Below are 56753 nucleotides of genomic sequence, written 5' to 3'. Positions count from 1 at the left end.
TATTAATACAATCCAAAATATTATCAGTGATCTCGTTTCCTATGCCAAAATCATCTGCGTGAATATTAATAATTTTTTTCATTTTATTTAGAATGATTTTCAGGAAACGAACTTCCTTTTGCGGATTTTTTTGTTGCAATTTAAGGAAAGCATTTTTAAAGAGTTGAGTGGGTTAAATTTATTTCTAATGAAATGCAGCAGTATAATAATTCTGAATAGATTTCCTTAAAATATTATATTTACTTAATGCACTCGTTGAAGTAAAATTTTACACTGCAAAAACCTATTCCCAGTCCTAAAGTTTTTCTTCTTTTCGAAATTAACACTTAAGATATTTCCAAAACTATAATTCTGTTCTAAAGCGTATACTACATGTATTAATGATTTGTAATCTCCTTGTAGCGTAAAATTATAAGTTGTAGTGGTTTTTTGAGAATCTTCGTCTATATACTTATGAGGCTTTTCAAAATTAATTATTTTAAAATTTGAATCACTTGATAATGTATTAAGTACTTTTAATATGTTGTTTTGTAATGAATTTCCCTCTACATTATTGTTTTTTAGGATCTCATCCAATTGTTTCTCTTTATTAGCTAAGGCAACTAACTGGGTAGGAGCAGATTCATAGATCTCCTTTTGATTTTCGAGTTTGGTCACCTCTTTATGTATCTCAAAGGTTTTTGCAAAGCCATATCTGTATGCAATAAACAGAACAAGCAATAGGCCTATGATTAATACTATGTTTTTATTTTTCTGTGTCATCAGTGAGGTTAATTGCTATTTCAAAAAGAGATATGTTTTTTTTATCTAAGCCATAATTCACAATGGTTACTTGATTAACAAAATATAAACTTTCAATTTTATTTATCCAATTTGTAAAGCTGGTTTTGTCAGAGGAATCTCCTGTAATTAATATAGTTTTGTTTTTTATAGTTAATGGTTTGTCATTACGTATCGTTTTTGCCAAGGGTTGATAGTTTAATGATTTTAGAATAACCGTACTTGGTTGTAATTGTATAATTTGATCTACAAAATAGGAGCTTTTTGAGAAACCTGTAGTTATAATACTGTTTACGATACCTTCTTTGGTACTAACTATGGATTGTTGTTTTTCTATATTTTCTTTTTGCGTAGCATAGACTTGTTGTTCTTCTTGTAGATTTTGCAACGTTTTATACTTACTATTAAAAATAAAAAAATTGATTAATAATGAAATTAATAAAAAAACAATTCCATATTGTAGCGTTTTCTTAAAGAATTGAGTCTCTTTATAGGTACTAATTAGTTCTGTGTTTTTTTCTTCGATGTTACCAGTAATTATAGATTGATTGGTAACAGTGTATAAAATACTAGCAAATGGAAGGATATAGGTACTAGGGATTTTTAAGGTGTCAATTATGTATTCTTCTTTATCACAATTATCATTGTGGATAGAAAAAATTTCTTCACTACTACTTTTGATACTAGAATTATGCGTTAATAATGTAGCGTCTTTAAAATAAGACAATAATGAGGATACTTTAAAACTTCCTAAATCAACAGTAGTTATAAGTATATTGACTTTTTTATATTGGTCAATAATTGCATGAACGTATTCTTTTCTGCATATAGCAACGAATGATTTCTGACTGGTTTTTAAGATTTGATAGTAAAAATCATTTATATCTAAATTTGGATAAGCTTCTGCAAGAATTTCTTGATCCGTACCTATAGTGTTTACTTCTTTGTTCAGTACATTACTATCCGTAATTATTAAATTTGCTTTTATCGAAGATTTAATATGGTCTGAAATTTTAGCCAGATCATTTACATTAAAATATTGAGTTACATCTAATTCTTCATTTTTTTGCGTTACTTCAATTCCAAGAATAACAGGAACGTTTTCTTGTTCAGAATGTTCGAAAGCGAAAAAACTCTTCTTTATAGGGTTATATTTTTTAAATGATGTTCCCATTAATAAAACACTGTTGGTTTTATAATTACGTTTAATTTTTTCTTAGAGTCTTCTCTTCTCCTTTTACTAAATAACCATTTGATAATAGGTATGCGCGATAATAAAGGTACTCCTGATCCAGAATCATTTTTTACTTTTTCTTCGATACCACCTAAAATGGCGACGTCATTTGCTTGCATCCTCATAATAGAAGAAAATCTCCTGCTATTAATATCTGGCGGAGCATCTTCGGCGATACGCTCGCCACTAAAGTTAGATTGTATAACCTGTATGTCTAGTGTTATCTGACCATCTCCAGACACAAAAGGCTTGAACTCTAATGCTAATTCTGCATCAATGGGTTGGTAATTTACTATCTCAGATGTTTGGGGATTTTGTGATCCAAAAATGTTTTGACTAGTAATAGCATAATAGGTAGTTTGACCACTAGATAGATAAGCTTTATGCCCATTAAGAGTACTAAGTTTTGGTGTGGATAATATTTTTACATTACCATTCGATTCCATAGCTTTAATATCCATATAGAAATTGGGGACTACATTACCTAGATTTAATGAGCCAAATCCATCAAAACCTCCAATAATTCTATTGATTGTTTGTGCACCTAAAGTAATGTTGGCGCTAGGGAAGGTGACACCTTCTGCTGTGGTTGGTTCTTTTCCTAGACCGAATTCTACTCCTGTTTCTACAGTTGCACTTCTGCTAACCTCTAAAATCATAACTTCGATAAGAATAAGAGGTACAGGCTTATCAATATATTTTACAAAATTTTTAAATTTTTCTACTCGGGTACCCGATCCACTAACTACAAAACTATTGAGTTCTGTGTCTATTTTTATATCCAACCCTTCTATAACAGATGCTGGAAAAATATCGGAAATGGATCCAGCTTGTGCACTATTAGTAGTGTTGCTTGAATTATTTCTAGAAATTCCAGTGTTTAAAGTTCCTTGATTCCTATTGTTAGTTCTATTTTGATTAAAATTAGAGTTACCTTGATTTCCAAAAAAGTTAGTGCCACCAGTAACAAAATTGTTATTTCCAAAGCTATTTCCTCCGAATCCTCCAGCAGGATTTGCATCTCCTAACATTGCAATAGAACGATGCATCATTTGTACCATTTCTATTTTTTTAATGGTTAACTGATTCTCAGTCCCAAAGTAATAAACATTCCCTTCTTTTTTAAATGTAAAATTGGTCGATGTTGAAGTAGTGGAAGTGTTTTGAAAACCTCCTTGTTGATTTTGATTGTTATTTCTATTTCCTTGATTATTTGATGAAGAACTTTTTACAACCTGATTAGAATTACTTTCAAAAATCTTAATAAGTAAATCATCGAAACTAATCGCTTCTGCTTTTACCGTCACCTTACCAGCACTTTCTAATGGTGAAGCGGTAAAAATATTTAGTTTAAGATCTTCTGATACATTGTTAATAAGATCAGCTACACTAGCGTTTCTTAAATCTACCGATAAAACTCTGTTTAAAGTGTCTACTATTTTATAGTTAGTATTTCTTCTATTTCGTCTTGCTCTAGAAGCACTAGCTCCATTAGTTTCATTATTTAAACCAGGTATACTTTCAAATTCATAAAACCCGTCTCTTGTTGTATTAAAATCTAAATCGTTTGTTTCTGCTAGCTTTTGTAATGCTACTTCTATTGGAACATTACTTAGGTATAAAGAAAGAGTTTTAGTGTTTAGATCAGGAGTGTAGAGTAAGTTTTTTCCAGAAAGTTCCGTTATTTTTCTAAATACTTTAGGTAAAAGATCATTTCTAAGATCAGTAGATAGAGTTCCTGCAGTCAAATCATAATTAATAATTACTTCTTTTTCTTTAGGCGCTTCCGTAGGAGGTGTGTATTTTTTTATTGATAGGATATTTCCTGTAAATTCAATATCTAATTGATATTCTTTTGCTAAAAACAAAAGGAGATCTTTTACACTTACATCATTAAACCCATTAATAATATTTATGGAATTAAGTTCATCCGAAAGATTTAAATTAATCTTATGGACCTGTGAAACTGCTCTTAGAAAATTAAGAAGTGTAGTGTTAGAGATGTTTATATTCACTTTTTCTCCTAATCCTGGAACTTCTACACTTAGTAAATCTATTTTGTTTTCTAGTGTAGCTATTCTCGTATTATCCTGAGATTGATTTTGAAATGTTTCCTGAGCATATGATAGTATTCCAAAACTAAAAATGAGATATATTAATAAGATCTTTTTCTTCATAGTATTAGTTGTTTGCCAGTAATGCATACACTTCTTCTGTAGAAGTTACACCTTCCCTTACTAGGCGCAATGCATTTTTTTGTAGCGTATCAATATTTTGGGTTGCAATGTAGTCGTCAATTTGTAATTCGTTATGACGTATTGCTGTTTCTAATTCTTTAGTAATTGGTAGTAGTTCATAAATAGCTTTTCTACCTAAATATCCTGTTTGGTAACAATGATTGCAGCCAGTTGGGATAAAATGTGTTTTTATTTCTTCTGGAATATCAAATCCCAAAGGAAAATCTTTTGGTTCGGCTTTTTTTTCTTTTTTACAATGAATACACAGTTTTCGCACTAATCGTTGAGCAATACTCATGGTTAATGTACTAGCTAATAAGAAAGAAGGAACTTTCATGTCAATCAATCTCGAAATAGTAGCCCAAGCCGAATTAGTGTGTATTGTGGATAAAACTAAATGTCCAGTTAATGCAGCCTTTATAGCCATATTAGCTGTTTTATCATCTCTAATTTCTCCAACCATTATAATGTCTGGGTCTTGACGCAGAAAAGCACGAAGTGCTGCTGGAAAATCAAATTCGATATCTTCTCTTAATTGTACTTGATTTACTCCTTCTAACGTGTATTCTATAGGATCTTCTATAGTTAAGATATTTGAGACTTCTTTATTTAATTCTTTTAAAGTAGCATATAGCGTAGTCGTTTTTCCAGAACCTGTAGGACCAGAAATTAGAATTATTCCTTGAGGTTTTTTTGTAGCTTCTCTATATAGTTGAAGTTCTTTTTTAGTAAAACCGAGATCATTTAGTTGTACATCTTGTGTGTCACGGTTTAATAAACGTAAAACAATTTTCTCTCCATATAAAGTCGGCATAGTCGAAACCCTAATATCAAATTCTTCGTTTCCATTTTTAAATGTGATACGACCATCTTGTGCTAGTCTTTTTTGAGAAATATCTAATCCTGATTGTATTTTTATTTGATTAACCAGTTGAGGATATTCTTTGTTGCTAATCGTATACTGCTCCTTTAATTTACCATCAAGTCGCAATCGTACTCTACAGAATTTTTCATAAGGTTCCATATGAATATCACTACTTCCAAAATCTTTTGCAGTGGTTATTAACTTCTGTAAAAAGTTATCTTCATAATGCAATTTTTGATTAGAAGTAGTTGTTGTTTTTCTGTAGTTTAATGTTAAATAAGATTGTAAATTCTCTTCCGTTTCAGAAATAAGAACAACCTTCTGATTAAGGATTATTGAAAGCTCCTTTTTTAGGTTTTCAATGTCTTTAGAATCAGTTTTGAATTGTATACTACCATTTTCCTTTTGGAATGGAATTATTCTATAATGAAACGCTTGATTTGGAGTAATCAATTGTTTGATATCGACTGGTATTTCAAAAGAACCTATTTTCATTATAGTATATATAGATTAATTGAATTGGATATCCAATTAAAAGAAAAAACTAAAACCAAAAATAATGACATGCAGCCTGCTAAAGGGATTGTATTATGTTTAGAATTCTTTTTTAGAATCATCCATAGTACTAAAGAGAAAATTATAGAAAATACAAATAATATTGTAAAACTTACCGTCGGAAATGCTATTGCAAATGCAAGAAAAAAGAAAGCATCTCCGATGCCAAATACTTCTTTAAAAAATGGACGTTTTATTTTCATTGCCGAATACATATAGAGTACTGTTATTATTGAAACTATTAATGAAGTATTTATTAAAATTGAATTTTGGAAATGAATGAATAATACATTGTTATAATGCAGAAAACCTAGAGAAATCAATAGACTCAAAAACAAAAACCAGTAAACTTCTCTATTAAGTAAGTCTTGCCAGGTTATATAACCAAGATTTAAAAGTATAAGTCCTTTCAAAATAAGCATTAATCTTTAGTGATTTGTTTAGGACTTCCGTTTTGATCAATTTCCCATACATTAAAAATACCATCTCCGTCGAAATCAACTATGGCAGTTGCTCTAGCTTTAAAATTAGAAATAGAAGCTTCGATAATTTCGTAATTATAATTTGCTGTTCCTCCATTTTTAACTGTTGTTGGAGATTCGTAATTTATTTCATTAAAATCGTTAGAATATTTCGAATTAAGGTATCTGTATTGAGTCTGCATATTACTAATAGTTTTTAATTGTATTTTGGCCTCTTGAGCTTTTGTTTGAGCAATAAGAGGTAAAAAATTAGGCAGTGCTATTAACAATAAAATTCCTATAATTGCCAAAACTAAAAGCATTTCTTGTAAGTTGAAAGCTTTGATTTTGTGTGTCTTATACTTCATATATGTAGGCGTTAACTAATCTTCAGTTTTTAGGTCTGCAAAAATATACTTTTTTGATTTACTTAGAGGCTTGATATTCATAATATTGATGATTTATAAATACCGGACCTATATAATAGTGTCAGAAATCTATATTTTGTTACCATGAAAAAATAAAAAAATGAATTATTTATTTAGTTACGGTAATTATAGGTAATTGTATATCTGTTAAATTTGTGTAAGTACAGGATTTCTTTATCGACTTTATACAAAAAACATTGAGTATGGATATTATTGACTACCTTCTGGGTAGGGGAGGTTTCGCTATATTGGCACTTGTAGTTGTGGTAGTGTTATTATATAATAAGATAAAGGCTAGAAGAGCATTCAGAGTTTCTCCAAAAAAGAAAAATAAATAAAAATAATAAGGATAAAAAAAGGAGTCAAACATATGGTAAGACTCCTAGGTGTTTTAAAAATAGTTACCTTAATTAAACAGACATACTTTATGTGCAGAAAAAGGACTGTATCTACAAGAAACATCTCCAGGTCCTAAAAATGGAGACATGTTCCAGCAGTCTGCATTGGAGTTGCATCTTCTTCCTGCAATGTTTCCGCCATTAATTTCTTTTTGTTGTTCTTTGTTTAAAGAAATTCCTAATTTTTTGATTTTGTTAATCATCGTGTGAAAAATTTAACTTGTTATATTATTTCAAGATAAATTCTTTAGTACTATGAATTGGAACTTTGTGGAAGTTCTACAAAATCATGTGGATCAAAGTAGTGTTTTAGTTAAAAGTATCTTTATGAATCTTATAATAAATTTTTAGGATTGCTCTTTTTCAAAAAAACTAAACACGGATCCTCCGTATTTGCGAGCGTTTCTAAAATTAGGAGCATCTTCTAGCGATGTATGTTTAGAATGTTCTATGATCAAAAGACCATCTTCGTTAAGTAGATCATTAGTAAAAACTAATTCTGCAATTTTTGTAAACTGCTCCGTGTCGAAGTCATATGGAGGATCTGCAAAAATAATATCTGATTTCTTTTTTACTTTTTCTAGATAGCTATACACATCACTTTTAATGGTATCTATATCAAATTCTAGCTCCTTGGCAATACTTTTTATATAACCTACACATCCATAATTAGCATCTACTGCAGTTATATTTTCAGAACCACGAGAAGCAAACTCATAACTGATGTTTCCTGTTCCAGCAAAAAGATCTAGTAAGGTTACCTGAGAAAACACATAATGATGATTTAGGATATTAAACAATCCTTCCTTAGCCATATCTGTTGTAGGTCTTACAGGTAGTTTTTTTGGTGCCTGTAATCTTTTTCCTTTATATTTTCCTGAAATAATTCGCATATCAAAAATGACTTAATAAAACAAAATGTTGGTGTGTATCTATAGAATCCATTGTTTCTGGTAGTTGTATGGTGTTATTTCTATTTCCAAAACTTACATTTCTTATATATTTATAAGCAATATTGTAACATGGACTGTCTTTAGAAATATCTCCAAGAAAAACCAGCTGAAACTCTTCGGGATTTAATCGCAATTGTTCTGCTGCAAACATTACATAATATAGAAAATCTTCATTGGTTTCATATATATATGAATTGCTCAGTACTAATTTTCCTTTGGTTACAACTACTAAATCGAAAGATGCAGAATTCATATTAGCAAAAACTCTGGTCGTTTCATTGTTTTTTTCTTTGGATAAAACACTATCCACTAATATTGTGGAAGAGTGCTTGTACGTAAATGATCCGAATGTTTCAAAAAAGAAATTGGTGATATTGGTGTAAGGAATATAAACAATTACTATTTCATGCTGATTAAGTTCATCGTAGGCTATAAAATCATTTTCTAATACTTTAATGTTGTATTTTAAGTAATCTTTTAGCAATTCAGGATCAAATAAAGCTTTAGGTACAGCAGTATAAAGATCGTTTTCATAGATCACTTCTACAGTTTCAAAATCATATTTTAAATGTGTATTATGATCAAAAACATACTTGATTTTGTTTAAAACCTGCTCAGGAGATAAGCGTACACCAAAATTATCTTGCTCTAAAGCAACTATTTCGTTTTCAGAATTTACTGCACAAAAAGAAAGTCCATTCAGGCTCACCTGAATGGACAATGTATATTTTGTGTTACCTGTGGTGTTACTCTTGTTTTGTATTTGAGTCATACGTTTTTGGCCAATTACCCGTGGTATTTACTTCTTGCATAGAACCTACTGATAAAAAAGGTCCATCAACACCTTCTACTGATACTACTTGCTTTTCTTGGAATAATAAATCCTTATCAAGATCGTGTAGTAAGATATCCTTTGCTACTCTTGCTTCGAAAACACTTACTCGTATTCCGTTTTTGTCGATAAATCCAGCATCAAGTTCGAATTTAGCATCTTTACCATCTACAGGAACATTCATCATTGTTTTGTATCGATCACTTCCTTTAAATAAAGAATCCTTAACAGAAGCATATCCAAGTGTATCAACTACAACAGTATCTCTTGGCTCATCAATTTGTAGGATTTTGTTGAATGCTACAAAACTAGAATCTCTACGCTGCGTTAATGTAAACTTAGCAGTATCTATAAAAGCAATTAATTTTGTTGGATCTTTTTCAAATTTACCAACTACCGTTTTATGGGCTAATTCTGCTTGTCGGATATCTCTAAGGTTTTCAATGGCTTTTGCATAACGCACCTTTTTAACTTTATTGAATCTTACAGGACCCATTACAGAATCGTATACCATGTATCCCAAGGCTGCGATAACTACCCATAGAACTAATTGAAGAACAATTTTCATTTTATAATTTAGCTTTTAGACATTAGTGTATACGCAAATCTACAATTTTTTTTTAATCGTAAAAGTTTATAGCCAAAAAATCATTACTATCTTTGATTTATTAACAGATTATGGATTTAAGGAATACAGATATTTCATGAGGGAAACAGAGTTTTATCAATTATTAAAAGATGATTTTCCTTTTGAACTGACTCTAAAACAGGATATTGTACTTCAGAAGCTTTCTACTTTTATTTTATCAAGTACAAAAGACTCACTTTTTTTATTAAAAGGGTATGCGGGAACAGGAAAAACAACTTTAATAGGAACTTTAGTAAAAAATCTATGGAAAGCGAAGTTAAGTTCTGTTTTATTAGCTCCTACGGGTCGAGCTGCAAAGGTGATTACTAATTATTCAGGAAGACATGCGCAAACCATTCATAGGAATATTTATTATCCTAAAAAGAACAGTAGTGGAGGACTTGCTTTTCAGTTAAAACAAAACAAAAATAGGAACACAATTTTTATCGTAGATGAAGCCTCTATGATCCCTGATACACCCAGCGATAGTAAGTTGTTTGAGAATGGCTCATTACTAGATGACCTAATGATGTATGTGTACTCTGGTCATAACTGTAAGGTTTTATTTATAGGGGATACTGCACAGTTACCGCCTGTAAAATTAGAAGTTAGTCCAGCACTAGATCCAGATACACTATCGATGGGATTTAATAAAGATGTGATACAAATAGAATTAGATGAAGTTGTGCGACAAGCCGAGAATAGTGGTGTTTTAATGAATGCAACCTCATTAAGAGAATTGTTAAATGATGGTTTTTATGAATCTTTTCAGTTTGACGTACAAGGATATCCTGATATTATTAGATTGGTAGACGGGCACGATATTATGGATGCTTTAAATGATTCGTACGCAAGTTCCGGTCATGAAGAATCAGTCATTATATTAAGGTCTAATAAAAGAGCCAATATATATAACCAACAAATTAGATCCAGAATACTATTTCAAGAAGAGGAGCTTTCCGCTGGAGATTATTTAATGGTTGTAAAGAATAATTATTTTTGGTTGGATACTAAAAGTGAGGCAGGATTTATCGCGAATGGCGATATTATAAAAATACTTGAAATTTATGCAATAAAGGAATTGTATGGTTTTCGTTTTGCTGAAGTAAAAATTACCATGGTTGACTATCCTGACCAAAAGCCGCTAGAAACCGTGCTTATTTTGGATACATTAACTTCTGAAACACCTTCGTTGTCCTACGAAGACTCTAATAAGTTGTATCAGGAAGTAATGAAAGATTTTGAAGGAGAAAAGTCGAAGTATAAAAAGTTTTTAGGGGTTAAAAATAATAAGTTTTTTAATGGATTACAGGTTAAATTCTCTTACGCAATTACTTGTCACAAATCTCAGGGAGGACAATGGGATACGGTATTTATAGAACAACCATATCTTCCCGATGGTGTTAATAAGGATTATCTACGATGGTTGTATACTGCGGTTACTAGAGCAAAAGAAAAATTGTATCTTATCGGATTTAAAGACGATTTTTTTATCGAAAATTAATTTTTTAAGAAATGCAAGAAACAATAATAAGTATATGCTTAGGAATTGGATTAGCGGCATCTGTTGGGTTTAGAGTGTTTTTACCTTTGTTGGCGGTTAGTTTAGCAGGACATTATGGAGCGATTCCTTTAAATTCTGATTGGGAGTGGGTAGGGAGTAACACGGCATTAATCGTTTTATCTATAGCTACAGTAGTTGAGATATTAGCTTACTACATTCCTTGGTTTGATAATTTATTAGATACTATAGCGATTCCACTTGCGGCAATTGCAGGAACAGCGGTTATGGTATCAACTGTTGCTAATTTAAGTCCTGTAGTTACGTGGGCTCTTGCTATTATTGCAGGTGGAGGAACAGCGGCAACGGTAAAAAGTACAATGGGAGCATCTAGGTTAACATCATCTGCTACAACAGGTGGATTAGCTAATCCTATAATTGCAACAGCAGAAACGGGTACAGCGACAATTATGTCGATATTATCGGTATTTCTCCCGTTCATAGCAATTATTATGGTAATACTGTTGTTTTTTGGTTTAAGAAAAGTTTATAAAAAACTATTCACTCGCTCTTCCGGAAAATCGATTTAAAAAAGTTATTTTTGACCTGCAAAAGCAAGCAATTTTGAACAAAACGGACTTAAAAACTATCGCAATGATTCCTGCGAGGTACGCTGCATCCCGATTTCCAGGGAAATTAATGCAGGATCTTGAGGGAAAATCTGTCATTTTAAGAACATACGAAGCTGCAGTGAGTACTTCATTGTTTAGTGAGGTTTATGTGGTAACGGATAGCGAGATTATATTTAAAGAAATTACGGCTCACGGTGGCAAAGCCATTATGAGTATTAAGGAGCACGACTGCGGAAGCGATAGAATTGCTGAAGCAGTGGAAAATATGGATATTGATATTGTAGTCAATGTGCAAGGCGATGAGCCTTTTACTGAAAGAGAAAGCCTAGAAAAGGTTTTAGAAGTATTTCGGGGAGAGGATGCTGCTAAGATTGACTTAGCAAGTCTTATGACGCCAATGACTGATTGGGATGATATCTTGAACCCAAATAGTGTTAAGGTAATTGTGGATAAAGACGACTACGCCTTATATTTTTCCAGAGCTCCAATTCCGTATCCTAGAGATAAAGAAATCAGTCATACCTATTTTAAACATAAAGGTATTTATGCATTTAGAAAGCAAGCAATTCTAGATTTTTATCGCCTACCGATGAGGACTTTAGAAGCTTCTGAAAAAATTGAATGTATTAGATATTTAGAATATGGTAAGAATATAAAAATGATAGAGACGCATCATGAAGGTGTGGAAATAGATACCCCGGAAGATTTAGAAAAAGCAAGGAATTTAATTAATAAACAAAATCTTTTGAATAGTACATCTACGGTTACTCCTAAAGTTGAACAATCCATCCATAAGAATTTTCCTATGGTACCAAGAGTGGTTTTTGGTAAAGGATCTTTTAATCAACTAGGGCAAATCCTCTCTTCTGAAAGAAAAAATGGAGCCCCTTTTATCTATCTTATAGATGATGTTTTTGAAAATAACAAAACATTTATAGAAGATAGAATACAGTTATCGGGTAATGATAGCATAGTGTATGTTTCCACAAAAGAAGAACCTAAAACTTCTCAAGTAGATCAATTAGTTTCTGATTTTAAAAACACATACAGTTTTACACCAAGTGGTATTATAGGTATTGGTGGTGGATCCATTATGGATCTAGCAAAAGCAGTAGCTATAATGATGAATAATACAGGAAGCGCTACAGAATACCAAGGTTGGGATCTTGTAGACAATAAAGCTGTGTATCACGTGGGTATTCCAACAATTTCTGGAACAGGAGCAGAGGTGTCAAGAACAACAGTATTGACAGGTCCTGAAAGAAAATTAGGTATTAATTCTGATTTTACACCTTTTGATCAGGTAATTCTAGATCCAGAATTAATACGAAATGTTCCCAAAGACCAATGGTTCTATACAGGAATGGATTGTTATATCCATTGTATCGAATCGTTAAAAGGAACATATCTTAATGCTTTTAGCCAGAGTTATGGAGAAAAAGCGTATGATTTATGTAAAGAAATCTTTCTTGAAGATACGCTCGATAAAGAAGAAGCAGATGCTAAATTAATGATGGCTTCCTGGCATGGTGGAATGAGTATAGCATATTCGCAGGTTGGAGTTGCGCATGCCATGAGTTATGGATTAGCATATGTTTTGGGTACCAAACATGGAATAGGTAATTGCATTGTATTTGATAAGTTAGGAGATTATTATCCAGAAGGAGTGGCGCTATTTAAAAAAATGAAGGAGGTTCATGAAATTGAGCTACCAGTTGGTGTTTGTGCGGATGCCACCGAAGAACAATTGGATACAATGGCATCTGTTGCTCTTGGTTTAGTTCCTTTATGGGAAAATGCATTAGGAAAAAATTGGCAGGAACAGATAAATGCGGATAAGCTAAAAGAAATTTATCGTACTTTATAAGTGATCTTTAATACTTAAAGTTATTATGACTAGACTAGCATCTTTTATATTTTATAAAATAATGCGATGGAAGATGATAGGAGATTTTAGTAGTGATACTATTAAAAAATGTGTTGTTATAGCAGTACCCCATACTAGTTGGCATGATTTTTATTTGGGATTATTGATCCGAAAGGTAAATCGTGTGAAAATAAGTTTCATGGGTAAGAAAGAACTTTTTAAATGGCCATTTGGTTGGTATTTTAGAAAAGTAGGCGGGATAGCTTTAGATAGAACACCTGGACAGAATAAAGTCGAAGCAATTGCAAAAGAATTTGAGAAACGTGATGAGTTAAGATTAACTTTAGCTCCAGAAGGAACTAGAAAGAAGGTATCTACATGGAAAACAGGTTTCTACTATATAGCTATAGCTGCAGAAGTACCAATTATTATGGTTGCTTTTGATTTTGGAAAGAAAAGAGTAGTGATCTCTGATCCCTTTTATCCTACAAATAATCTTGATAAAGATCTACAATTTATGTATGCTTTTTTCAAGGATGTGAAGGGAAAAGTACCTGAATATAGTTTTGAACCAGAAGTTTAGAACTTTTCAGTATTTTCCTTTTTAATTATTTCTTTTTTAGGTTCTTTCTTTTTTTCTTCAAGTGCACCAGCTCCAAAAAGTAGTTCAGTACTGGAGAATGTCGTTCCAAAAGTTTTCGCGGCATAGTATACTTGCGATATAGCACTTTCTACCTGTTCTGTTGTAAGTTCTTTTAAAGGATGAACATACGCCGACCAAAGAATGCCATTAGAAATGGCGTACTTTACATCTAATGCCGAGTGAAAATTAGCAGTCATAGAATCTAACAATAAATCTTTATCTAAATTTTCGGATTCCATAATCGGAGCTATAATGCGCATTCGATTGTTTTTTTGATCAGTAACGCATAGCATTGGAGTATCTTTATATACTAATTGCCAATTTCCAGTGATTCCTGCTAATGTATCTGCTTTTCTGGTAATTATTTCTCTTAATGTTTCATTAGTCATATTTTGAGCCTGAGAAAATTGCATTACCAAAAGAAATGTCAAAAAGATCCATTTTTTCATAATTGTCTTAGTTTTTTGGTTGGTCGAAAAGGTGAATTAAACATAACAAAAAAGACTGTCTTTTATAGACAGTCTTTTCATAAAGTGTTGTTATGCTTTTATTTATTCATCAGAAGAAGATTCTTCCATAGTATGATATACATTTTGTACATCATCATCTTCCTCTATTTTTTCTAAAAGTTTTTCTACTTCAGCAACTTGTTCTGCAGTCAGTTTTTTGGTGACTTGCGGTATACGTTCGAATCCAGAAGATAAAATCTCAATTTCTCTACTTTCTAATTCTTTTTGGATCGCTCCAAAACTTCCAAAAGGCGCATATATTAAAATACCATCTTCATCCTGAAATACCTCTTCAGCACCAAAATCAATAAATTCTAGCTCTAGTTCTTCAGGGTCTAATCCCTCTCCATTAATTCGGAAATTACAAGTATGATCAAACATAAATTCTACAGAACCAGAGGTTCCTAAGTTTCCGTCACATTTATTAAAATAAGATCTTACATTGGCTACTGTTCTATTGTTGTTGTCAGTTGCTGTTTCTACCAGAATAGCAATTCCATGAGGAGCATATCCTTCAAAAAGGACTTCTTTATAATCGCTTTGATCTTTGTCAGAAGCTTTTTTAATGGCACGCTCTACATTATCTTTCGGCATATTTACAGACTTTGCATTCTGTATTACAGCTCTTAAACGAGAATTAGAAGCTGGATCAGGACCACCTTCTTTTACAGCCATTACAATATCTTTACCAATACGAGTAAATGCTTTGGACATTGCTGACCAACGCTTCATTTTACGTGCCTTTCTGAACTCAAAAGCTCTTCCCATAATCTAAATTTAAAATCTGAATACAAACATAAGTAGAAACAAAAAGTTTCACAAATCGATATTCATTTCTGATTTATATTTTATTCTTCTTCTACAATTCCGTCGATGGCTTTTGCTAATTTAAAGTCATTTTCGGTAACACCATCTGCATCATGAGTAGATAATGAGATGTTAACTACGTTGTATACATTGGACCAATCTGGGTGATGATTTAGTGCTTCTGCCTCAAAAGCTATACGTGACATAGCTGAAAAAGCATCTTTAAAATTTTCGAATTCAAAAGAAGTATGGATTGCATTATCTTCATATTCCCACCCATCCATTGTTTTTAATCGACTTGTAATTTCTGTTTCAGTTAATTTCATAATTGTATTATTAGTTTAAATAGATCTTTGTAATATAATTAAAGTCCTAATTCTTTTCTTAACACTTCATCCTTATTACTATTCTTACTCCAATAAGGAGATTTTATGCTTTTTAGTTTCGTTGCTTTTGTAACTAATTCTTTTGCATTAGAACCAAAACCACTTTTAAAAGTTTCTGTCCAGCTTTCTATCTCATAAGGGAAAGAAGGGGTAAAAGTGATACTTATGCTTCGATTTAGTTTGGGGTATTCTATAGTATATGTATTGTAATTGGCATCTTTTTGCAAGGTAGCTTTCGCATCATATGCCTTAATTTCTTTATGTTTAAGTCTACAGTATTCTAAAGAAGGAATGATTTTTAAGTCTCCTTGTGGTAATTCATTTGGGTTAATTCGAATTTTAGTCCATAATTCATTTTCAAGAATGTCTTTTTTTAATTCAAAATTTTGATCCGCTTCTCCTTGAAAATAGGAGTGAGACGTAAGCTCATATTTTTCTCTGTTATTTAATTGAGCATATACATGACCACACCATTCTTGCATAGAACTTGATATTTTTACAGCATGTTGATTGTCAGCAACAGGATAAAAAGTACTTTGCATAATAGAATAAGGATATATTCCTGTATTGAATTTTTTAGTGGCATTTAATTTTAGGACAGGAATATTATCAGAGTTTTGGTAATCCGCTTTTACTTGTTCTTTAGCCAAAAAATCTTCAGTAACATATATTAGTACAGCTTTTCCTTCTCTCATTTCACCATATCTGGCTTGTTCCAATTTGTACGATGTTATTTCTGCATTTCCAGCATACCAGTATTTTTTAAACTCTTCAGAAAGTTCTTTTGTAGGTTTTATAATTGTGGTTGTGTTTTCTGTACTGGTTTTTTCAGTACTTTTTATGTTTTCATCTGCTTTGATATTACTGCACGCAATAATTACCAAAACACCTAGTATCCCAAAAAGGAGCAATGACTTTTTCATAATATAATTTTTAAGCAATGTAATTATCTAGAATACTTTTTTGGACAAATTTTATTTCAAAACAACATTGATGTGCCCTTATTATTCTTTCATATTAGTAAAACTAAATTACGATAATGCTATGATCTGGCAAGTTCTATTAACGTTTCATAAACAAGTTGTATGGGTAATCCCATTACATTGAAATAGCTACCTTCTATATTTGTAATTCCGATATGTCCAATCCATTCTTGTATTCCATAAGCACCCGCTTTATCTAATGGAGAAAAAGTATCTACATAGTATGTTATTTCTTCACTACTTAGTTCTTTAAAAGTTACTTTGGTAGTTTGATTAATAACTTTGGTAGCTGTTGGTGTTTTAAAACATACTGAGGTAATTACTTCATGAGTTTTTCCTGATAAGGAAGCGATCATGTTTTTAGCATCTGCTAGGTTTTTAGGTTTTCCTAATGCGATATTCTGATGCCAGACAATCGTATCACTAGTTATTAGAATATCATTTTTTCTTAATTCTGTAAATTCTGCAGCTTTTAGTTTCGCTAAATAATCAGAGATTTCTTCCGCTTTAAGGTGATCAGGATATATTTCATTTACTTGTTTTAACTGAATTGTAAAATCCAGGTCTAAATCCTTAAAAAACTGTTGTCTTCTGGGAGACCCTGATGCCAGAATTAAGTTATAATCTTTTAATACTTTTTTAAGCATTTCTTATTTTAGAATAAATTGATAAAGTAATAGAGATAACGAAGCTAAGAATAGTATAATTTTTAATAGAAGACTTAAAATTTTAAAATCTTTATTACTTTCTGCTCCCCAACTTTTAAACATAAAATATAATAGTGGAGCAACGAGTAACCCTAGAACTATGATAACAGCAGTAGAATTATTGAATAAATATGTATATACATAATAAATGATCATACCTATTGGTAATATGGTCAAGCCTCCAATCAATTTTGCCGTACGATCTTTTCCTAAACTAATTGGTATTGTTGGTAAACCTGCATTGTGATCTCTATCAACATGCATACAGTCTTTTACAATTTCTCTAATAGTAACAATTATAAAAGCAAAAATGGAATAGTCTACAACAATTAAAAAAATAACCTTTTGTGAAGCTCTATTTTGCTCATTAATAGCAGGAAGCAAGTCAAAAATAGTCACAGCTATCAATCCCAAAGCCATAAGAATACCAATAATGATATTTTTTAAAACTAATATTTCTTTTAGATAGGTCGTGTAAATATAAAATATACCTGATACCACTATAAACAAAGCAGCTAATTTGGGTATTCCGATGATATTAGATAAATAAAAACCAATACCAACTCCAATAACATTAAATACTATAAAAAGACGGTTTAAGACTTTTTCAGATACAATCGTCTCTGATTGTTCTTTATCCTGAATATATAACATAACATTTGCTGCGGCCACTAAAGAAATAGTGGAAATAATTAAAAGCGAAATTCCGAATGTATTTAGTGTTACGTCTATATCAAACGGTTCAAAAAGGCCATATTTAATAAATAATTGTGCTAAGGCTATAAGAATGAGATTATCAAATTTAATCAGCTTTAAATATGCTTGCATATGGGATTGGTTTGATTTGTTCGCAAATGTAGTAATTAATCTTTTTTGAGGAAGTATTAACTTAACTTCTTCATGTCCTTATTTTATAGGGTTGTAGGTCTTTATTAACGTTAATGGTCGGTTAACGATGCTTAATTCCTCGTTTTGATAGATGGTATCTTATAAATTTGATCTCATCAACAATCAAAAAACGAATAGTAATGTTTAGAATCATCATCATTTTATTAGTAACCTATAGTTCTATTGCGCAGACTAAGTATCAAAAAGACTTTGATTATTACTGGAATACAGTTGATAAATATTTTGCATATTTTGATACTCAGCAAATCGATTGGAACGAAGTAAGAAGGATTTATCAACCTTCTGTGGACACGATTCAAAATGGGGATGATTTTATTCGTTTATTGGAAATGACTAATAATGAGTTGTTTAATGGTCATATAGGTCTTAATACTAATTTGAATTCTTCTAGCAGAATGCTACCTACAGGTACAGATATTTGGGTTACCTACAAAAATAATAAATACACTATAGCAGCCATTAGAAAAGGTTTTCCTGCAGAAAAAGCAGGATTAGCAATAGGAATGGAGGTGACTGGGTATAATGGAATTACAATTTCAGAAGCTGTAAAAAAGTTTTTACCTAAAAGTGTTACTGTACATACTAATAAAATGTATGAATATGCAGCAAATCTTTTATTGGCCGGAACACATAATACTAAAAGAAGTATGAATGTTAATGGCTCATTAACATTCAATATAGAAAATGTAAAAAATAAGAATGCCACAGAATTGGTGGTTTCTAAAGTGATACGAGATAATATTGGTTATATCAAAATCAATAACTCCTTAGGAAATAACAATACTATAAAAGCTTTTGATGAAGTAATGAAGAACCTTCATAATACCAAAGGTATTGTTTTAGATCTTAGAGATACTCCTAGTGGAGGTAACACAACGGTTGCTAGAGCTATTATGGGATCTTTTATAAGTAAAGAAGCGCCTTATCAACAACACAATTTTATTTATGAAAAAAGATTATTTGATGTAGAAAGAAAAACAATCGAGCTGGTTTCTCCTAGAGGAAAAACGTACAAGAACCCTTTGGTAATTCTTTGTGGTCGATGGACCGGAAGTATGGGAGAAGGCATAACAATTGGATTTGACGGATTAAATAGAGCAGAAGTAGTTGGTACGGAGATGGGAGATTTATTAGGAGCTATTTATCAATATACACTACCAGAAACTAATATTGGGTTTCAATTTCCGGTAGAAAAGTTATTTCATATAAATGGGATTCCTAGAGAAGATTTTAAACCAAAACATTATATCTTAGATTCTCAAGATCAATTGCAAAAAGCTATTGATATCATCAATACATCTTTATAATGAAGAAAAAGATAAACATACTGATCACAACATCCGCCATGGCATTAATTGCATTATGTGCAATACAAGCATATTTGATACATAATACCTATCAATTAAAAAAAGATGTCTTTATCAAAGAAACTAAAAAAGCCATTAGTAATATAGATAATACTGTAGAGATGGATTCTTTGGCAGAAGCATGGTATGTTTACTTAAGTGAAAACCTAATAGAATATAAGAAGAATAATATCCAAAAGAAAGAAGCATTGAACAGGTTTAGACCTATAACAGATTCTCTAAATCATTTATTTGTAGATTATTATAAAAAGGAAATTGCAAATAGAAATTTAGAGTACGATTTGCAATATAAAAAGGATATCAAAAGTATTGTAATTTTTGATGGAGAAGAGATGGATTCTATTTTTTCGGCATCAAGTGGAGAAAATGTTTATTCTTTTGGAGAAAAGTTTCCTAAAGAAGATGAAGTAGTGATGAGTAAAGCCCGTTGGTTTACTGATATGGACTATGAAAATGAAATTAATAATGATATGATAAATGTTTCATTAGATATAGAAGTGAGAACAGTTGATTATATCAATATTATAGGGTGGAAGAAGATTGTATTTAAGCAGATGGCAACATTATTTATTTTCTCTATTCTTTTATTCCTTTTTGTAGTAAGCCTAATGTTTTATTCTATTAGAAACCTAATTCGTCAGAAAAAACTAGCGGATATAAAAACGGATTTCATTAATAATATCACTCACGAACTTAAGACTCCTATGGCTACTCTAGGTATTGCTACTAAGAGTTTAAAGAAAACTGAAATACAGAATTCTCCAGAGGCATTTTTTAATACGTTGGACATTTTAGATCGTCAAAATAGTAGGTTACAGAAGTTAGTAGATCAAGTGGTAACGAATAGTTTAGGATCCGAAGAAATAATACTTAACAAAGAAGAAATATTAGCAGATACTTATTTTAAGAATGTTTTAAAGGATTTTGAATTATCTGTTCAGGATATGGATGTTACCGTAAGTTCTAAGATCGAGTTTAGAGAAGTATATTTTAGTATTGATAAGTTTATGTTTACCACTGCATTACTTAATATTCTGGATAATGCAGTGAAATATGGTAAAGAAAAAGTGGATATAGTGTTTAGAACCTATCTTAAAGATGATGTGTATGAGATCTCAATCCATGATAATGGAATTGGAATTTCTGAAAAAGAGCAACGTAAAATTTTTGAAAAGTTTTATCGTGTTACAAAGGGAGATATTCATGATGTAAAAGGGTTAGGGCTAGGGCTTTTTTTTACTAATCAAATTGTAAAAGCGCATCAAGGTAATATCAAATTAGAAAGCAAGCAAGATTTAGGGACAACGTTCACAATAACAATACCGACAAAAATATAATTATGAAGCATATATTATTAGCAGAAGATGATTTTGATTTCGGAAGTATTTTAAAACAATATTTAGAGCTTCATGGATACAGTGTAGTTTGGGCCCAGGATGGGAAAGAGGCCTTACAAGTGTTCTCCGAAAAACAGTTTCATATATGTGTATTTGACGTAATGATGCCAAAAATGGATGGTTTTACATTGGCAGAAAAAGTAATAGAAATTAATCCAGAAGTTCCATTTGTTTTTCTAACAGCTAAAAAAATGAAGGAAGATAAAATACGTGGTTTAAAACTGGGAGCTGATGATTATATAGTTAAACCTTTTGAAGCTGATATTTTAGTTTTAAGACTTCAAAATATTTTAAAAAGATCTCAGAGAATTGAAACTATTCGCGAAGAAGTTATAACAATTGGTAATTATAAGTTTGAGGCAACTAATCACTGTCTAACACTACACGGAGAACGACAGAAACTTACAGAAAAAGAAACAGTTTTGATTCAATATTTATATGATCATAAAAACACCATGATCAAAAGAGAAAATTTATTAAAAGACGTTTGGGGTAATGATGACTTCTTTTCAGGTAGAAGTATGGATGTGTTTATTAGTAGGTTACGAAAATATTTTAAACAGGATAATAAAATAAAAATAGAGAGTGTAAGGGGAGTAGGGCTCACCTTTAATTTGGAATAATTAAAGCCCATCAATCATCAATCAAAAAAACGAATAATTATGAGAACAATAAGTATCTTTCTGTGTCTAATAGTGTCATACTGTATTAGTGCGCAAACATCAGTAAATGAGTTGGATAGAAAAATAGATTCTATATATAAGACTAGTAAAATAGCTGGTTTTGGAGTTTCTATTATGACACCTGATCAAATATTATATCAAAATGGATTTGGTTATGCTGATATAGAAATTAATAAAAAATATACTGTAAATACAGTGCAAAATATTGGTTCTGTTTCCAAGACTTTTATCGGAATTGCTTTAATGAAGGCTATAGAACAAGGGAAGTTAAGTGTAGATACTTCCATTAACGATATTTTGCCATTTAAGATTCATCATCCCAAGTACCCAGAAATTTCAATTACTGTTGAGCATTTGGCTACGCATACATCTTCTATATTAGATACCGACGCTTATGAAAAGAGTTATGTTATAGAAAATGCAGTAGCACTCAATAAAGAAAGTTATACTAAAAAAGAACGTAAAGAATTGGAGTTAATGAGCTCTAATAAGACATATAGTCTAGAGAGTTTTCTTAAAAATCATTTAACTCCAGAAGGAGAATGGTATGAAAAAAGTAATTTTTTAAAACATCAACCGGGAGATAGGTATGAGTATTCCAATATTGCATCTGCATTATTAGCGTATATAATAGAAATAGCCACTGATATGTCATTTCCGGAGTATACGCAAAAACATATTTTGGATCCATTAGGTATGAATAATTCTGGTTGGTCGGATGAATCTATTTACCAAGGACATCGCGCTTCTACCTATACAGAATCGGGAAATATTATCCCTAAATATAAATTAATTACATATCCTGATGGAGGATTTAAAAGTAGTATCAAAGAATTATCTATGTATCTACAAGGTCTTATGAGAGGATATTACGGAGAAGATAATATACTTAAAGCTGCAGCATTTCAGAAAATGATGTCTGCTAAATTAACTAAAGAGCAGTACAATACTAAAAAGGAATTAAACGATAACTACGGATATTTTTGGGAAGTTTCTCCTTCTGGAAAAATGGGACATAATGGCTCGGATCCAGGGATATTAACCTTGATGTATTTTAATAAAAAAGAAAAAGTAGGAGCTATTTTTTTTATGAATACTTCTTTAGAAGAAAGCAAGGAGATTATACGTTCCGTACAACAAATTTGGAATACAGTAAAAGAATTCAAAAAAGATTATATCAATACGTTAAGCATTGGTGAGTGACCAATAGCGTATAAGTAATACTGTCAATATTCATAACTACTGTGTAACATAAAAAGAATACATAAAATGTTCAAATCAAAATTTTGGAACCAACTTATAATCTTTGTAATTGCTATAATAACTATTTTAATAGCTAGGGAGTATTTTTCTAACCTACTGATTGAAAAAGGAATTAAATCATATCAGACACATACGTTTTTAAATATTGGATCAAATCTGCTTTTAATTCTAGTTTCGATAGTATTAATACAAAATAATGGAATTTCTGAAATCGCAGGAATAAAACGAACAAAACTAAAAAGATGGTATCTATTACTTTTTCCTCTTGTCTATTTAGTATTACTTAATGGATTATCGATAGATGAAATGGATAGAGAACCGCTAATTTCTAATATTCTTGTGTTTGCAATATATTCTTTGTCCATTGGTTTTGCAGAAGAATTAAGTCTTAGAGGTTTTTTACAGTCTTATTTAATCAAACACTTAGGTACTACAAAAAGGAATATAGTTTTATCCGTATTAATTTCTTCTTTATTTTTTGGATTACTGCATTTAATAAATTTTGACAATGGATTTTATGGAGAATTATCTCAAGTTATGTACGCAACATTTATCGGAGTGATGTTTGGAGTGCTATTAGTTATTACCAAAAGAATTTATCCTTTAATTATTATCCATGCTATTATTGATTTTGTTGGAGACTTTGATACAATTGGACTTAATATTAACAACACGACGAGTGAAAGCAGTTCATTAGAAAGTGCTACTCTTATAGCTTTGTTGGTATCACCTTGTTTATTATATGGAGTTTCACTTATAAGAAAATATCCACTACAAGATAATATAGAAGAATGAAAAATTAAGCATAACATATTAGAGTAAAAAAATCAATCATTAATCAAAAAACAAATATTATGAAAACACTAATTTTAATTATTGCTAGTTTTGTATTGGGTTTATTAACTACCAATGCGCAAACGACAGAAACGAGTTCATCAAAATCTTCTTCAGAATTTTCATTTACATATGACTCCGATGCAGAAAACAAAAAGTTCTATAGATCTTTTATTACGCTGGATATGGATGATAATTATAGAATAAAAATAAAATTTATGAAGTATATGGAGTCTAATGTAAAATCATATTTAATTGATCAGTTTGGAAAAGAAAATATGACCGAAAAAAATGATTCTTATGTATGGAGTAAAGGTTTAGAAGAAGAGGAGGTTTATCAAGTAAAGCTAAAAGGAAATAGGCTAAGAATAAATGTTAAAAAAGAACTGGCATCCGATAAGTTACTTAAAAGATTTACTCAGATAGGTAAAGAACTAAAAAAACTAACTTCAGAATCAGCTGGTAGTTAGAGAAATAAGTAGAAACATCAATTAATAATCATTAATCAAAAAACAAGTAGTATGAAAACAATCATTTTTATGTTGTGTGTAGCGCTGGCTATACCAACTTTAAACGCGCAGACAAGTTCTAATTCTAAAATTTCAGTTAATTATTCTAGTGATGACACTAGTGATAATGGGTATAAAATAAATATCTCTATTTCCAACACTGATGATGCTTACAGCTTAAAAGCAAGTTTTCCTTCACATAAAACAGAGAAAGTAAAAAAGTTTCTGAATGAACATTTAGAAGTAAAAATGTCTAAAAATTACAGTTCTTATATGTGGAATTATAACAATAAAGGAAGTGAAGGATATAGGGTAAAACTTAGAAAAGGTAAATTATCTGTTTTTTTGGATAAAGAAGCAATATCAATTGACCTGGTAGAAGATTTAATAGATGCATTTAGCGATCTAAGAGATTTAATTAAAGATAAATAAAAGAGAACATCTTAATGAAGAAAGTAATTATATGGATGATGTTTTTTATATACATCATTTCAATCAATGCTCAACAGGATCAAAAGAAGTTTCTTACCGCAAAACAAATATCAGATTTGTATGATATGATGATTTCTGAAATCGAATATGTTGATGCAGAATCGATAGAGGTAAGAAATAAAACAAAACAGGTTAATTGGGATCAATACAAGGCCTATCATAAAAAACAGTTTGGGAAAGCCGATGGTTATAAAAGTTTAAGAAAGAAATTTCTTGATTTCGGGAAAGGATTTACTAGTGGGCATTCTTATTTTAAGTTTAGCTATCCAATAGAAAAGCAAAAAAAGGATAAGTTAGAGAGTTCCATTAAAATTGGATTTACATATCCAGAAATGGTGTTTTTTGATATAGAGTCTAAAAAAACAATCTCAAAAATTAATGATGTATCTCTCAAAGATGTTTTTGAACATTTTGTAAACTATGAAACCAGAGCAAATGGAATAGGAACTTGTCAGTCTAGTTTTAAATATAGATTTGAGCGCGGTGTGTTAAAAGTAAAAGGTGATCTTCCAAAGCAAATAACTTTTGAAGATGGCAGTCAAAAAGAAGTGACTTATACTATTGATAAGGATGCAGAATCCTCTTATGATCGTTATATGAAGAGGATTGATCTTAATGAATATCAAGATTGGCAATTAATAGAAAAAGGTTACAAAACAGCTTTACTTATTAGAGATAGTATAGCTTTAGTCAAAATTAAAAACTTTGCTTATAAGAATGGTGATAATGATTTAAGATGCACAACTGCCGTAGGTGATTCTACAGTATGTAGTGATATTGTAAAAATCAGAAATGGGTTAAAATCAGTTGAAAACGATATAAATTACGTGATTTTTGATGTCCAGAGTAATCCTGGTGGAAATGAAAATTCATCATTTCTTGCAGAGTTTTGTCCATCTGAATTTAAAGATTTAAGAGTACAGTATAAAAAAACAGCGATTCTAGAAGACAATGATCTTAGAACAGAATTATCATATGGTTTTCCGGGAGCAAATGGATGGTTTGAAGAAATTTCGGAAAATGGGATTTATGAAAAAACTAAAAATGGAAGTTTTTTACCACCAAGAGGAGACTTCTGTCGAGGTGGAAATAAGTGCGAGCTGGAATATATTGAACCTAATGAAACCGCTAAGCGGAAAGTAAAAAAAATAATAGTTTTAGTTAATGAAAGAACTGCAAGCTCTGCAGATGATTTTGTGTATAGAATGAAAGAATATAGTAATGCTACTATTGTGGGGCAACCACAATCCGCAGACCTAACATTTGCTCTGATTGGGATTGTTTTTTATGTAGACAACCAAGGTAATATAAAGAAAATGTACACAGGTAATAATCAAAGAAATTATGATGTTCCAGGAACAGAACTCTTTCAGTTTTCCATACCCTATTCTAGAACAGTGAATAAAAACGGAGAAATGCTTCAAGGAAATCCACTTAAACCTGATTTGTTAGTTAAAATAACTAAAGGTAATTTTGAAAATCGAGAACGTATAGTGTTAAATAAAGCTATAGAAGAGTTCGTTACCAAAGATTAGAATTAAGTAATTTCAAAAACATAAAATGAGTCTTATCGATGATGATAAGGCTCATTTTTTAGAATAGTAAATCCTCTATATAACTGTTCTATAAAAAATAAGCGAATCATCTGATGCGAAAACGTCATTTTAGATAATGAAAGTTTACCATTGGCTCTATTATATACTTCCGGACTAAAACCATATGGACCACCAATGACAAAAATCAATTGTTTAATACCACTATTCATATGTTTCTGTAAAAGTTGAGAAAAACCTACAGAGTCATATTGCTTTCCATTTTCATCTAATAGGATTAAAACATCAGAAGTAACCGTCTTGCTTAAGATGAGTTTTCCTTCTTTATCCTTTTGTTGTCCTTCACTAAGGTTTTTAGAGTTTTTTATATCAGGTATAATTTCAAAAGTAAATTTAATATAAAACCCTAATCTTTTTGTGTATTCAGAGATAAGATCTTGTAGTTGTTTATGATCTGTTTTACCAATTGCAATTAATTTAATAGTCATAGATATAGTTTCTTTATTGACTTTGTACTTCCAACTTCGTACTTCCAACTTCTTTTCCTACTTTAGCAAAAATAACCATTCAATATGATTACAAAAGCTCAATTTGATACAGAAATTGAATTAATAATAGCCAATGCCATACGAGAGGATGTAGGTGATGGAGATCATAGCTCCTTAGCATGTATTCCGGATACAGCAACTGGTAAAGCTAAATTGTTAGTAAAGGATGAAGGAATATTAGCAGGTGTCGATTTTGCTAAGAAAGTATTTAATTATGTCGACCCTAAAATGGAAGTTGAGGTAAAAATAGAAGATGGATCCGAAGTTGAGTATGGAGATATAGCCTTTTATGTTTCAGGAAGTTCTCAGTCTATCCTTAAGGCAGAACGATTGGTTCTTAATGCTATGCAAAGAATGAGTGCTATAGCTACTAAAACACATCAGTTTGTACAGTTATTAGAAGGAACAGGAACCAAAATTCTGGATACTAGAAAAACAACACCAGGAATTAGAGCTTTAGAAAAATGGGCTGTAAAAATAGGTGGAGGAGAAAATCATAGATTTGCGCTGTATGATATGATTATGCTTAAAGATAATCATATCGATTTTGCTGGTGGAATTACAAAAGCAATAGAGAAGACAAAAAAATATTTAGCTGATACAAATAGGGATCTTAAAATAATTGTAGAAGCTCGAAATCTCGATGAGATTAAAGAGATTCTTAAAACCCCAGGAGTTTATAGAATTTTGATCGATAACTTTAATTATGATGATACCAGAAAAGCTGTAGAGCTTATTGGAGATACTTGCCTTACCGAATCTAGTGGTGGGATAAATGAAAAAACAGTTCGTAAATATGCTGAATGTGGCGTAAATTATATTAGTAGTGGAGCTTTAACCCATTCTGTTTATAATCTTGATTTGAGTTTGAAAGCGGTATAATATATGTCAAAAGCAGTTGAAGATAAACTAAATAAAATTCCGATTATTAATATTCTAGTTAAGATCGGTAAAAAAGTTATTCTTCCCGGTTTCGAAGGTCTTTCTGTGTATGATTTGGTAGAGATTTATGCTATTGGAATTGTAAAAGGAACGTTTTCTGCTAGAGCGAGTGCCATTTCATGGAGCTTTTTTCTATCTCTTTTTCCTTTTTTACTTTTTCTTTTAAATCTAATACCAATTATCCAAATAGATGGTTTCCAAGAAAATTTCTTCGAATTTATAACTTCTGCATTACCTAATCAGTCTAAATTATTCTTTGAAGAGATATACACTGATATTTCTGCTAATCCTAGAACAGGTTTGTTATCTACAGTTTTTATATTGTCATTGTTCTTAATGACTAATGGGATAAATGCTGTATTTTCTGGGTTTGAATATTCGTATCACGTAACATTGAATAGAAATTTTGTAAAGCAGTATATAGTGGCTCTAGGGGTATCTTTGATCGTGGCATCATTGTTGCTTATTACCGTAATAGTAACACTATATTTTAGTTATTTGTTAGAAGATCTTAAGGAGATGGGAGTAATGGATAATACGGTTTTCTGGCTGCAATTTGGTAAATATGGATTGTTTGTCTTGATGATTTTTCTTGTAGTAGCGACGTTGTTTTATTTTGGAACAACAGAAGGAAAAATGAATAGATTCTTTTCTCCTGGAGCATTTATGACTACAGTATTGATCGTGGTAACAACCTATTTATTTGGAGTATATATAGATAATTTTTCTAACTATAATAAATTATACGGTTCAATAGGTGCTATGCTGATTCTAATGGTATATATATGGCTTAATGCTAATTTACTTCTGTTAGGTTTTGAATTAAATGCTTCACTTATTAAATTGAAGAAGAATTTTTAATATTTTAGCAACATACAAACATTTAATTTAACAAAAATGAAAAAACTAAGCTTATTATTTATTCTTTTAGCAATTGTAGGAACTAGTCAAGCTCAGGTTCAAGTTGGGGATGCTACGTTACCAAATACGGTAACTTTTAGCGGAGAAGATTTGACGATTAATGGAGCAGGTATGAGAGAGAAGTTCTTTTTTGATATCTATGCTGGAGGATTGTATCTAAAGAAAAAAAGTACAAGTGCTAGTGCGATTGCTGCTGCAGATGAAACAATGGCAATAAAATTGCATATATTATCTGGTATGATGTCTAGAAGCAAAATGGAATCTGCGCTTAGAGATGGTTTTAAAAAATCTACAAAAGGTAATACGACTTCTTTAGACAAAAGAATAAACACTTTTGTTGGATTTATTAAAGATGAAATAGAAGAGGGACAAATCTATGATATTGTATATGAGAAAGGTAAAGGAAGTGTAATTTATAAAGATGGAGTAGAGAAAGGGTATGTAGAAGGATTAGACTTTAAAAAAGCCTTATTTAACATATGGATTGGAAATAATCCTGCAGATAAAGGTTTAAAAAATGAAATGTTAGGTGCTTTTTAGGATAAAAAGTGTTATTTTAGCGTTGAAATACACAATTTAACGTTTTTTTTCTGTTTTTACTATGCGCGCATAATAAATTTTATTACTTTTGTGTAATAAGGAAAAATTTTAATACTAATACACCCCAGATAAAACTTTAACAAAGATGAAAAAAATTACTTTACTAATCGTAGCACTTATTTCTTTAACAACTGCTACGGCACAAATCAGAGTAGGTAAAGCTGTATTGCCTTACGAAGAAAACTTTGGTGAAACAGATCTTAAGTTAAATGGAGCTGGGATGCGAGAAATGTTATGGATTGACTTATACGCAGGCGGACTTTATTTACAGAAAAAGAGTAAAGACCCAAGAGCTATCTTAGATGCAAATGAAACAATGGCTATAAAATTAAATATAGTATCTGGTTTTGTAACTCAGAAGAAAATGATTAAAGCGGTTCAAGACGGTTTTAAGAAAGCAACTTTTGGTAATACAAAAGCGTTAGATGAAAGAATCAATAAGTTTATTAAATTTTTTAATGAGCCTATTGTTAAAAATGATATTTTTGATATCGTATATATAAAAGATAAAGGAGTACAGGCTTTTAAGAATGGAAAAGAGCTTGGGGTGATAGAAGGAAGAGACTTTAAATATGCTTTATTCAAGATATGGTTAGGTGATGAACCGGCTAGTGAAGGAATTAAGAATGGAATGTTAGGACTTCAGTAGTCTACTATTTTATAAAATTATTAAAAAGCTATCTGAATTTCAGATAGCTTTTTTTGTTTTAGCATCATATTCTCTATATTGAACACTTAAGTTTAAAACAGTTAATTACAATGAATATCTCTAAAGTTCTTATTATAACATTATTACTTCTAACCGGCTTAGTGAATGCTCAAAATGAAATAGTTGGTAAATGGAAGACTATCGACGATAATACAGGTGAACCAAGGTCGATAGTAGAAATTTATAAAAAAGGAAATAAATTGTTTGGAAGAATCGATCGAATTTTAAAAGAATCGGATCGTAAGCAATTATGTAAAGAGTGTGAAGGAGATGACTATAATCAGCCAATAGAAGGAATGGTTATTATCAAAGATTTACAAAAGGATGGTGATGAATATGAAGATGGTACTATAATGGATCCAGAAAATGGAAAAGTATATAGATGTAAAATCTGGATTGAAGAAAATGATCCTAATACGCTGAATGTTAGAGGGTATATTGCTTTCTTATTTAGAACTCAAAAATGGGTTAAAGCATAACCATTTTTAAATCTAAAATTTTATTTAAAGAAAATTTTAACATTTTTTATTGTTAGTTTTTAGAAAAATACAGAACTAAGTCTTTGTAATAATTAAAAACTAAATCATGAAAAAAATAATTACCCTATCTATCTTATTAGTCGTTACGACTATTACTACTGCTCAAATAAGAGTAGGAGATGCAGTAATACCTTATAAAGTAAATTTTGAAGGAGAAGAGCTTACACTAAATGGAGCTGGTGTTAGAAAAGTATTAGGAGTAGAAACATATTCTGGAGGATTGTATACGGTTAATAAGTATACGGATGATAGAAAAGTTTTGGATGCAGATGAAAGTATGTCTATTAGATTAGTTATCAATTCTAAAAAAGTAACTAATAAGAGAATGAAGAAAGTATTTAAAAAAGGCTTTGATGACGCTATGTTTGGTAATACACAGAGCTTAGATGCTAGAATTGATCAGTTTTTAGAATTGTTTGGAAGTACAACTCAGATTAATGATTTCTTTGATTTAGTTTATATCAAAGGAAAAGGAATAAGAACTTTTAAGAATGGAGAAGAAGTTGGATATATAGAGGGAAGGGATTTTAAATATGCTTTATTTAAAATATGGTTAGGAGATGAACCAGCTTGCAAACTTATAAAAGGAGGAATGCTTGGACAAAATGGATAAATAAGATTTACCCCAAAATAAGCAAAAGGCTGATCAATTGATCAGCCTTTTGTTGTATATAATAAGGGTAAAAATGTATTTTTGTTTGAATCAAAAGTATCGATGACGTATTTTATAGATGTAATCCTACCTATTCCTCTTAATAAGGAGTTTACTTATAGTGTTAACGAAAATGAAGCACATTTTTTAAAGCCAGGAATGAGAGTTGCTGTGCAATTTGGTAAGAGTAAAGTCTATGCTGCTTTAGTTACCAATATACATCAAAAGGCTCCAGAAGTATATGAGGCAAAGGAAATTGAACATATTTTAGATGAAGCTCCAATTGTAACAATAAATCAGCTAGAGCTTTGGTCATGGATCTCTCAGTATTATATGTGTTCAAAAGGAGAGGTGATGAGAGCAGCTCTACCGAGTGCTTTTTTATTAGAAAGTGAAACAATTATTCTTAGAAACGATAACAGTTCGATTGACGAAAGCGGATTGAAGGATGATGAATTCTTGTTGTATGAAGCTTTACAGCATCAAAGTTTACTTCGAATACAAGAAGTAATGGATATAATTGGGAAAAAAAACGTTCTACCTTTAATTAAAAGATTATTAGAAAAAGAGGTTATTAACGTACAGGAAGAGATTTATGAGCAATATAAGCCTAAGCTTGTAAGATATGTTAGACTAGTATCCGAATATACAAAAGAGGAAGGTTTACAATCTTTATTGGATTCATTAACTCGTGCTCCAAAACAACGGGATGTATTAATGCATCTATTTATGTTACAAGCTAAAAGTGATAAACCTATTAAAGTAAGTGAACTTGTAAAAGTATCTGGAAGTAACACATCAGTTATTAAGTCGTTAATTAATAAAGAGATATTAGAAGAATATCATAAGCAAACAGATAGGGTTCAATATGAATCGGATGCAGTAGCTGTTACTAAAGAATTAAATACATATCAAGAACAAGCATTAACGGATATTAAAGAACATTTTTTAGAAAAAGATGTTTGCTTGTTTCATGGGGTTACATCTTCTGGAAAAACAGAAGTTTATGTGAAATTGATAGAAGAGCAGTTGCAAAAGGGAAAACAAGTTCTGTATTTATTACCCGAAATAGCATTAACGACCCAATTAATAAGTAGATTGCAAGAATACTTCGGAGAAAAATTAACGGTATACCATTCAAAATATTCTGTTAATGAAAGGGTAGAAGCTTGGAACAATGTAAAAGATTCAAAACCTAAAGCTCAAATTGTTATAGGAGCGCGATCTTCAATCTTCTTGCCATTTACTAATCTAGGTTTGATAATAATAGATGAAGAACACGAGAGTTCTTTTAAACAGTATGATCCAGCACCGAGATATCATGCAAGAGATACCGCAGTAGTGTTGTCTAATATGTTTAAAGCTAAAGTAGTTCTAGGCTCTGCAACTCCAGCTTTAGAATCGTATTATAATGCGGAACAAGGTAAATATGGTTTAGTGGAGTTGACAAGACGTTATGGGAATGTTTTAATGCCAGATATTAACCTTGTAGATTTAAAAACAAAATATAAGAGAAAAGAAATGACGGGGCATTTTAGTGACACTTTGTTACTTGCTATTCAAGATGCACTTAAAGAAAAAGAACAAGTCATTTTATTTCAAAATAGAAGAGGATATTCTCCTGTGGTAGAATGTAATACCTGTGGTCATTCTCCGCAATGCCCTAATTGTGATGTAAGTTTAACATACCATAATTATAGAAATCAATTGCGATGTCATTATTGTGGATATCATATAGCAATGTTACAAAAATGCCTTGCGTGTGATAGTCATGAATTAACAACAAAAGGTTTTGGTACAGAGCAGATTGAAAATGAGCTTAAAGAGTTGTTTCCAGAAAATAGTATTGGCAGAATGGATCAAGATACAACGAGAGGTAAACATGGGTATGAGAAGATTATAAATAAGTTTGAAGATGGAGAGATTGATATTTTGGTGGGGACACAAATGCTTACTAAAGGATTAGATTTTAGGAATGTAACATTGGTAGGTATTATGAATGCAGATAATCTCCTTAATTTCCCTGATTTTAGAGCTCATGAAAGAAGTTTTCAATTAATGCAGCAAGTTGCAGGGAGAGCGGGGAGAACAAGTAAGAGAGGAAAAGTATTAATTCAAACTTATAATCCATTTCATCAAATCCTTCAGCAGGTATCTATTAATGATTATTCAGGGATGTATAAAGATCAGATAGAAGAACGCTATCAATATAAATACCCGCCTTTCTACAGAATTATTAAGATTACTGGGCGGCATAAAGATTATAATAAAGTAAACGAGGCTACTTTGTGGTTAGCGAAATCTCTTGCCATGACTTTTAAAGAAAATGTTTTAGGACCAGAATTTCCTCCAATCTCTAGAATCCGAAATCAATACAATAAGAATATTTTAATAAAAATACCTCACGGACAATCTTTAAAAAAGACGAAAGATTTTATAAATAAGGTACAGAATTCTTTTAAGAGTATAAAAGAGTTTTCTGGTGTTAGGATTATAATTAATGTAGATAATTATTAATTATAGGGTCATCTTATATCCGTTAATCAATATAATGTCAAAAATACAAAGTCCCACTTATAAGAAAAATGGGACTTTTTATTTTGTTTGTTATTAGTAGAATTATTATCCGCTTAAAGCTTCTATCAAAGAATGTTTCTTATGTCTACTAAGAGGTATTTTTTCGTCGGCAATTTCTATATTACGACTGTTATATCGTTCTACCTTATCTAGGTTTACAATATATGATTTATGTATTCTTAAAAAACGATCACTAGGAAGTTCTGCTTCAAAGGATTTCATAGTAGCTAATACTACTATCGGATCTCCATCTTCCATAATTAATTTTACATAATCACCTAAAGCTTCAACATATTTTAATTGACTTAAAAATATTTTACGCTTTTTTAGATTACTTTTCACAAAGATATAGTCATCGTCTTCAATAGATGCTTGTTCAGAATTTAAACGAGACATACTAAGCGCTTTTTCTACAGCAGCATTAAATCGATCTTTTTTAAGAGGTTTTCTTAAATAATCAATTGCATCGTAATCAAAGGCTTTAAATGCATATTTCGTTTTTCCAGTAACAAAAATGATATGAGGTTTATTTTCTAGATCGTCCAAAAGGTCAAAACCAGTAAGGATTGGCATTTCAATATCTAAAAATAATAAGTCAACCGGAGTATCTAATAATCCGTTTTTTGTCTCAATAGCATTGTTCCATTCTGCCACTAATTCTAGGGAAGAATGTTCATCTATTAATTTAACAATAGCCAGTCTTTGTAGACGTGAATCGTCTACTACCGCACATTTTAATTGAGATTGTTCCACTTGCATAGGTTAATATTCTATACAATATTAATGAATATATATTATTTCCACAAACATTTTACGCTTTTTATCGATAAAAGATGTGTTTCGTCGAAGCGTTTTTTAGTTTGAAAATCAAAAAAATAATGTTACTTTTGCAGCCAATTTTAATTAAAAATAGATTTTTTATGAATCATTATGAAACTGTTTTCATCTTGAATCCCGTTTTATCTGAAGAACAGATAAAGGAAACAGTTAAGAAATACGAAGACATTCTTGTTTCTAACGGTGCCAAGATGATATCCAAAGAAGACTGGGGACTTAAAAAGCTTGCTTATGCAATCCAGCACAAGAAAAGTGGTTTTTATCACTTATTTGAGTACACTGTACCAGGAGAGGCTATCAACACAGTAGAGGTTGAGTTCAGAAGAGACGAAAGAGTAATGCGTTACCTTACTGTTCGTTTAGATAAGCATGCAATTGCTTGGGCTGAGAAAAGAAGAAATAGAAACAAACAAAAAGCTTAATTATGTCATCTATAGAACAACAAGCTAAAGGAAAAAAAGATGGAGAGATTAGATATCTTACTCCGTTAAATATAGATACTTCAAAAACTAAGAAGTACTGTCGTTTCAAAAAGTCAGGTATTAAGTATATTGATTACAAGGATCCTGATTTCTTAATGGCATTTGTAAATGAGCAAGGTAAATTATTGCCTCGTCGTCTTACTGGAACTTCTCTAAAATATCAACGTAAAGTGAGTGTTGCTGTAAAAAGAGCAAGACACTTAGCATTAATGCCATACGTTGGTGATTTATTAAAATAAAATTCGTCATAACATTATGGAACTTATATTAAAGAAAGACGTTGAGAATCTAGGATTCGCAGACGATGTAGTAGAAGTGAAGAACGGTTATGGACGTAACTTTCTAATCCCTGGAGGTTTTGCTGTATTAGCAACTCCATCTGCTAAAAAAGTATTAGAAGAAACGTTAAAACAACGTGCTTTTAAAGAAAAGAAAGAAATCGAAGATGCTGAGAAAATAGCTAAGAAAATAGCTGGATTCGAAATCAAGATTGCTGCTAAGGTAGGATCTGGTGATAAGTTATTCGGTTCTGTTTCTAATGCAGATGTTTCTGAAGCATTAGGAAAAGAAGGTGTTGAACTAGAGAAAAAGTTTATCACTGTTCCTGGAGGAACTATTAAGCGTTTAGGTCAATATGAAGCTTCTGTTCGTTTACATAGAGCTGTAATTACACCGGTTGCTTTTGAAATAGTTGCGCAAGCAAAATAATTTGATTTTTTAAACCGGTTGATAACTGGTTTATAATAATATAGAAAACCGCTCATTTGAGCGGTTTTTTTTGTTTAATTTATATTTAGTTCACACAAAAAAACAACCGATGAAAAAAACTCTTTTAACCTTAGTTTTTGCATTATTGGCAATAACAATTCAGGCTCAGGTAACAACTTCTAATATTTCAGGATTAGTGTACGATAACGCTAATCAATTATTACCTGGAGCAAATATTACGGCAATACATTCACCTACAGGAACTACGTATGGTGGAACTACTAATTTTGATGGTCGTTTTGATCTTATTAATTTAAGAGTAGGAGGACCATATCGAGTAACAATAAGTTATGTTGGTTTTAAAAAGAAAGTATATGATGATGTTTTTCTTCAGTTAGGTCAGACATATAACATAGATGTTGTTATGATAGAAGATGATAATCAACTTGAAGAAGTAGTAATCACTACCAATAAGAATGCTACTTTTAGTAGTGAAAGAACTGGAGCAGAAACCAGTATAGGGAATAGAGAGTTAAAATCATTACCTACAATTACACGTTCTGCAGCTGATTTTTATCGATTAGAACCTACAGCTTCTAGTAATGGTTCTTTTGGAGGGAGAAATGATCAGTTTAATAATTTTAGTCTAGATGGGTCTATTTTTAATAACCCTTTTGGATTGGATGCAGCAACACCAGGTGGTCAGGCAAATGCTCAGCCAATATCATTAGATGCGATAGATCAGATTCAGGTTTCTACGGCGCCTTATGACGTAACCCAAGCTGGTTTTACAGGAGCGTCAGTAAATGCTGTAACTAAAAGTGGTACTAATGAATGGAAAGGAACCGTATATGGTTTTTATCGTAATCAAGATTTAACAGGAGATCAGGTAGGGGATGATGATATTATTGTTCCAGACCTTACCCAGGCTCAATATGGATTGAGTGTTGGAGGACCAATAATAAAAAATAAATTGTTCATTTTTGGGAATTTTGAAATTGATGATCGAGAAGATTTAGGTTCAAATTTTTTAGCCGCTAGACCAGGAGTAACTGGAGCTAATGTTTCGAGAGTGTCAGCAGAAGATTTGGATTATGTTTCTCAACAGCTTAGTTTACTTGGTTATGAAACAGGGCCTTATGAAGGATACACGCATAATACAGAATCAACTAAAGGGATTTTAAAACTTGATTGGAATATTAATAATAATCATCGGTTAGCATTGATTTACAACTTTTTAGACGCATCTAGGGATTTACCTGCGAATCCAGAGGCTATTGGTAGAAGAGGACCAGACTTAACAACACTACAGTTTAGAAATGCTGGATATACTATAAATAATAAGATCAATTCATTTTTAGTAGAACTGAATTCTAATTTTGGAGGAAATATTTCGAATAAATTTCAAGCTGGATATACATTTTTTGATGATAGTAGAGATCCATTTTCTGCTCCGGCTCCACCGATTAATATAGCGCAAGATGGTGTACGGTATATTGTGGCAGGTCACGAACCTTTTTCTATTAATAATAGATTAGAACAGAAAGTATATCAGGTAACGAATAATCTAAATATAGTTACTGGTAAACATACCATTACTTTAGGAGGAAGTTTTGAGAGATTCGAATTTGATAATTCTTTTAATCTCGGATTGTATACTTATTTTAATGGAGATGGTGGAGTAGGTACATTTGCTCCTGATTTTGATAGCGTTCGTATAACGGCGGGTTCCACTAATAGTTTTGAACAAGCTATTAACAATGGCCTTATTGCGGAGGCTTTGGCAAATGCTCAAAATGTTTTTGACACAAATAATGCTACTGATAATTGGGCGTTGGCAGAAACTAATGTGGGGCAATTGGCATTTTATGCTCAGGACAAATGGAGAATGAATGATCAATTTACGCTTACATATGGTATTAGAGTGGATCAACCTCTTTTCTTTGATACCAGAGATAAAATTGCCGAAAATATCGAAAGAGCGGCTGGAGGCGAATTTCCTGATGGTAATTATCAACCAGGAATTACATATTTTGATGAAAATGGAACTCCCACAAACTTGAATAGTTTAGATCTACCTTCTAAAAAGCTGTTAATTTCTCCACGATTAGGATTTAATTATGATGTAAAGGGAGATAAAACAATTCAAATTAGAGGAGGTACCGGTATTTTTACAGGACGTCTTCCATTCGTGTGGATAGGAAATCAGGTAGCAAATCCAAATTTCTTTTTCTATACCACATCCGCTCCAGATTTTCAGTTCCCACAGGTATTTAGAAACAGTTTGGGTGTAGATTATAAGTTTAAAAATGGCTTGATAGCTTCTACTGATATTATTTATACTGAAGATATTAACGCGCAAATGGTAAGAAATTATGGATTATCTACCCCTTCGGGAACGTTAAATGGAGCAGATGAAAGACCTATTTATCTTGCGTCTGATAGAGCGGTAAATGAATTTGGTGGCACAACCAATGCTTATGTGTTTACGAATACCAATGTTGGTTATTCATTTAACTGGTCATTTAAGCTTCAGAAAAGTTTTAAAAATGGATTGTTCGCTAGTGTTGCTTATAATTTCTTGGAGGCAGAAGATGCAAGTTCACTAGATGCAGAAATATCAAGTGATGCGTATGATAGAAACCCCGCTATTGGTAATGTGAATCAAGCTGTGAGTACCGCCTCTAGATATGGTGATAAGCATAGGATTGTTGGGCAGATAAATAAATCTTTTAGTTATGGAAAAAATAAACAATGGAGAACTTCTTTAGGAGCTTTTTATGAGTATGCTCAGGGAGGAAGATTTTCATACACATATTCAGGCGATATAAATAATGATGGTTCAGTTCTAAATGATTTGATTTACATTCCTACCGAATCTGAACTTGCGTCGTATAACTTTAGTGGAACAATTGTCGAGCAAGACGATCAAAGAGCAGCTTTAGAGGCTTACATACAGCAAGATGAATATCTAAGAGAGCGTAGAGGGGATTATGCAGAGAAATATGCGATTTTGAGTCCTTGGAGAGCAAGATGGGATGTAAAGTTATTACAGGATTATAACTTTCAAATAGGTGATAAGACAAATACAATACAGTTGAGTGTTGATATTTTGAATTTTGGTAACTTATTAAATTCTGATTGGGGGGTAATAGAAATTCCTGTAAATGATCAACCAATTGGAGTTACCGTCGATGCTACTAATACTCCAACGTATTCTTTTGATACTTCTCAAACTAGCACCTTTGCTAATGACTTTAGCTTAGATTCTAGATGGCAAGCACAGGTAGGACTTCGATATATTTTTAACTAAAAAAAGAATTTCGGTATTAGATTTAAAAATCCGTTCTTGATTTATTAGGAGCGGATTTTTAATTATCACTATTTTTGCACCCAATTTTATTAGAAAAGATGAGATATCGCAGGCTTACCAAAGAACAGTTAGAAGAATTACACCAAGAATTCATCAATTTTTTAGCTACACAATCTATAACAGCAGATGAGTGGAGTGATATTAAACAGAATAAACCAGAAGTAGCAGAAGAAGAGATAGATGTTTTTAGTGATTTGGTTTGGGAAGGAGTTTTGGGCAATGCTCAGTATTTAGAACATTTTTCTAAAGATCAAATACATCTATTTTATCTTGGTGAAACAGAAATGCATTTAATTGCTATTAAAGTGAATTTTCCTGATATAGATATTACTACACAAGAAGGGTACGATTGGTTAAGAAATAACCTGTTAGATGATCAAGTAGCTTTTTATAACGCAAATAAAGAATACACAGAAGATCCTAATATGGATAAGTTTAAACTTATTTTACAAGGAGCTAATATTACAAAAGGTGAATTGTATCAGTATTTTGAAAAACTAGTTGAACAAAAATCATGATCATTCTTTTAAGCTAATTATTGACTATTCGTACCTTAAGGATTCAATAGGATCTTGTCTCGCAGCTTTGACCGCTGGGTATGAGCCAGAAACAACTGCTGTTAAGAATGAAGTAATTACTGCAGCAAAAATAGCTAACCATGGAACTGCAAACTCAAAACCGGATACAGCTACTATAATTGCTCCAATAGTTATTCCTAGTATAATACCTACGATACCGCCTATTTGACCGATGATAACGGTTTCCATAAAGAATTGGCTCGATATAGTATTCTTTTTAGCTCCAAGTGCTTTACGAACACCAATTTCTCTGGTTCTTTCTGTAACAGAAACTAACATGATATTCATTAAAGCAATAGAGGATCCAAAAATGGTTATGATACTGATAATCCAGGCAGCCCAATATAAATAGGATGTAATACTAGATATACGGTTGATTAGGTCATCACTGCGTTCTAGGCCAAAATCATTTTCTTCTACAGGATTTAGTCCTCTTATTTTTCTAAAGGTAATGATTGCTTCATCTTGAGCCCCTTCTAAGAATTGCTTGTCGTCAACTTTAACGCTAATGTTATAATTGATATTTGGTAATGTGTATATAGAGCGTGCAACCTGTAAAGGAATTAAAACCTTAAGATCTTGATTGTCTCTAAATGTTGCTCCTTTACTTTCTAAAACACCAATAACTTTAAATTTCACACCTCGTATACTGATTGTTTTGTTTATTGGATCTGTGTCTTTGAATATATTTTTTTTAAAATCAGAACCTATTAAACAAACATTGTTATTGTTTTCGATATCAAAAAAGGTAAAACTTCTTCCAAACTCTACTTCAGTCCCTGTGTTTTCTAAGTAATTTTCATTTACACCAACTACAGAAGCTTCTGGGTCCGTTTTTTCATTTTCGAATTTAACTTCTGCATTTCTGGTGCCACTAAAAGATACGGAGGTTTTAGAAAATGGATATTGAAATTTTTCTTTAAACTGCCTTACGTTACGATAACTAATTATAGGATTTATCTTTTCTCTTTCGCCACTTCCGCCACGTCTTGTTGTAAATTCATATCGCTGAATATTAAAGGTGTTAGATCCCATAGAGGCAAAATCTCCAGTAATGGTATTCTCTAAGGCTCCAAGAAATGTTAGGATACCAACTAATGCAGTAATACCTATGGCAATAATCAAAACAGTAAGAATCGTGCGTAAAAGCTGCCCTTTTATAGAGTCTAAAGCTATACTGATATTCTCTCGAAAAAGTGAAAACATAATGGGTGAATTAGTATCTTTTGAAGTATAAGACTACAAAATGAGCTTAAAGTTACTCAAAAAAGTAAATTTTATTAATATAAGTAAAACTCTTTATGCTTTTCGTGTAAAATTTTAAAGCTTTTTTAGATATTTACATCCTTTAATAATTGATAATTAGTAGAAGTATTTCTGGTTTAGAAATATTTTTTATGATTTAAAAAATAGAACGAAACGGACATGGCACAAAAACCATCCATACCAAAAGGAACACGTGATTTTTCTCCAATAGAAGTGGCTAAGAGAAGTTATATAATGAATACAATCAAAGAACAATTCCAGTTGTTTGGTTTTCATCCTATAGAAACTCCAAGTTTTGAGAATAGTGATACGTTGATGGGTAAATATGGAGAGGAAGGAGATCGATTAATATTTAAGATATTAAATAGTGGAGATTATCTTAGTAAAGTGGATGATACTTTGTATGACAGTAAAGAAAGTAGTAAGATGACTACTAAGATTAGTGAAAAAGCACTCCGTTATGATTTAACAGTTCCTTTTGCTAGATATGTAGTACAACACCAAAACGAGATTGATTTTCCGTTTAAACGTTATCAGATACAACCAGTATGGCGTGCTGATCGTCCGCAAAAAGGTAGGTTTAGAGAGTTCTATCAATGTGATGCGGATGTGGTAGGGAGTAAATCTTTATGGCAAGAAGTTGATTTTATTCAACTGTACGATAAAGTATTTAGCAAATTAGGATTAGATGGTGTTACTATTAAAATGAATAACCGCAAGATTCTTTCAGGAATAGCAGAGGTTATTGGAGCAAGTGATAAATTGATTGATTTTACTGTTGCTCTAGATAAGTTAGATAAAATTGGAGAGGAAGGTGTTAAGAAAGAGATGATTGCTAAAGGGATATCTGAGACAGCTATAGAGAAAGTAAAACCACTTTTTAACTTTACAGGTACTACTTCTGAAAAAATTGATAAATTAAAAGAGTTGTTAGCGTCTTCTGAAGAAGGGATGAAGGGAGTAGAGGAGTTGGAATTTATTGTAAGTGCGATTACAGAAGTAGCTCTTGATAAAGCTTCTCTTGATTTAGATGTTACATTAGCGCGTGGTTTAAACTATTACACTGGAGCGATTTTTGAAGTAGGTGCACCAGAAGGTGTAAAGATGGGGTCCATTGGAGGAGGAGGACGTTACGATGACTTAACTGGGATTTTTGGTTTAAAAGATGTTAGTGGTGTTGGAATTTCTTTTGGATTAGATAGAATTTATCTCGTTTTAGAAGAGTTAGATTTGTTTCCGGATACAGTAGCACCATCTACAAAAGCATTATTTATTAACTTTGGAAAAGAAGAAGCCTTATATAGTCTAAAGAGTATAAATCAACTCAGGGAAGATGATATAATTGCAGAGCTTTATCCCGATAGCGCTAAAATGAATAAACAAATGAAATATGCGAATAAAAGAGAAATTCCATTTGTAATTTTAGCAGGTGCCTCAGAAATGGAAAACGAGAATTTTACCGTTAAAAATATGCAAACTGGATCCCAGGAAACAATGAATTTAGAAGAATTGAAATTACTTTTAAAGTAAGATAAACCAATAATTTTATAAACCAAACTAAAAATAATACTATATTAACTACCCTAAAACTATAATTATGAAAAATATCTTATTGAGATTTCTTTTATGCCTTTTATTGATTTCTGTGGTTTCTTGTAAAAAAGACCCTAAGTCTGATAAAGTGGATGTAATCGAGGAAGCAGTAGACTCAACAGATGTTGTAGAGGTTGTAGAAGAGAAGAAGCCAGTAGTAAAAAAGAAAAAGAAATCTACAAAAAAGAAGCCTAAGAAAGAAACGATAAAGCTTCCGGCAGGAGCTCCTTCTTTTAACAGTACCGAAGCTAAAAAGTATATAAGAGATTACGAAGCTTATGTTTCAAAATATAAAAAAGCTGTAGAATCTAAGGCCGATATGGATGCCTTTTTGAAGCTAAGTGAATCTAGCTCGAGTTTAACGAAACAATATAGGAAATTAATTTCTACGCTTCCTGCAGCAGAAATGGAAAAAATGAGTAAGTATATGCAGGAAAAAACAAAACAAATTGATGCGCTAAATAGACAAATGTAAGTTTGATAACAGCGTTAAATTTAAGAATAAGTCATCCATCAATGTGGATGGCTTTTTTTTGTTTAAGGCTTTAAAAATAAAAAAGCCCTTAAAAATAAGGGCTTTAACGAATTACTGTAGCGAGAGGGGGGCACGATCCCCCGACCTCTGGGTTATGAATCCAACGCTCTAACCAGCTGAGCTACCTCGCCAAATAGATGCTACATCATTTTAATTCGGGTGCAAATATAAAAACAAAAAGCATTGTAGCAAACAATAAAGTAGAATTAATTTTTTCAAATACTCTTTTCAATATTTTTAAAGTAAATAATTAATCTATATATTGGCTTACTAACAATTTGCAATATGTCTGAAAAAATAAAATACGAACTTGAATTTGTAATACAATCTTCTCCACAACTATTATATCAATATATTTCTACTCCATCAGGACTTTCCGAGTGGTTTTCGGATAATGTAAATTCACGTGGTGAAATGTTTACATTTATTTGGGATGATAGTGAGGAGGAAGCAAAACTGTTAAGCAAAAAAAGCGGAGAGAGAATCAAATTTAGATGGATGGCAGATGATGAAGATGGTAATGATTATTTCTTCGAATTACGCATACAGGTTGATGAAATTACAAAGGATGTTTCCTTGATGGTGACTGACTTCTCCGATGATGATGAAATTGATGAGAATAAAATGTTATGGGATAATATGATCGGTAATTTAAAACAAGTTTTAGGTTCCGCATAAATCCTTTAGTTTTATAATGTATATTTGCCCCGCCCAATAATTTATTGGTAATAAGGGGCTTTTTTTATGGTCAATATTAATGGAAATTTAATCGTAGATAATGAAGCAACATTATCTATCGCTAATAGAGGATATGCATATGGTGATGCATTATTTGAAACGATTCGTGTAAACTCGGGAACAATTCTTTTCTGGGAAGATCATTATTTTAGATTAATGGCTTCTATGAGAATTCTTAGAATGGAAATACCAATGAATTTTACCCCGGAATTTTTACAACAAGAAATTTTAGAGCTTATTCAAGAAAATGGATTTATGAATTCATCCGTTAGAGTTAAAATTATTGTTAATAGAAAAGAAGGTGGATTGTATACTCCTAATTTTAATAGTATAGATTATTCTATTTCTGTAGCACCATTAAATTCTTCATTTTATACTATTTCTAGTACTTCTTATGAAGTTACATTGTTTAAAGATCATTACATAGCTCCTGATTTATTATCTACATTAAAATCTAATAATAAGTTGGTAAATATTTTAGGAAGTATTTTTACAAAAGAAAATGGTTTTGAAAATTGTTTGTTGTTGAATACTAACAAAATGGTTCTTGAGGCATTAAATGGTAATTTGTTTTTGATTAAGGGAAACAAAATTAAGACTCCACCAGTTGCTGATGGTTGTTTAAAAGGAATTTTGCGTACTCAATTGTTGAGGATTTTGGAAAAATTACCGGAGTATGAGGTAGAAGAAGCATCGATTTCGCCATTTGAACTTCAGAAAGCTGATGAGTTGTTTATTACCAATGTAATTACAGGAATACAGCCTATTACAAAGTTTAGGAAAAAGGAATATACATCAGAAGTAACAAGAAGGTTGCTAGGTGTATTAAATGCAAGAATAAGAATAGGAGGTTAGTTATAGCTAGGATCTTCTGGAGCGTTTGACCATAGAAGATATTCTCCACCTAATTCTATCATCTTTTCTTTCCAGAAAGTATCATACGATTTACCAATGATATTTTTTTCATAGGTGTTTTTTACAATTACCCAAGAATTAGCTTCTAACTCTTGTATAAGTTGCTCCGCATCCCAGCCAGAATAGCCTAAGAAAAAGCGAATCTCATTCGGTGTGATTTTGTTTTCTTCAATTAAACTTGATACTACAGAGAAATCACCTCCCCAGTAGATGCCAGAAGAAATTTCAACACTGTTAGGAATCAAATGAGGAACTTTGTGAATAAAATATAAATTATCTTGTTCTACTGGTCCACCATTGTATATTTTAAATTCTGATTCTACTTCTGGAACTAGATCAGACAAAACATAATCTAAAGGTTTATTCATGATAAACCCTATCGAACCTTGATCACTATGATCTGCAAGAAGCACAACCGAACGATTAAAAGAAACATCACCGATAATAGACGGCTCGGCAATCAGAAGATGTCCTTTTGAAGGTTGAAGTGAAATCATAGTTGGTGTAGTTTGTATTAAAACTAAATAATTATTTTTAATAATCAAAGAGGAAGTTTGACTTTTACTGATAATCCATAAAAAAAAGCTCCCTAAAAAGAGAGCTTTCTATAATATCAAAAACTAAATAAATTAGTTAACTGAACTAGATAAATCTGCACCAGCTTTGAACTTTACAACATTTTTAGCAGCGATCTTGATAGTTTTACCTGTTTGAGGGTTTCTACCTTCTCTTGCAGCTCTTTTAGAAACTGACCAAGAACCGAATCCTACTAAAGAAACACGGTCACCTTTTTTAAGAGAACCTTCAACATTTCCTAAGAAAGATTCTAAAGCTTTCTTTGCTGCTGCTTTTGTAATTCCAGCGTCAGCTGCCATTGCATCGATTAATTCTGTTTTGTTCATAATTCTGTTTTTAAATTAATTGTTGGTTAAACCAAATTTTTGTTAAACGCTCTACAAATTTATACGGATTTATGATTCGTGCAAGGATTAGCCCAGTAAATACGGGGTTTTGTTGATAACTCAACACGATTGTTAATAAACCTGTACGTTTTCTATGAATTTTCTTACTCTAGTGATAGCAAGGGCTCAGGCCATTTTAGCATCCTTGTAAAAGGTATACCCATTTAAGAGTGCTTTCGCTTCCATAGCTTTTTTCCCCGGAAGTTGAATTTTATTTAGAATAATGTACCCATTGGCTACTGCCACTTTGATTATAGAATCTTCTACGATAATTTTTCCAATATCAAAATTATGTTCTTCTTCCTCTATTTCCGTATCATATATTTTAATAGAAATTTCTTCACCTTTATTATATAATAATGACCAAGCAGTTGGGTATGGACTTAATCCTCTAATGAGGTTATAAATAGTTTTGATATTATCATTCCAATTGACCTTAGTATTGTCTCGATGGAGTTTGTAGGCAGTTTTTAATTCTTTATCTTCTTTTGGCTGCATTTTGGTTGTGACCGTTTCGTTCTCAATTGCTTTAATTGTGTCGATTACTAAAGAAGCTCCGTTTACCATTAATGTGTCATGAAGTGTTCCAGCAGTTTCATGATCTTGTATTTCAATTTCTTTTTGAAGAATAATATGTCCAGTATCTATCTTTTCATCAATAAAAAAAGTAGTAATACCCGTTTTTTGTTCTCCATTTATAATAGCCCAATTAATCGGAGCTGCTCCTCTATATTGTGGCAATAAAGATGCATGAAGGTTAAATGTTCCATATGTAGGCATGTCCCAAACTACTTTTGGTAACATCCTAAACGCAACAACAATATTTAAATTAGCATTTAAATCTTTTAAGTTTTTGATAAACCCCTCATCTTTTAAATTTGTAGGTTGCAGTATAGGTAGATTTTGTGATAAGGCATATTCTTTTACTGCAGAAGCTTTTAATTTTCTACCTCTTCCTGCAGGTCTATCCGGAGCTGTAATAACACCAACTACGGTATAATTATTTTCGATAATTGTTCGTAAGGTCTCTACAGCGAAATCTGGAGTTCCCATAAACAGAATTTTTAAGTCTTTCATTATGTTATACTAGTTGATAGTTATTGTAAGAATCAATTCTTATGATATTGTGTTCATTTAATTCTCTGAGGATTTTTAAGGCAATATCTTCAGGGCATTTTAGTTGCATTAAAAGATCTCTAGAGGATAATTCATTTTTTTGTAAAAGATTGATTACTGTATTTCTGATTTCTCGGGGATCAATTGAATTGACATTATTAGCACGACATACGCTGCACATACCACAATCTTTAGTATCCTTTTCTCCAAAGTAATCAAGCAGTTGTCTACTTCTACATATTGTTTCATTTTGCACGAATCTAATCATGGTTTTTACCTTATTTGATTTAGAAGCGTGTAGTTCTTCAATAAATGGTTTTATGCGATTAATAGTGTGATCATCTTCTCTAGGGACTAGAAAAGTGATATCAGCATCAGTTAATTGATTATTAAAAACGAGTAGTTCTGCTTCTTCTAATCTTTTTAAAACATCTATAACTTCTTTTTCGCTTATATTTATTTTAGAAGCTATTAGTGATAGATTTATTTTTACTTCTTCATCAAAAACACCTCCATATGTTCTTAGAATAGCTTTGGTGGTTAATTCTAAATGAGGATTTTTTTCTAAGTATCCCAATAAATGATTTCCGGTGGTTGTAATATGGAGGGAACTTTTTTTAGTAAATCGTTGTGTAAAATTAATAATACTGCAACGATCTAAAAATTGTAAAGCATTATATGTTATTAAGGTGCTAAGGCTGTAAGTCTTGCAAAATTCATTAAAATTAAAGCCATGGGTAGTTTGTTCTCCCTCTCCATAGGATATCCTGAAATAATTGCACAATTTGCGGTATATCAATTTCACAAAATCTACATTAGGGAGTACTTTGATAAATTGATTTTGAACTCTAATAATATCATTTTCGTTTTTGAGAAGAAAAGCATAAGAAATCTCTCCATCTCTTCCGGCTCTTCCGGCTTCTTGAAAATAACTTTCGATACTCTCTGGGATATTATAATGAATAACAGTTTTTACATTGGCTTTATCGATCCCCATACCAAAAGCATTGGTCGCAACCATAACTCTAATATCTTCCCTTAACCATTGATGAAAACGTTTTGTTTTTTCTTTAGAGTCTACACCACCGTGATAGTAAGTTGTTTTATATCCGCTAGCGTTTAAAAAGTCACTAATCTCTACCGCAGATTTTCGATTTCTAACATAAATGATAGAACTTCCTTGATATCGTTTTAAGATTCGAACAAGTTTATCACTTTTATCCAGAGTATGATAAACCATATATCCTAAATTACTTCTAAAAAAAGATTGTTTAAAGGTTTTAGGTTGAAATAAATCTAACTCTTTAATAATGTCATCCGCGACATTAGGAGTTGCTGATGCAGTAAGAGCAATCATCGGAACAGCGGGTTTGATCTCTCTTAATATTTTGATTTTCTTGTAAGAAGGTCTAAAGTCGTTACCCCATTGAGAAATACAATGAGCTTCATCGATCGCAATAAGATTAATGTTCATTTTCTTTAAACGCTCTTGTACTAAATCCTGTTGCAGCCTTTCTGGTGAGAGGTATAGAAATTTGTAATTCCCATAAATACAGTTATCTAAAAGTGTATCTAATTCTGAGTGTTTAATTCCGCTGGTTAATGCAATGGCTTTTATACCTTTTTGTTGCAAATGCTCAACCTGATCTTGCATAAGTGCAATTAAAGGAGATATAACTATGCAAATTCCAGGTTTAAATAGCGCAGGAATTTGAAAACAAATGGATTTTCCGCCTCCAGTAGGAAGTAAAGCAAATGTATCATTATCTTCTATAACAGCATTGATGATTTCTTCTTGTAGCGGTCTAAAAGAATCATGATTCCAAATCTTTTTTAATAATTGGATAGGGGTGGCCATCAATACTATATTACGTGTTGTAATATAAAAGTACTACGTTCTTTTACATTTCCAAAAGGAACTTCAATACAATTGTATCCAAATTTTGAATACATCTCTAATAAATGATGATGAATTTGTTGTGCCTCATCAAAACTTTCATAACGTTGTTCATCTGAAGTATAGATTTCTTTCCAGGGAGGTAATAAAAAAATCTGATTATAAGGGTGTTTTGTGCAAGCTTCTACAAAAGTATTATCATATGTTTGTTTAAACAGATTCATATATGCTAAGACATCAGGAATTCCTCTATCATAAAAAGCGATATTTTTATCATTAGCAATAGGATCATTATACTGAGCAATCCTACCATTTAGTAATTGCATATTAAAATCATATGGATCAGAAACAGATACTATTGGATTAGAGACTATCTCTATAGTATCGTTATTATCTTTTACCTCTTGGGTAATACTTCTAATAAATTCAGGAAAACAAAAGAAGCCTTCTTCTTCAAGATTTTTAATAATAGATGTTTTTCCTGTTGAAGGACCTCCGGTGATAACTATTTTGTGCTTTGCCAAAGAAATATTTTTTTTGCGAATTTCGTAATTATTAACTGATTTTGAAAATATGTAAACAATGATACCATAAAGCTCTGTTAAAGTTGAATTTGTCGATCTGTATTTTTAGTAACTTGATTAACAAATTAGGGATTATTCTCTTATTTAGACTAATTAAATACAAATCCTAAAAATAAAACTCATGCCTGTTTATAATCTAAAAGTAAATGGTCAATCGCTTTCTGTAGAAGCGGATGAAGACACACCTTTGTTATGGGTTCTGCGAGATCATTTTGATCTGGTTGGAACTAAATTTGGTTGTGGTATCGGACAATGTGGGGCCTGTACCGTACATGCGGATGGTGTCGCAACAAGAAGTTGTTTATTAAAGGTTTCTGTAGCAACAGAAATGAAAATTACTACGATAGAAGGTTTGTCAAAAGACATTACTCATCCAGTACAACAAGCCTGGAAGGAAATTGATGTTCCCCAATGTGGATATTGTCAAGCTGGACAAATTATGACCGCTGCAGCTTTTCTAGATCAGAACCCTAATCCAAATAAAGAGGAGATTAGAGACGCAATGAGTGGGAATCTATGCAGATGTGCTTCTTACAATAGAATAGAGAAAGCAGTAGAACAAGCAGCAAGTAAAATAAGTTAACCAATATAAATTCTAAACTAATGAAACGTATAACAACTCCTTCGGTAAGTAGAAGGTCATTTATAAGAACATCAGCTTTAGCAGGTGGCGGAATCTTAATTGGTTTTAATTTGTTTCAATCTTGTAAACCAGAAGTAGCACCACCAGTAGATATTGCAGATTTAAACTTTAACGATTTTAATGCTTTTATTAAAATTGCAGATAATGGAATGGTAACAATTTTTTCGCCAAATCCTGAAATTGGACAAGGTGTAAAAACATCGATGCCGATGTTAATCGCAGAAGAATTAGATGTAGATTGGGAAAATGTTCTTGTAGCGCAAGGAGCATTAGATACTAAAAATTTCACTAGACAAGTTGCTGGAGGAAGTCAATCTCTAAGGCATGGGTGGGAACCGCTAAGACAAACGGGAGCTACCGCAAGACAAATGCTTATTAATGCGGCTGCTGCAAAATGGGGAGTTGACCCTAGTACTTGTAAAACAAAAAGCGGAGTTATTTCTAATGGTAATGGGGAAACTTTAGGGTATGGAGAAGTCGTAAAAGAAGCAGCTTCTTTAAAAGTTCCGGAAAAAGTAAAACTTAAAGACCCTAAAGATTTTACGATTATAGGAAAGGATATTTATAATGTTGATATAGATAAAATCATTTCTGGAAAACCTCTATATGGGATGGATTATAAAGAAGATGGGATGGTCTATGTCTCCGTTGTTCGGCCTCCTGCATTTGGTAAAAAACTAAATGATTTTGATGCTACAGAAGCAAAAAAAGTAAACGGCGTTATAGATGTTTTTAAGTTTGGAGATAAAATAGCAGTATTGGCAGAAAATACATGGTCTGCCATGAAAGGTAAAAAAATAGTGAAGGCAAAATGGATGGATGACTCCAAACTTGAAAATACTAAGGATCATGATAAGATTTTAGTAGATCTTTTAAATGGTAATGAGTTTAATACAATGCGCGCGGATGGTGATGTAAAAAAAGCGTTTGCCGCTGCGGATAAAGTTGTAGAACGTACCTATGAGTCACCGTTTCTTCCTCATAACTGTATGGAACCCATGAATTTCTTTGCTCACGTTACTGCTGAGAAAGTTAAGTTGGTTGGACCAATACAGACACCTGCAGGAACAGCTAGAAGAGTTGCGGAGTTATTAGATAGAAAACCAGAAGAAGTATCTGTGGACATGACAAGAATGGGAGGTGGATTTGGAAGAAGATTATATGGAGATTTTGCTCTAGAAGCTGCAGAAATTTCTAATATAGCAAAGAAACCAGTAAAGGTAGTATATTCTAGGGAGGATGATATGTCTGCAGGAATCTATAGACCTGCTATAAAATATAGAATAAGCGCAGCGATTAAGGATGGTAAACTAACGGGGTATCATTTAAAAGAAGCTGCAATTAATTCTAATATGTATGGATTAATTCCAAATTTCTTTCCAGCAGGAGCGATAGAGAACTATCAAGTTGATGTTGCAAAATATGATAGTAATATAACCATTGGAGCTTGGAGAGCACCATATACTAATTTTTTAGCATTTGCTGAACAAAGTTTTTTTGATGAATTAGCAGAAGCAATGGAGGTTGATAATATTCAACTTAGATTAGATTTATTACAAAATGTAAAAGGTCATAAAGACGAAAGAATACAATATTCTCCAGAACGATTAGAGCAGGTGATTAAAACGGCTGTAGAGAAATCAGAGTGGGGTAAGAAGCCAGAAGGCGTATATCAAGGGTTTAGTTCTTATTATTGTCATAATACTCATGTGGCTGAAGTTGCAGATGTGATATTGGAGAATGATCAACCTGTGATAAAAAAGATAACTTGTGTAGTGGATTGTGGGATCGTAGTCAATCCTCTAGGAGCAAAAAATCAAATAGAAGGAGGAGTTATTGATGGAATAGGTCATGCGATGTATGGTGATTTTTCTTTTGAAAATGGAGAACCACAGGATACTAACTTTAACACATATCGCTTAATTCGTATGAATGAAACTCCAGTTGTAGAGACTCATTTTATCGAAAGTGATATTGCTCCTACCGGCTTAGGAGAGCCAACGTTGCCTCCTGCAGGAGCAGCAGTAGCTAATGCAATAAAAGCAGCTAAAGGAGTTAGGCTTACAAAACAGCCTTTCGTTAAAAACATGAAAAACGAGACATTGTTAGGTAGTGTATGACGCATGAGTTTAAAGAAATAATAACTTCATATAAAGAAGCTAATAAGAAAGGTGTAAGAGCTGTCATGGCAACTATTGTTGATGTTGATGGCTCATCATACCGACGTCCAGGTGTTGGAATGCTTATCCTAGAAAATGGAGAGATGACTGGAGCTGTTAGTGGAGGGTGTGTTGAGAAAGAAGTGCTGCGACAATCACAATCAGTTTTTGCTGATAATAGGGCTAAAATAATGACTTATAATGGTAGATACCGTTTAGGTTGCGAAGGTGTTTTGTATATTTTGATAGAACCATTTTCTATTCATAGTGATGTAATTACTACAATAGAGGATTATCTGTTTTCTCGAATACCTTTCGAGATTAATTCTCATTATTCTAAAAAAGAAGATTTTGTTGAGACAATGGGATCCACGATTTCTTTTGGGGACTTTAAAGAGCTTGAATTTTCAAGTTGTTTTGATATCCATTTAGTTAAAAATAATATAAGTTTTGACTGTTTTTCACGAAGTATGCAACCTTGTTTTCGATTGATAATTATAGGATGGGAACATGATGCAATTGAGTTATGTGCAATTGCAAATGCCACAGGATGGGAAGTAGAGATTGTGAATACTCCTAAAAAACCAAAAATTGCATCGGATTTTCCTGGGGCTACCAAAGTACTGAATCAATCTCCTGAAGAGTTATTTATAGATAAAGTAGATAAACAAACTGCAATTATTTTGATGACTCATAATTTTGCTAAGGATTTGTTATATCTACAAGCTATAAAAAACGCATTGCCTGTCTATATAGGTTTGTTAGGTCCTTCTAAAAGAAGAGAAAAACTTCTTTCTGCATTTATAGAGTATTTTCCAGATGTTAGTGAAGAGTTTATAGATTGTATTTATGGGCCTGCAGGCTTAAATCTTGGTGCAGAAACTCCTAAGGAAATTGCAATTTCCATCATTGCAGAAATTTTATCTGTAGTTCGTGATCAGGAGCCAATTTCATTGCAGGATAAAGTAGGCGGTATTCATGGATCTTCGAAACAAGAAAAATTAGATAAAATATCTTCTCATAATTAATAGAATTGTTCATATCATATTAGCCGCTGGATCTTCTAGTCGTATGGGTGCTCCTAAGCAGCTATTATCTTGGCAAGGTGATTCATTAATCGTAAACGAAATTAAAAAGTCATTAAATCTAGAGTTAGTTGAAACTTATGTTGTGTTAGGAGCAAATTTTGAATTAATAGAAAAAGAGATCAAGGGGTATCCAATTCATATTTTGAATAATAAACAATGGAAGCTAGGGATGGGATCCTCTATTAATTTTGGGGTACGATATCTTCTGAGTAATCAAGTAGATTTTGATGCAGTATTATTTTCATTAGTAGATCAACCTTTAATAAATGTAAATCATTTAAGCCGTTTGATATCGAAATTTGATTCTAATCCTAATAGAATTATTGCTACTAAAATGAAAAATAGAACAGGAGTTCCAGCTATTTTTCCGAATACCTTTTGTTCTGAATTATCAGAGCTTAAGGAGGATTTTGGTGCTCGATACATTATTGAAAGACATATGGACGATTTGATAACTATTGATGGTGGTGATAGAACAATTGATATCGATACGTTAGAACAGTATAATGCATTGCTGAAAATGAAAAAAGAGTAGAGAGTGCCATTCTGATATATGAATGAGAAGGTGTATCTTTACCCAAAAAATTTGTAATACATGAGTGATGCTCCTAATTCTGAAGAATTTTATAAAAAACTAAAAATTCAATTAGCTGATACTGCTTTATGGCCTACAGCTTATTTGTATAAATTTATAGTTCCTACGGATATTGAAAAAATAAATCTAATCGAAAAAATATTTGATAACCTGGGTGCGGTTATTACGACTAAACAATCAAAAAACGGGAAGTACACAAGTGTTTCTATCAATGTAAGAATGAAGAATCCCGATCAGGTAATCTCTAAGTATAAAGAAGTAGCTGATAAAGTAGAAGGAGTTATTTCTCTATAACCAAAATATTTTTAGATACTTAATAAACATACTAATATTATTTTAGTATTTTGCAAAACAATTAATGAGCTACTGAAAAGTCTACACGTTAACAAGGCTGTTTTATAACTTACCATTCCTTTTTAGAGAAGCTCATATTACTATAGATTTTATGGATGTTAACAATCATATGGAAATAAATAATTTAGAATATAATACCGAGCGTGAAAAGCTTATTATACCGGAGTATGGTCGTCATTTACAAAAAATGATTGATCAGGCGGTGGAAATAGAGGATAAAGAAGAAAGAAATAAAGTAGCTAAGGCTATTATTGCTGTTATGGGAAATCTACAACCTCACCTTAGAGATGTGCCGGATTTTCAACATAAATTATGGGATCAATTATTTATTATTAGTGATTTTAAATTAGATGTAGAAGCTCCTTATCCAATACTAACAAAAGAAAAGTTAGAAGAAAGACCGGAGCCTTTAGAATACCCTCAGAATTTCCCAAAGTATCGTTACTATGGTAACAATATTAAAAGAATGATAGATGTTGCTGTTAGTTGGGAAGAAGGAGATTTAAAAACTGCCTTAACTTATACCATTGCAAATCACATGAAAAAATGTTATTTGAATTGGAATAAAGATACAGTAGATGATCATGCAATTTTTAATCATCTTTTAGAATTAAGTGATGGTAAAATAGATCTTAGAGATAGTACTGAAGAACTAAGTACAGCCTCAGATTTAATGAGAGGTAAAAAGAAAAATTATCGTTCTGGAGGTTCTAATAAAAAGAATTACAGAGGTGGCAGCAATCGAGGAAAAAAACGTTATTAACCAATACCAATATACATAACCCATTTACTTTTATGAGTACTTTTCAGATAGAAGGAGGGCATCAGCTCAAAGGTGAAATTACACCTCAAGGAGCTAAAAATGAGGCCCTACAAATTCTTTGTGCAGTATTATTAACCCCAGAAAAAGTGACTATTTCTAATATTCCAGATATTAGAGATGTCAATAAGCTTATAGAAATCCTTAGGAATTTGGGGGTTAAAATCCAGAAGCTAGGTAAGGGTAAATATACTTTTAAGAGTGATGAATTAAATTTAGAATACCTAGAAAGTGAACAGTTTAAACAAGAAGGTAGTGGTTTAAGAGGTTCTATCATGATTGTAGGGCCTTTGCTAGGAAGATTTGGTAAAGGGTATATTCCTCGCCCTGGAGGGGATAAAATAGGACGTAGAAGATTAGATACACACTTTGAAGGATTTATTAATCTTGGTGCTGAGTTTAGATATAATAAAGAAGAACGCTTTTATGGAGTTGAGGCTCCAGAAGGATTGACAGGAACTTACATGTTATTGGATGAAGCTTCTGTTACAGGTACTGCAAATATTGTAATGGCTGCTGCTTTGGCAAAAGGAAAAACTACAATTTATAATGCAGCTTGTGAACCATACTTACAACAATTATGTAAGATGGTAAATTCCATGGGAGGCAAGATAAAAGGAGTTGGTTCTAATTTACTGACTATCGAAGGAGTAGAGTCTTTAGATGGTTGTGAACATAGAGTGCTGCCTGATATGATAGAGATTGGTTCTTGGATAGGTTTGGCTGCAATGACCAAAAGTGAAATAACTATTAAAAATGTAAGTTGGGAAAATTTAGGAGTAATACCGAATACATTCAGAAAACTTGGTATTACTTTAGAAAGAATAGGTGATGATATATATATACCTGCACATGTTGATGGGTATCAAATAGAAAGTTATATAGATGGTTCATTCATGACCATTGCAGATGCACCTTGGCCAGGTTTTACACCAGATTTGTTAAGTATTGTTTTGGTGGTGGCTACGCAAGCAAGAGGAGAAGTGATGGTACATCAGAAGATGTTCGAAAGTCGTTTATTCTTTGTAGATAAACTTATAGATATGGGGGCTAAAATCATTTTATGTGATCCACATAGAGCAACTATTATAGGCCATGATTTTAAATCGACCTTAAAAGCGACAACTATGGTGTCTCCAGATATAAGAGCTGGAATATCCCTATTAATAGCGGCTTTGAGTGCTAAAGGAACATCAACTATTCATAATATCGAACAGATTGATCGCGGGTATGAAGATATAGATGATCGTTTAAGAGCTATTGGAGCAAAAATTATACGTATAGATTCTTAGAGAATAAGAGAGTAAAGAAATATATAAATAAAAAGAGGAACTTTAAAAAAGTTCCTCTTTTTATTTATATTAAGGATACTCGTACTTTCTTTTTCTTTAGTCTTGTGTTTGTAACTTGTTCAATTACCTTTTTTGCTTTAGAAGCTTTGACTGCAACAAAAGCACAATCTGGTTTGATTTCTATAATGCCTAGTTCTTCTTTGCTTAATTTTCCTTGTTTGAAGAAAAGCCCAGCGATATCACCTTTGGATATTTTATCTCTTCTTCCTCCAGAAATAAATAAAGTTTTCCAGTCTGATTGTTTAGGAATAGGAGCA

62 protein-coding genes, 1 tRNA gene and 1 pseudogene (2 of these 64 cut by a window edge) are annotated in these 56753 nt (G+C 31.7%); 38 read left to right on the top strand and 26 right to left on the bottom strand.

Features of this window, described 5'->3' with window-relative positions; genetic code table 11:
• From J8L88_RS06740 to J8L88_RS06720, 5 genes are all read right to left on the bottom strand, one after another.
• Window positions 1–82, bottom strand: partial view of a ChbG/HpnK family deacetylase gene (locus J8L88_RS06740; protein ID WP_211060307.1) — the 5' end (the start) only. It extends 827 nt beyond the left edge of the window; only the first 82 of its 909 coding nucleotides appear in the window; it begins with the start codon at window positions 80–82; the stop codon falls past the left edge of the window.
• A 161-nt stretch (window positions 83–243) separates the two neighbouring features.
• Complete coding sequence (locus tag J8L88_RS06735) at window positions 244–762, bottom strand: hypothetical protein (protein ID WP_211060306.1); 519 nt, start codon at window positions 760–762, stop codon at window positions 244–246.
• Window positions 746–1954 carry a hypothetical protein gene (locus J8L88_RS06730; protein WP_211060305.1) on the bottom strand — a complete coding sequence of 403 codons (1209 nt, stop codon included), beginning with the start codon at window positions 1952–1954 and terminating at the stop codon, window positions 746–748. Before J8L88_RS06730 ends, J8L88_RS06735 begins: the two co-directional genes overlap by 17 nt.
• On the bottom strand, window positions 1954–4191 hold the full coding sequence (locus tag J8L88_RS06725) for a type II secretion system protein GspD (protein WP_211060304.1): 2238 nt from the start codon (window positions 4189–4191) through the stop codon (window positions 1954–1956). The genes J8L88_RS06730 and J8L88_RS06725 overlap by 1 nt, the downstream gene beginning before the upstream one ends.
• A 4-nt stretch (window positions 4192–4195) precedes the next feature.
• Window positions 4196–5611, bottom strand: coding sequence for a GspE/PulE family protein (locus tag J8L88_RS06720; RefSeq protein ID WP_027391084.1), 1416 nt, complete (start codon window positions 5609–5611; stop codon window positions 4196–4198).
• A 69-nt stretch (window positions 5612–5680) separates the two neighbouring features.
• On the opposite strand from J8L88_RS06720, the gene J8L88_RS06715 reads away from it, so the two are divergent.
• Window positions 5681–5890, top strand: coding sequence for a hypothetical protein (locus J8L88_RS06715; protein WP_211060303.1), 210 nt, complete (start codon window positions 5681–5683; stop codon window positions 5888–5890).
• A gap of 202 nt (window positions 5891–6092) precedes the next feature.
• Here J8L88_RS06715 and J8L88_RS06710 read toward each other — a convergent pair whose 3' ends face one another.
• Window positions 6093–6500, bottom strand: a complete 408-nt coding sequence (locus tag J8L88_RS06710) for a prepilin-type N-terminal cleavage/methylation domain-containing protein (RefSeq protein WP_027391086.1) — start codon at window positions 6498–6500, stop codon at window positions 6093–6095.
• A gap of 263 nt (window positions 6501–6763) precedes the next feature.
• On the opposite strand from J8L88_RS06710, the gene J8L88_RS23645 reads away from it, so the two are divergent.
• Entirely contained in the window at window positions 6764–6898 is a 135-nt protein-coding gene (locus J8L88_RS23645; protein ID WP_255411813.1) for a hypothetical protein, read from the top strand.
• A gap of 68 nt (window positions 6899–6966) precedes the next feature.
• On the opposite strand, the gene J8L88_RS06705 is transcribed toward J8L88_RS23645, so the two are convergent.
• From J8L88_RS06705 to J8L88_RS06690, 4 genes are all read right to left on the bottom strand, one after another.
• Complete coding sequence (locus tag J8L88_RS06705; protein WP_108804565.1) at window positions 6967–7161, bottom strand: hypothetical protein; 195 nt, start codon at window positions 7159–7161, stop codon at window positions 6967–6969.
• A 144-nt stretch (window positions 7162–7305) separates the two neighbouring features.
• On the bottom strand, window positions 7306–7851 hold the full coding sequence (locus J8L88_RS06700; RefSeq protein ID WP_211060302.1) for an RsmD family RNA methyltransferase: 546 nt from the start codon (window positions 7849–7851) through the stop codon (window positions 7306–7308).
• Between the two features lies 1 nt (window position 7852).
• A complete protein-coding gene (locus tag J8L88_RS06695; protein WP_211060301.1) occupies window positions 7853–8683 on the bottom strand; it encodes a DUF3822 family protein in 831 nt (276 codons plus the stop codon).
• The gene (locus J8L88_RS06690) at window positions 8658–9311 is read right to left on the bottom strand and encodes a hypothetical protein (protein WP_108804562.1); all 654 of its coding nucleotides are present in this window, start codon (window positions 9309–9311) and stop codon (window positions 8658–8660) included. Before J8L88_RS06690 ends, J8L88_RS06695 begins: the two co-directional genes overlap by 26 nt.
• A gap of 136 nt (window positions 9312–9447) precedes the next feature.
• Between J8L88_RS06690 and J8L88_RS06685 the strand changes: the two genes are divergently transcribed.
• From J8L88_RS06685 to J8L88_RS06670, 5 genes and pseudogenes are all read left to right on the top strand, one after another.
• Entirely contained in the window at window positions 9448–10875 is a 1428-nt protein-coding gene (locus J8L88_RS06685) for an ATP-dependent RecD-like DNA helicase (protein WP_108804602.1), read from the top strand.
• Window positions 10876–10886: 11 nt separating this feature from the next.
• Entirely contained in the window at window positions 10887–11462 is a 576-nt protein-coding gene (locus J8L88_RS06680) for a DUF4126 domain-containing protein (RefSeq protein ID WP_027391092.1), read from the top strand.
• Window positions 11463–11526: 64 nt separating this feature from the next.
• Window positions 11527–12231 (top strand): annotated as a pseudogene (gene kdsB, locus J8L88_RS23750) (3-deoxy-manno-octulosonate cytidylyltransferase); the annotation flags it as partial.
• 78 nt (window positions 12232–12309) lie between these two features.
• Window positions 12310–13371, top strand: a complete 1062-nt coding sequence (locus J8L88_RS23745; protein ID WP_027391093.1) for an iron-containing alcohol dehydrogenase family protein — start codon at window positions 12310–12312, stop codon at window positions 13369–13371.
• A 25-nt stretch (window positions 13372–13396) separates the two neighbouring features.
• Complete coding sequence (locus tag J8L88_RS06670; protein ID WP_035084005.1) at window positions 13397–13954, top strand: 1-acyl-sn-glycerol-3-phosphate acyltransferase; 558 nt, start codon at window positions 13397–13399, stop codon at window positions 13952–13954.
• Here J8L88_RS06670 and J8L88_RS06665 read toward each other — a convergent pair.
• The 6 genes from J8L88_RS06665 to J8L88_RS06640 form a co-directional block, all read right to left on the bottom strand.
• The gene (locus J8L88_RS06665; protein ID WP_233557599.1) at window positions 13951–14463 is read right to left on the bottom strand and encodes a hypothetical protein; all 513 of its coding nucleotides are present in this window, start codon (window positions 14461–14463) and stop codon (window positions 13951–13953) included. The two genes, J8L88_RS06670 and J8L88_RS06665, sit on opposite strands and share 4 nt — an antisense overlap.
• Window positions 14464–14565: 102 nt before the next feature.
• Window positions 14566–15291: a YebC/PmpR family DNA-binding transcriptional regulator gene (locus J8L88_RS06660; protein ID WP_211060300.1), complete on the bottom strand. Its 726-nt coding sequence runs from the start codon at window positions 15289–15291 to the stop codon at window positions 14566–14568.
• An 80-nt stretch (window positions 15292–15371) separates the two neighbouring features.
• On the bottom strand, window positions 15372–15659 hold the full coding sequence (locus J8L88_RS06655; protein ID WP_108804558.1) for a 4a-hydroxytetrahydrobiopterin dehydratase: 288 nt from the start codon (window positions 15657–15659) through the stop codon (window positions 15372–15374).
• 35 nt (window positions 15660–15694) lie between these two features.
• Window positions 15695–16639 (bottom strand): septum formation inhibitor Maf, encoded by a 945-nt coding sequence (locus tag J8L88_RS06650; protein WP_211060299.1) that lies wholly within the window; start codon window positions 16637–16639, stop codon window positions 15695–15697.
• 119 nt (window positions 16640–16758) lie between these two features.
• Window positions 16759–17346: a Maf-like protein gene (locus tag J8L88_RS06645; protein WP_118386473.1), complete on the bottom strand. Its 588-nt coding sequence runs from the start codon at window positions 17344–17346 to the stop codon at window positions 16759–16761.
• Between the two features lie 3 nt (window positions 17347–17349).
• Complete coding sequence (locus tag J8L88_RS06640; RefSeq protein ID WP_211060298.1) at window positions 17350–18234, bottom strand: geranylgeranylglycerol-phosphate geranylgeranyltransferase; 885 nt, start codon at window positions 18232–18234, stop codon at window positions 17350–17352.
• Between the two features lie 200 nt (window positions 18235–18434).
• Between J8L88_RS06640 and J8L88_RS06635 the strand changes: the two genes are divergently transcribed.
• The 8 genes from J8L88_RS06635 (at window position 18435) to J8L88_RS06600 (ending at window position 26395) form a co-directional block, all read left to right on the top strand.
• Window positions 18435–19622, top strand: coding sequence for a S41 family peptidase (locus J8L88_RS06635; RefSeq protein ID WP_211060297.1), 1188 nt, complete (start codon window positions 18435–18437; stop codon window positions 19620–19622).
• A complete protein-coding gene (locus J8L88_RS06630) occupies window positions 19622–21019 on the top strand; it encodes a sensor histidine kinase KdpD (RefSeq protein WP_118386470.1) in 1398 nt (465 codons plus the stop codon). The genes J8L88_RS06635 and J8L88_RS06630 overlap by 1 nt, the downstream gene beginning before the upstream one ends.
• A 2-nt stretch (window positions 21020–21021) precedes the next feature.
• Window positions 21022–21702 (top strand): response regulator transcription factor, encoded by a 681-nt coding sequence (locus J8L88_RS06625; RefSeq protein ID WP_118386469.1) that lies wholly within the window; start codon window positions 21022–21024, stop codon window positions 21700–21702.
• 39 nt (window positions 21703–21741) lie between these two features.
• Window positions 21742–22965 carry a serine hydrolase gene (locus tag J8L88_RS06620; RefSeq protein ID WP_211060296.1) on the top strand — a complete coding sequence of 408 codons (1224 nt, stop codon included), beginning with the start codon at window positions 21742–21744 and terminating at the stop codon, window positions 22963–22965.
• 66 nt (window positions 22966–23031) lie between these two features.
• Window positions 23032–23820, top strand: coding sequence for a CPBP family intramembrane glutamic endopeptidase (locus J8L88_RS06615; RefSeq protein WP_211060295.1), 789 nt, complete (start codon window positions 23032–23034; stop codon window positions 23818–23820).
• Between the two features lie 59 nt (window positions 23821–23879).
• Window positions 23880–24329 (top strand): hypothetical protein, encoded by a 450-nt coding sequence (locus J8L88_RS06610; protein ID WP_211060294.1) that lies wholly within the window; start codon window positions 23880–23882, stop codon window positions 24327–24329.
• 51 nt (window positions 24330–24380) lie between these two features.
• Entirely contained in the window at window positions 24381–24800 is a 420-nt protein-coding gene (locus J8L88_RS06605) for a hypothetical protein (protein WP_027391107.1), read from the top strand.
• A 14-nt stretch (window positions 24801–24814) separates the two neighbouring features.
• Entirely contained in the window at window positions 24815–26395 is a 1581-nt protein-coding gene (locus tag J8L88_RS06600; RefSeq protein WP_211060293.1) for a S41 family peptidase, read from the top strand.
• A gap of 32 nt (window positions 26396–26427) precedes the next feature.
• Here the strand turns inward: J8L88_RS06600 and rlmH are convergent, their stop codons facing one another.
• A complete protein-coding gene (gene rlmH / locus J8L88_RS06595) occupies window positions 26428–26901 on the bottom strand; it encodes a 23S rRNA (pseudouridine(1915)-N(3))-methyltransferase RlmH (RefSeq protein ID WP_027391109.1) in 474 nt (157 codons plus the stop codon).
• 84 nt (window positions 26902–26985) lie between these two features.
• Between rlmH and nadC the strand changes: the two genes are divergently transcribed.
• The 7 genes from nadC (at window position 26986) to priA (ending at window position 33841) form a co-directional block, all read left to right on the top strand.
• Window positions 26986–27843 (top strand): carboxylating nicotinate-nucleotide diphosphorylase, encoded by an 858-nt coding sequence (nadC, locus tag J8L88_RS06590; RefSeq protein ID WP_118386463.1) that lies wholly within the window; start codon window positions 26986–26988, stop codon window positions 27841–27843.
• Between the two features lie 3 nt (window positions 27844–27846).
• Window positions 27847–28764 (top strand): YihY/virulence factor BrkB family protein, encoded by a 918-nt coding sequence (locus J8L88_RS06585; protein WP_118386462.1) that lies wholly within the window; start codon window positions 27847–27849, stop codon window positions 28762–28764.
• A gap of 36 nt (window positions 28765–28800) precedes the next feature.
• Window positions 28801–29364 carry a chalcone isomerase family protein gene (locus J8L88_RS06580; RefSeq protein WP_027391112.1) on the top strand — a complete coding sequence of 188 codons (564 nt, stop codon included), beginning with the start codon at window positions 28801–28803 and terminating at the stop codon, window positions 29362–29364.
• Between the two features lie 145 nt (window positions 29365–29509).
• On the top strand, window positions 29510–30073 hold the full coding sequence (locus J8L88_RS06575; RefSeq protein ID WP_027391113.1) for a chalcone isomerase family protein: 564 nt from the start codon (window positions 29510–29512) through the stop codon (window positions 30071–30073).
• Between the two features lie 110 nt (window positions 30074–30183).
• Complete coding sequence (locus J8L88_RS06570; RefSeq protein WP_118386461.1) at window positions 30184–30612, top strand: DUF2147 domain-containing protein; 429 nt, start codon at window positions 30184–30186, stop codon at window positions 30610–30612.
• Between the two features lie 106 nt (window positions 30613–30718).
• Window positions 30719–31285, top strand: a complete 567-nt coding sequence (locus J8L88_RS06565; protein ID WP_118386460.1) for a chalcone isomerase family protein — start codon at window positions 30719–30721, stop codon at window positions 31283–31285.
• 102 nt (window positions 31286–31387) lie between these two features.
• Complete coding sequence (gene priA / locus J8L88_RS06560; protein ID WP_211060292.1) at window positions 31388–33841, top strand: primosomal protein N'; 2454 nt, start codon at window positions 31388–31390, stop codon at window positions 33839–33841.
• A 105-nt stretch (window positions 33842–33946) separates the two neighbouring features.
• Here priA and J8L88_RS06555 read toward each other — a convergent pair whose 3' ends face one another.
• Complete coding sequence (locus J8L88_RS06555; protein WP_035084012.1) at window positions 33947–34660, bottom strand: LytTR family DNA-binding domain-containing protein; 714 nt, start codon at window positions 34658–34660, stop codon at window positions 33947–33949.
• A gap of 161 nt (window positions 34661–34821) precedes the next feature.
• On the opposite strand from J8L88_RS06555, the gene rpsF reads away from it, so the two are divergent.
• The 5 genes from rpsF to J8L88_RS06530 all read left to right on the top strand — a co-directional run bounded on the left by rpsF (window position 34822) and on the right by J8L88_RS06530 (window position 39819).
• The gene (gene rpsF / locus J8L88_RS06550) at window positions 34822–35160 is read left to right on the top strand and encodes a 30S ribosomal protein S6 (RefSeq protein WP_027391118.1); all 339 of its coding nucleotides are present in this window, start codon (window positions 34822–34824) and stop codon (window positions 35158–35160) included.
• A complete protein-coding gene (rpsR, locus tag J8L88_RS06545) occupies window positions 35160–35459 on the top strand; it encodes a 30S ribosomal protein S18 (RefSeq protein ID WP_174412104.1) in 300 nt (99 codons plus the stop codon). The genes rpsF and rpsR overlap by 1 nt, the downstream gene beginning before the upstream one ends.
• A gap of 16 nt (window positions 35460–35475) precedes the next feature.
• Window positions 35476–35928, top strand: coding sequence for a 50S ribosomal protein L9 (gene rplI / locus J8L88_RS06540; protein WP_027391119.1), 453 nt, complete (start codon window positions 35476–35478; stop codon window positions 35926–35928).
• Window positions 35929–36037: 109 nt separating this feature from the next.
• Window positions 36038–39241, top strand: coding sequence for a carboxypeptidase regulatory-like domain-containing protein (locus tag J8L88_RS06535; RefSeq protein ID WP_211060291.1), 3204 nt, complete (start codon window positions 36038–36040; stop codon window positions 39239–39241).
• A 98-nt stretch (window positions 39242–39339) separates the two neighbouring features.
• Window positions 39340–39819 carry a DUF6495 family protein gene (locus J8L88_RS06530; protein WP_027391121.1) on the top strand — a complete coding sequence of 160 codons (480 nt, stop codon included), beginning with the start codon at window positions 39340–39342 and terminating at the stop codon, window positions 39817–39819.
• Window positions 39820–39843: 24 nt separating this feature from the next.
• Here the strand turns inward: J8L88_RS06530 and J8L88_RS06525 are convergent, their stop codons facing one another.
• On the bottom strand, window positions 39844–41085 hold the full coding sequence (locus tag J8L88_RS06525; protein ID WP_027391122.1) for an ABC transporter permease: 1242 nt from the start codon (window positions 41083–41085) through the stop codon (window positions 39844–39846).
• 219 nt (window positions 41086–41304) lie between these two features.
• Here J8L88_RS06525 and hisS point away from each other — a divergent pair, with 219 nt between their 5' ends.
• Together hisS and J8L88_RS06515 are read left to right on the top strand one after the other, a co-directional pair.
• Window positions 41305–42675, top strand: coding sequence for a histidine--tRNA ligase (gene hisS, locus J8L88_RS06520; protein WP_211060290.1), 1371 nt, complete (start codon window positions 41305–41307; stop codon window positions 42673–42675).
• Between the two features lie 67 nt (window positions 42676–42742).
• Window positions 42743–43213, top strand: coding sequence for a hypothetical protein (locus J8L88_RS06515; RefSeq protein ID WP_211060289.1), 471 nt, complete (start codon window positions 42743–42745; stop codon window positions 43211–43213).
• A 117-nt stretch (window positions 43214–43330) separates the two neighbouring features.
• Here the strand turns inward: J8L88_RS06515 and J8L88_RS06510 are convergent.
• Window positions 43331–43404: transfer RNA gene (locus J8L88_RS06510), tRNA-Met, on the bottom strand.
• Window positions 43405–43558: 154 nt separating this feature from the next.
• Here J8L88_RS06510 and J8L88_RS06505 point away from each other — a divergent pair.
• The gene (locus tag J8L88_RS06505; RefSeq protein WP_027391125.1) at window positions 43559–43951 is read left to right on the top strand and encodes an START-like domain-containing protein; all 393 of its coding nucleotides are present in this window, start codon (window positions 43559–43561) and stop codon (window positions 43949–43951) included.
• Between the two features lie 66 nt (window positions 43952–44017).
• Complete coding sequence (locus J8L88_RS06500; RefSeq protein ID WP_211060288.1) at window positions 44018–44866, top strand: aminotransferase class IV; 849 nt, start codon at window positions 44018–44020, stop codon at window positions 44864–44866.
• On the opposite strand, the gene J8L88_RS06495 is transcribed toward J8L88_RS06500, so the two are convergent.
• From J8L88_RS06495 to J8L88_RS06475, 5 genes are all read right to left on the bottom strand, one after another.
• The gene (locus tag J8L88_RS06495) at window positions 44863–45423 is read right to left on the bottom strand and encodes a YqgE/AlgH family protein (RefSeq protein WP_027391127.1); all 561 of its coding nucleotides are present in this window, start codon (window positions 45421–45423) and stop codon (window positions 44863–44865) included. The two genes, J8L88_RS06500 and J8L88_RS06495, sit on opposite strands and share 4 nt — an antisense overlap.
• 132 nt (window positions 45424–45555) lie before the next feature.
• Entirely contained in the window at window positions 45556–45828 is a 273-nt protein-coding gene (locus J8L88_RS06490; protein ID WP_027391128.1) for an HU family DNA-binding protein, read from the bottom strand.
• Window positions 45829–46014: 186 nt separating this feature from the next.
• On the bottom strand, window positions 46015–46965 hold the full coding sequence (gene fmt, locus J8L88_RS06485; protein WP_027391129.1) for a methionyl-tRNA formyltransferase: 951 nt from the start codon (window positions 46963–46965) through the stop codon (window positions 46015–46017).
• 4 nt (window positions 46966–46969) lie between these two features.
• The gene (locus tag J8L88_RS06480; RefSeq protein WP_211060287.1) at window positions 46970–48862 is read right to left on the bottom strand and encodes an ATP-dependent DNA helicase RecQ; all 1893 of its coding nucleotides are present in this window, start codon (window positions 48860–48862) and stop codon (window positions 46970–46972) included.
• Between the two features lie 5 nt (window positions 48863–48867).
• A complete protein-coding gene (locus J8L88_RS06475; protein WP_027391131.1) occupies window positions 48868–49425 on the bottom strand; it encodes an AAA family ATPase in 558 nt (185 codons plus the stop codon).
• A 181-nt stretch (window positions 49426–49606) separates the two neighbouring features.
• Between J8L88_RS06475 and J8L88_RS06470 the strand changes: the two genes are divergently transcribed.
• The 7 genes from J8L88_RS06470 (at window position 49607) to murA (ending at window position 56436) form a co-directional block, all read left to right on the top strand.
• On the top strand, window positions 49607–50068 hold the full coding sequence (locus J8L88_RS06470) for a (2Fe-2S)-binding protein (RefSeq protein WP_027391132.1): 462 nt from the start codon (window positions 49607–49609) through the stop codon (window positions 50066–50068).
• Window positions 50069–50088: 20 nt separating this feature from the next.
• Window positions 50089–52248, top strand: coding sequence for a xanthine dehydrogenase family protein molybdopterin-binding subunit (locus J8L88_RS06465; protein WP_211060286.1), 2160 nt, complete (start codon window positions 50089–50091; stop codon window positions 52246–52248).
• Window positions 52245–53315, top strand: coding sequence for an XdhC family protein (locus J8L88_RS06460; protein WP_211060285.1), 1071 nt, complete (start codon window positions 52245–52247; stop codon window positions 53313–53315). Before J8L88_RS06465 ends, J8L88_RS06460 begins: the two co-directional genes overlap by 4 nt.
• Window positions 53293–53910 carry an NTP transferase domain-containing protein gene (locus J8L88_RS06455; RefSeq protein ID WP_371813620.1) on the top strand — a complete coding sequence of 206 codons (618 nt, stop codon included), beginning with the start codon at window positions 53293–53295 and terminating at the stop codon, window positions 53908–53910. Before J8L88_RS06460 ends, J8L88_RS06455 begins: the two co-directional genes overlap by 23 nt.
• Before the next feature lie 60 nt (window positions 53911–53970).
• Window positions 53971–54264 (top strand): DUF493 family protein, encoded by a 294-nt coding sequence (locus J8L88_RS06450; RefSeq protein WP_027391136.1) that lies wholly within the window; start codon window positions 53971–53973, stop codon window positions 54262–54264.
• 151 nt (window positions 54265–54415) lie between these two features.
• Window positions 54416–55087: a DUF4290 domain-containing protein gene (locus tag J8L88_RS06445; protein ID WP_233557651.1), complete on the top strand. Its 672-nt coding sequence runs from the start codon at window positions 54416–54418 to the stop codon at window positions 55085–55087.
• A gap of 32 nt (window positions 55088–55119) precedes the next feature.
• Window positions 55120–56436 (top strand): UDP-N-acetylglucosamine 1-carboxyvinyltransferase, encoded by a 1317-nt coding sequence (gene murA / locus J8L88_RS06440; protein WP_211060283.1) that lies wholly within the window; start codon window positions 55120–55122, stop codon window positions 56434–56436.
• A gap of 64 nt (window positions 56437–56500) precedes the next feature.
• Here murA and J8L88_RS06435 read toward each other — a convergent pair whose 3' ends face one another.
• Window positions 56501–56753: the end of a DEAD/DEAH box helicase gene (locus tag J8L88_RS06435; protein WP_211060282.1), read on the bottom strand. Its footprint extends 1058 nt past the window's final position; 253 of the gene's 1311 nt are visible here — the last part of the coding sequence; the start codon falls outside the window, past its right edge; its stop codon occupies window positions 56501–56503.

The sequence above is a fragment of the Aquimarina sp. MMG015 genome, from assembly GCF_018100855.1.
Taxonomy (GTDB): Bacteria; Bacteroidota; Bacteroidia; order Flavobacteriales; family Flavobacteriaceae; genus Aquimarina; species Aquimarina latercula.
This window is presented reverse-complemented; position numbering and strand designations above follow the sequence as displayed.

What these genes read in the sequence shown, in the direction of transcription:
- J8L88_RS06575 (WP_027391113.1), top strand. Translation starts at nt 29,510, where the DNA reads ATGAAAAAAATTACTTTACTAATCGTAGCACTTATTTCTTTAACAACT.
- J8L88_RS06505 (WP_027391125.1), top strand. Translation starts at nt 43,559, where the DNA reads ATGTCTGAAAAAATAAAATACGAACTTGAATTTGTAATACAATCTTCT.
- J8L88_RS06605 (WP_027391107.1), top strand. Translation starts at nt 24,381, where the DNA reads ATGAAAACAATCATTTTTATGTTGTGTGTAGCGCTGGCTATACCAACT.
- J8L88_RS06615 (WP_211060295.1), top strand. Translation starts at nt 23,032, where the DNA reads ATGTTCAAATCAAAATTTTGGAACCAACTTATAATCTTTGTAATTGCT.
- J8L88_RS06445 (WP_233557651.1), top strand. Translation starts at nt 54,416, where the DNA reads ATGGATGTTAACAATCATATGGAAATAAATAATTTAGAATATAATACC.
- priA (WP_211060292.1), top strand. Translation starts at nt 31,388, where the DNA reads ATGACGTATTTTATAGATGTAATCCTACCTATTCCTCTTAATAAGGAG.
- J8L88_RS06570 (WP_118386461.1), top strand. Translation starts at nt 30,184, where the DNA reads ATGAATATCTCTAAAGTTCTTATTATAACATTATTACTTCTAACCGGC.
- J8L88_RS06625 (WP_118386469.1), top strand. Translation starts at nt 21,022, where the DNA reads ATGAAGCATATATTATTAGCAGAAGATGATTTTGATTTCGGAAGTATT.
- murA (WP_211060283.1), top strand. Translation starts at nt 55,120, where the DNA reads ATGAGTACTTTTCAGATAGAAGGAGGGCATCAGCTCAAAGGTGAAATT.
- J8L88_RS06620 (WP_211060296.1), top strand. Translation starts at nt 21,742, where the DNA reads ATGAGAACAATAAGTATCTTTCTGTGTCTAATAGTGTCATACTGTATT.
- J8L88_RS06665 (WP_233557599.1), bottom strand. Translation starts at nt 14,463, where the DNA reads ATGAAAAAATGGATCTTTTTGACATTTCTTTTGGTAATGCAATTTTCT.
- J8L88_RS06480 (WP_211060287.1), bottom strand. Translation starts at nt 48,862, where the DNA reads ATGGCCACCCCTATCCAATTATTAAAAAAGATTTGGAATCATGATTCT.
- J8L88_RS06670 (WP_035084005.1), top strand. Translation starts at nt 13,397, where the DNA reads ATGACTAGACTAGCATCTTTTATATTTTATAAAATAATGCGATGGAAG.
- J8L88_RS06660 (WP_211060300.1), bottom strand. Translation starts at nt 15,291, where the DNA reads ATGGGAAGAGCTTTTGAGTTCAGAAAGGCACGTAAAATGAAGCGTTGG.
- J8L88_RS06500 (WP_211060288.1), top strand. Translation starts at nt 44,018, where the DNA reads ATGGTCAATATTAATGGAAATTTAATCGTAGATAATGAAGCAACATTA.
- J8L88_RS06680 (WP_027391092.1), top strand. Translation starts at nt 10,887, where the DNA reads ATGCAAGAAACAATAATAAGTATATGCTTAGGAATTGGATTAGCGGCA.
- J8L88_RS06690 (WP_108804562.1), bottom strand. Translation starts at nt 9,311, where the DNA reads ATGAAAATTGTTCTTCAATTAGTTCTATGGGTAGTTATCGCAGCCTTG.
- nadC (WP_118386463.1), top strand. Translation starts at nt 26,986, where the DNA reads ATGATTACAAAAGCTCAATTTGATACAGAAATTGAATTAATAATAGCC.
- J8L88_RS06735 (WP_211060306.1), bottom strand. Translation starts at nt 762, where the DNA reads ATGACACAGAAAAATAAAAACATAGTATTAATCATAGGCCTATTGCTT.
- J8L88_RS06700 (WP_211060302.1), bottom strand. Translation starts at nt 7,851, where the DNA reads ATGCGAATTATTTCAGGAAAATATAAAGGAAAAAGATTACAGGCACCA.
- J8L88_RS06565 (WP_118386460.1), top strand. Translation starts at nt 30,719, where the DNA reads ATGAAAAAAATAATTACCCTATCTATCTTATTAGTCGTTACGACTATT.
- J8L88_RS06695 (WP_211060301.1), bottom strand. Translation starts at nt 8,683, where the DNA reads ATGACTCAAATACAAAACAAGAGTAACACCACAGGTAACACAAAATAT.
- J8L88_RS06645 (WP_118386473.1), bottom strand. Translation starts at nt 17,346, where the DNA reads ATGCTTAAAAAAGTATTAAAAGATTATAACTTAATTCTGGCATCAGGG.
- J8L88_RS06470 (WP_027391132.1), top strand. Translation starts at nt 49,607, where the DNA reads ATGCCTGTTTATAATCTAAAAGTAAATGGTCAATCGCTTTCTGTAGAA.
- J8L88_RS23745 (WP_027391093.1), top strand. Translation starts at nt 12,310, where the DNA reads ATGGTACCAAGAGTGGTTTTTGGTAAAGGATCTTTTAATCAACTAGGG.
- rplI (WP_027391119.1), top strand. Translation starts at nt 35,476, where the DNA reads ATGGAACTTATATTAAAGAAAGACGTTGAGAATCTAGGATTCGCAGAC.
- J8L88_RS06715 (WP_211060303.1), top strand. Translation starts at nt 5,681, where the DNA reads ATGCAGCCTGCTAAAGGGATTGTATTATGTTTAGAATTCTTTTTTAGA.
- J8L88_RS06640 (WP_211060298.1), bottom strand. Translation starts at nt 18,234, where the DNA reads ATGCAAGCATATTTAAAGCTGATTAAATTTGATAATCTCATTCTTATA.
- J8L88_RS06725 (WP_211060304.1), bottom strand. Translation starts at nt 4,191, where the DNA reads ATGAAGAAAAAGATCTTATTAATATATCTCATTTTTAGTTTTGGAATA.
- J8L88_RS06720 (WP_027391084.1), bottom strand. Translation starts at nt 5,611, where the DNA reads ATGAAAATAGGTTCTTTTGAAATACCAGTCGATATCAAACAATTGATT.
- J8L88_RS06555 (WP_035084012.1), bottom strand. Translation starts at nt 34,660, where the DNA reads ATGCAAGTGGAACAATCTCAATTAAAATGTGCGGTAGTAGACGATTCA.
- J8L88_RS06460 (WP_211060285.1), top strand. Translation starts at nt 52,245, where the DNA reads ATGACGCATGAGTTTAAAGAAATAATAACTTCATATAAAGAAGCTAAT.
- J8L88_RS06530 (WP_027391121.1), top strand. Translation starts at nt 39,340, where the DNA reads ATGAGATATCGCAGGCTTACCAAAGAACAGTTAGAAGAATTACACCAA.
- rpsF (WP_027391118.1), top strand. Translation starts at nt 34,822, where the DNA reads ATGAATCATTATGAAACTGTTTTCATCTTGAATCCCGTTTTATCTGAA.
- J8L88_RS23645 (WP_255411813.1), top strand. Translation starts at nt 6,764, where the DNA reads ATGGATATTATTGACTACCTTCTGGGTAGGGGAGGTTTCGCTATATTG.
- fmt (WP_027391129.1), bottom strand. Translation starts at nt 46,965, where the DNA reads ATGAAAGACTTAAAAATTCTGTTTATGGGAACTCCAGATTTCGCTGTA.
- J8L88_RS06495 (WP_027391127.1), bottom strand. Translation starts at nt 45,423, where the DNA reads ATGATTTCACTTCAACCTTCAAAAGGACATCTTCTGATTGCCGAGCCG.
- rlmH (WP_027391109.1), bottom strand. Translation starts at nt 26,901, where the DNA reads ATGACTATTAAATTAATTGCAATTGGTAAAACAGATCATAAACAACTA.
- J8L88_RS06535 (WP_211060291.1), top strand. Translation starts at nt 36,038, where the DNA reads ATGAAAAAAACTCTTTTAACCTTAGTTTTTGCATTATTGGCAATAACA.
- hisS (WP_211060290.1), top strand. Translation starts at nt 41,305, where the DNA reads ATGGCACAAAAACCATCCATACCAAAAGGAACACGTGATTTTTCTCCA.
- J8L88_RS06685 (WP_108804602.1), top strand. Translation starts at nt 9,448, where the DNA reads ATGAGGGAAACAGAGTTTTATCAATTATTAAAAGATGATTTTCCTTTT.
- J8L88_RS06730 (WP_211060305.1), bottom strand. Translation starts at nt 1,954, where the DNA reads ATGGGAACATCATTTAAAAAATATAACCCTATAAAGAAGAGTTTTTTC.
- J8L88_RS06710 (WP_027391086.1), bottom strand. Translation starts at nt 6,500, where the DNA reads ATGAAGTATAAGACACACAAAATCAAAGCTTTCAACTTACAAGAAATG.
- J8L88_RS06525 (WP_027391122.1), bottom strand. Translation starts at nt 41,085, where the DNA reads ATGTTTTCACTTTTTCGAGAGAATATCAGTATAGCTTTAGACTCTATA.
- J8L88_RS06600 (WP_211060293.1), top strand. Translation starts at nt 24,815, where the DNA reads ATGAAGAAAGTAATTATATGGATGATGTTTTTTATATACATCATTTCA.
- J8L88_RS06465 (WP_211060286.1), top strand. Translation starts at nt 50,089, where the DNA reads ATGAAACGTATAACAACTCCTTCGGTAAGTAGAAGGTCATTTATAAGA.
- J8L88_RS06515 (WP_211060289.1), top strand. Translation starts at nt 42,743, where the DNA reads ATGAAAAATATCTTATTGAGATTTCTTTTATGCCTTTTATTGATTTCT.
- J8L88_RS06650 (WP_211060299.1), bottom strand. Translation starts at nt 16,639, where the DNA reads ATGAAAAAGTCATTGCTCCTTTTTGGGATACTAGGTGTTTTGGTAATT.
- J8L88_RS06585 (WP_118386462.1), top strand. Translation starts at nt 27,847, where the DNA reads ATGTCAAAAGCAGTTGAAGATAAACTAAATAAAATTCCGATTATTAAT.
- J8L88_RS06705 (WP_108804565.1), bottom strand. Translation starts at nt 7,161, where the DNA reads ATGATTAACAAAATCAAAAAATTAGGAATTTCTTTAAACAAAGAACAA.
- J8L88_RS06450 (WP_027391136.1), top strand. Translation starts at nt 53,971, where the DNA reads ATGAGTGATGCTCCTAATTCTGAAGAATTTTATAAAAAACTAAAAATT.
- J8L88_RS06635 (WP_211060297.1), top strand. Translation starts at nt 18,435, where the DNA reads ATGTTTAGAATCATCATCATTTTATTAGTAACCTATAGTTCTATTGCG.
- J8L88_RS06490 (WP_027391128.1), bottom strand. Translation starts at nt 45,828, where the DNA reads ATGAACAAAACAGAATTAATCGATGCAATGGCAGCTGACGCTGGAATT.
- J8L88_RS06630 (WP_118386470.1), top strand. Translation starts at nt 19,622, where the DNA reads ATGAAGAAAAAGATAAACATACTGATCACAACATCCGCCATGGCATTA.
- J8L88_RS06610 (WP_211060294.1), top strand. Translation starts at nt 23,880, where the DNA reads ATGAAAACACTAATTTTAATTATTGCTAGTTTTGTATTGGGTTTATTA.
- J8L88_RS06580 (WP_027391112.1), top strand. Translation starts at nt 28,801, where the DNA reads ATGAAAAAACTAAGCTTATTATTTATTCTTTTAGCAATTGTAGGAACT.